Annotated in this window: 41 protein-coding genes; 21 read left to right on the top strand and 20 right to left on the bottom strand. The window is 71.3% G+C overall.

The features are described 5' to 3' along the window. The 4 genes from E1264_RS05315 to E1264_RS05300 all read right to left on the bottom strand — a co-directional run. Nucleotides 1-1,455 (bottom strand): glycoside hydrolase family 3 protein (locus E1264_RS05315; protein WP_347813363.1); only part of this gene is annotated, 1,455 nt, incomplete at its 3' end. Further along, nucleotides 1,452-2,342: a carbohydrate ABC transporter permease gene (locus E1264_RS05310; RefSeq protein ID WP_243710759.1), complete on the bottom strand. Its 891-nt coding sequence runs from the start codon at nucleotides 2,340-2,342 to the stop codon at nucleotides 1,452-1,454. The genes E1264_RS05315 and E1264_RS05310, both read right to left, overlap by 4 nt. Further along, nucleotides 2,339-3,310: a sugar ABC transporter permease gene (locus E1264_RS05305; RefSeq protein WP_132170137.1), complete on the bottom strand. Its 972-nt coding sequence runs from the start codon at nucleotides 3,308-3,310 to the stop codon at nucleotides 2,339-2,341. Before E1264_RS05305 ends, E1264_RS05310 begins: the two co-directional genes overlap by 4 nt. 22 nt (nucleotides 3,311-3,332) lie before the next feature. After that, nucleotides 3,333-4,595 carry an extracellular solute-binding protein gene (locus E1264_RS05300; protein ID WP_243710763.1) on the bottom strand — a complete coding sequence of 421 codons (1,263 nt, stop codon included), beginning with the start codon at nucleotides 4,593-4,595 and terminating at the stop codon, nucleotides 3,333-3,335. Between the two features lie 269 nt (nucleotides 4,596-4,864). On the opposite strand from E1264_RS05300, the gene E1264_RS05295 reads away from it, so the two are divergent. Beyond that, nucleotides 4,865-6,091 carry an ROK family transcriptional regulator gene (locus E1264_RS05295; RefSeq protein ID WP_132170133.1) on the top strand — a complete coding sequence of 409 codons (1,227 nt, stop codon included), beginning with the start codon at nucleotides 4,865-4,867 and terminating at the stop codon, nucleotides 6,089-6,091. 112 nt (nucleotides 6,092-6,203) lie between these two features. Here the strand turns inward: E1264_RS05295 and E1264_RS45870 are convergent, their stop codons facing one another. Further along, a complete protein-coding gene (locus E1264_RS45870; RefSeq protein ID WP_279489848.1) occupies nucleotides 6,204-6,335 on the bottom strand; it encodes a hypothetical protein in 132 nt (43 codons plus the stop codon). A gap of 230 nt (nucleotides 6,336-6,565) precedes the next feature. Here E1264_RS45870 and secA2 point away from each other — a divergent pair, with 230 nt between their 5' ends. Then, nucleotides 6,566-8,893 carry an accessory Sec system translocase SecA2 gene (gene secA2 / locus E1264_RS05290; RefSeq protein ID WP_132170131.1) on the top strand — a complete coding sequence of 776 codons (2,328 nt, stop codon included), beginning with the start codon at nucleotides 6,566-6,568 and terminating at the stop codon, nucleotides 8,891-8,893. A 23-nt stretch (nucleotides 8,894-8,916) separates the two neighbouring features. Here secA2 and E1264_RS05285 read toward each other — a convergent pair whose 3' ends face one another. After that, nucleotides 8,917-13,515 (bottom strand): ATP-dependent helicase, encoded by a 4,599-nt coding sequence (locus E1264_RS05285; RefSeq protein ID WP_132170129.1) that lies wholly within the window; start codon nucleotides 13,513-13,515, stop codon nucleotides 8,917-8,919. 119 nt (nucleotides 13,516-13,634) lie between these two features. On the opposite strand from E1264_RS05285, the gene E1264_RS05280 reads away from it, so the two are divergent. Then, complete coding sequence (locus E1264_RS05280) at nucleotides 13,635-14,906, top strand: alpha/beta hydrolase (RefSeq protein WP_132170127.1); 1,272 nt, start codon at nucleotides 13,635-13,637, stop codon at nucleotides 14,904-14,906. 9 nt (nucleotides 14,907-14,915) lie between these two features. Beyond that, nucleotides 14,916-15,110, top strand: a complete 195-nt coding sequence (locus E1264_RS05275; RefSeq protein WP_132170125.1) for a DUF3046 domain-containing protein — start codon at nucleotides 14,916-14,918, stop codon at nucleotides 15,108-15,110. A gap of 10 nt (nucleotides 15,111-15,120) precedes the next feature. Here the strand turns inward: E1264_RS05275 and E1264_RS05270 are convergent, their stop codons facing one another. Then, complete coding sequence (locus E1264_RS05270) at nucleotides 15,121-15,990, bottom strand: ATP-grasp domain-containing protein (protein WP_132170123.1); 870 nt, start codon at nucleotides 15,988-15,990, stop codon at nucleotides 15,121-15,123. A 243-nt stretch (nucleotides 15,991-16,233) separates the two neighbouring features. On the opposite strand from E1264_RS05270, the gene recA reads away from it, so the two are divergent. The 4 genes from recA (at nucleotide 16,234) to rny (ending at nucleotide 20,123) form a co-directional block, all read left to right on the top strand. Further along, a complete protein-coding gene (gene recA, locus E1264_RS05265; RefSeq protein WP_132170121.1) occupies nucleotides 16,234-17,358 on the top strand; it encodes a recombinase RecA in 1,125 nt (374 codons plus the stop codon). 20 nt (nucleotides 17,359-17,378) lie between these two features. Then, a complete protein-coding gene (locus E1264_RS05260; protein WP_132170119.1) occupies nucleotides 17,379-17,630 on the top strand; it encodes a hypothetical protein in 252 nt (83 codons plus the stop codon). 25 nt (nucleotides 17,631-17,655) lie between these two features. Next, complete coding sequence (locus E1264_RS05255; protein ID WP_132170117.1) at nucleotides 17,656-18,204, top strand: regulatory protein RecX; 549 nt, start codon at nucleotides 17,656-17,658, stop codon at nucleotides 18,202-18,204. A gap of 347 nt (nucleotides 18,205-18,551) precedes the next feature. Beyond that, nucleotides 18,552-20,123 carry a ribonuclease Y gene (gene rny, locus E1264_RS05250; RefSeq protein ID WP_132170115.1) on the top strand — a complete coding sequence of 524 codons (1,572 nt, stop codon included), beginning with the start codon at nucleotides 18,552-18,554 and terminating at the stop codon, nucleotides 20,121-20,123. Nucleotides 20,124-20,188: 65 nt separating this feature from the next. Here rny and E1264_RS05245 read toward each other — a convergent pair whose 3' ends face one another. The 5 genes from E1264_RS05245 to E1264_RS05220 form a co-directional block, all read right to left on the bottom strand. Next, nucleotides 20,189-22,288 carry a prolyl oligopeptidase family serine peptidase gene (locus E1264_RS05245; RefSeq protein ID WP_243710758.1) on the bottom strand — a complete coding sequence of 700 codons (2,100 nt, stop codon included), beginning with the start codon at nucleotides 22,286-22,288 and terminating at the stop codon, nucleotides 20,189-20,191. Nucleotides 22,289-22,515: 227 nt separating this feature from the next. Then, entirely contained in the window at nucleotides 22,516-23,499 is a 984-nt protein-coding gene (locus E1264_RS05235) for an amino acid ABC transporter permease (RefSeq protein ID WP_132170113.1), read from the bottom strand. After that, the gene (locus tag E1264_RS05230) at nucleotides 23,496-24,179 is read right to left on the bottom strand and encodes an amino acid ABC transporter permease (RefSeq protein ID WP_132170111.1); all 684 of its coding nucleotides are present in this window, start codon (nucleotides 24,177-24,179) and stop codon (nucleotides 23,496-23,498) included. Before E1264_RS05230 ends, E1264_RS05235 begins: the two co-directional genes overlap by 4 nt. A gap of 193 nt (nucleotides 24,180-24,372) precedes the next feature. Then, nucleotides 24,373-25,242, bottom strand: a complete 870-nt coding sequence (locus tag E1264_RS05225; RefSeq protein ID WP_132170109.1) for a glutamate ABC transporter substrate-binding protein — start codon at nucleotides 25,240-25,242, stop codon at nucleotides 24,373-24,375. 108 nt (nucleotides 25,243-25,350) lie between these two features. Then, on the bottom strand, nucleotides 25,351-26,073 hold the full coding sequence (locus tag E1264_RS05220) for an amino acid ABC transporter ATP-binding protein (RefSeq protein WP_243710762.1): 723 nt from the start codon (nucleotides 26,071-26,073) through the stop codon (nucleotides 25,351-25,353). Nucleotides 26,074-26,354: 281 nt separating this feature from the next. Here E1264_RS05220 and miaB point away from each other — a divergent pair, with 281 nt between their 5' ends. Then, a complete protein-coding gene (gene miaB, locus E1264_RS05215; protein WP_132170105.1) occupies nucleotides 26,355-27,896 on the top strand; it encodes a tRNA (N6-isopentenyl adenosine(37)-C2)-methylthiotransferase MiaB in 1,542 nt (513 codons plus the stop codon). Between the two features lie 53 nt (nucleotides 27,897-27,949). Beyond that, nucleotides 27,950-28,669, top strand: a complete 720-nt coding sequence (locus tag E1264_RS05210; protein ID WP_207935723.1) for a hypothetical protein — start codon at nucleotides 27,950-27,952, stop codon at nucleotides 28,667-28,669. An 11-nt stretch (nucleotides 28,670-28,680) separates the two neighbouring features. Here E1264_RS05210 and E1264_RS05205 read toward each other — a convergent pair whose 3' ends face one another. Continuing rightward, complete coding sequence (locus tag E1264_RS05205) at nucleotides 28,681-28,905, bottom strand: antitoxin (RefSeq protein WP_132170103.1); 225 nt, start codon at nucleotides 28,903-28,905, stop codon at nucleotides 28,681-28,683. 118 nt (nucleotides 28,906-29,023) lie between these two features. Here E1264_RS05205 and miaA point away from each other — a divergent pair, with 118 nt between their 5' ends. Then, a complete protein-coding gene (gene miaA, locus E1264_RS05200) occupies nucleotides 29,024-29,914 on the top strand; it encodes a tRNA (adenosine(37)-N6)-dimethylallyltransferase MiaA (protein ID WP_243710761.1) in 891 nt (296 codons plus the stop codon). Nucleotides 29,915-29,944: 30 nt separating this feature from the next. Next, on the top strand, nucleotides 29,945-30,784 hold the full coding sequence (gene dapF / locus E1264_RS05195; protein ID WP_132170099.1) for a diaminopimelate epimerase: 840 nt from the start codon (nucleotides 29,945-29,947) through the stop codon (nucleotides 30,782-30,784). Between the two features lie 309 nt (nucleotides 30,785-31,093). On the opposite strand, the gene E1264_RS05190 is transcribed toward dapF, so the two are convergent. Next, nucleotides 31,094-33,058, bottom strand: coding sequence for a sensor histidine kinase (locus tag E1264_RS05190; protein ID WP_132170097.1), 1,965 nt, complete (start codon nucleotides 33,056-33,058; stop codon nucleotides 31,094-31,096). 394 nt (nucleotides 33,059-33,452) lie between these two features. After that, entirely contained in the window at nucleotides 33,453-34,064 is a 612-nt protein-coding gene (locus tag E1264_RS05185) for a TetR/AcrR family transcriptional regulator (RefSeq protein ID WP_132170095.1), read from the bottom strand. Nucleotides 34,065-34,165: 101 nt separating this feature from the next. On the opposite strand from E1264_RS05185, the gene E1264_RS05180 reads away from it, so the two are divergent. From E1264_RS05180 to E1264_RS05160, 5 genes are all read left to right on the top strand, one after another. Next, nucleotides 34,166-35,149 carry a hypothetical protein gene (locus E1264_RS05180; protein ID WP_132170093.1) on the top strand — a complete coding sequence of 328 codons (984 nt, stop codon included), beginning with the start codon at nucleotides 34,166-34,168 and terminating at the stop codon, nucleotides 35,147-35,149. Nucleotides 35,150-35,226: 77 nt separating this feature from the next. Continuing rightward, complete coding sequence (locus E1264_RS05175) at nucleotides 35,227-36,216, top strand: ABC transporter permease (RefSeq protein WP_132170091.1); 990 nt, start codon at nucleotides 35,227-35,229, stop codon at nucleotides 36,214-36,216. Further along, nucleotides 36,213-37,034, top strand: coding sequence for an ABC transporter permease (locus E1264_RS05170; RefSeq protein WP_132170089.1), 822 nt, complete (start codon nucleotides 36,213-36,215; stop codon nucleotides 37,032-37,034). Before E1264_RS05175 ends, E1264_RS05170 begins: the two co-directional genes overlap by 4 nt. After that, entirely contained in the window at nucleotides 37,031-38,809 is a 1,779-nt protein-coding gene (locus tag E1264_RS05165) for an ABC transporter ATP-binding protein (RefSeq protein WP_132170087.1), read from the top strand. The genes E1264_RS05170 and E1264_RS05165 overlap by 4 nt, the downstream gene beginning before the upstream one ends. Nucleotides 38,810-38,940: 131 nt before the next feature. After that, nucleotides 38,941-40,485 carry an ABC transporter family substrate-binding protein gene (locus E1264_RS05160; RefSeq protein ID WP_243710757.1) on the top strand — a complete coding sequence of 515 codons (1,545 nt, stop codon included), beginning with the start codon at nucleotides 38,941-38,943 and terminating at the stop codon, nucleotides 40,483-40,485. Between the two features lie 13 nt (nucleotides 40,486-40,498). Here the strand turns inward: E1264_RS05160 and E1264_RS05155 are convergent, their stop codons facing one another. The 5 genes from E1264_RS05155 to aceB all read right to left on the bottom strand — a co-directional run bounded on the left by E1264_RS05155 (nucleotide 40,499) and on the right by aceB (nucleotide 46,978). After that, nucleotides 40,499-41,230, bottom strand: a complete 732-nt coding sequence (locus E1264_RS05155) for a hypothetical protein (RefSeq protein ID WP_132170083.1) — start codon at nucleotides 41,228-41,230, stop codon at nucleotides 40,499-40,501. Nucleotides 41,231-41,339: 109 nt separating this feature from the next. Next, the gene (locus E1264_RS05150; RefSeq protein ID WP_132170081.1) at nucleotides 41,340-42,626 is read right to left on the bottom strand and encodes a heterodisulfide reductase-related iron-sulfur binding cluster; all 1,287 of its coding nucleotides are present in this window, start codon (nucleotides 42,624-42,626) and stop codon (nucleotides 41,340-41,342) included. Next, entirely contained in the window at nucleotides 42,626-43,822 is a 1,197-nt protein-coding gene (locus tag E1264_RS05145; protein WP_132170079.1) for an FAD-binding oxidoreductase, read from the bottom strand. Before E1264_RS05145 ends, E1264_RS05150 begins: the two co-directional genes overlap by 1 nt. After that, nucleotides 43,822-45,270, bottom strand: coding sequence for an FAD-linked oxidase C-terminal domain-containing protein (locus tag E1264_RS05140; protein ID WP_132170077.1), 1,449 nt, complete (start codon nucleotides 45,268-45,270; stop codon nucleotides 43,822-43,824). Before E1264_RS05140 ends, E1264_RS05145 begins: the two co-directional genes overlap by 1 nt. 100 nt (nucleotides 45,271-45,370) lie before the next feature. Further along, the gene (gene aceB / locus E1264_RS05135) at nucleotides 45,371-46,978 is read right to left on the bottom strand and encodes a malate synthase A (protein ID WP_132170075.1); all 1,608 of its coding nucleotides are present in this window, start codon (nucleotides 46,976-46,978) and stop codon (nucleotides 45,371-45,373) included. 302 nt (nucleotides 46,979-47,280) lie between these two features. Between aceB and hflX the strand changes: the two genes are divergently transcribed. From hflX to E1264_RS44480, 4 genes are all read left to right on the top strand, one after another. Further along, complete coding sequence (hflX, locus tag E1264_RS05130) at nucleotides 47,281-48,657, top strand: GTPase HflX (RefSeq protein ID WP_243710760.1); 1,377 nt, start codon at nucleotides 47,281-47,283, stop codon at nucleotides 48,655-48,657. A 544-nt stretch (nucleotides 48,658-49,201) separates the two neighbouring features. Continuing rightward, a complete protein-coding gene (gene hutI, locus E1264_RS05125) occupies nucleotides 49,202-50,416 on the top strand; it encodes an imidazolonepropionase (protein ID WP_132170071.1) in 1,215 nt (404 codons plus the stop codon). Between the two features lie 27 nt (nucleotides 50,417-50,443). Beyond that, nucleotides 50,444-51,271 carry a DegV family protein gene (locus E1264_RS05120; protein ID WP_132170069.1) on the top strand — a complete coding sequence of 276 codons (828 nt, stop codon included), beginning with the start codon at nucleotides 50,444-50,446 and terminating at the stop codon, nucleotides 51,269-51,271. Nucleotides 51,272-51,505: 234 nt separating this feature from the next. Continuing rightward, nucleotides 51,506-52,204, top strand: a complete 699-nt coding sequence (locus E1264_RS44480; RefSeq protein ID WP_243710756.1) for a ComEA family DNA-binding protein — start codon at nucleotides 51,506-51,508, stop codon at nucleotides 52,202-52,204. The last annotated feature ends 150 nt before the right edge of the window (nucleotides 52,205-52,354 follow it).

Genomic DNA, 52,354 nt, shown 5'->3' with positions numbered 1-52,354 from the left:
GGTCAGGCCCAAGAGTTCGGCGACGGCTTGGGCGTTGGCGGCGGCGGCGCCGTAGGACGCGAGGTACACGGCGGAGCCGGGGCGCCACACGGGCAGTCCCATCTCCACGACGACGGTGTCCGGGCGGGCCGTGAGCAGGGCCGTGGTGAGCGCGCGCTGGGCGGCGTGCCGGTGCGCGTCGCGGAGCACGACGACCAGGCCGCGTCCATTGGCACGGTCCAGGACCCGGTTCGCCGCCCCGTCCGCCCCGTCGGCTTGGACGGCGTCGGGCGCCCACGGGCTGAGACCCCAGGGGGTCGGGCCCATGGCGATGTTGCCGGTGGACTCGGTCTCCACGACGAGCGGCGCGCGGTCCCAGCCGGGCAGCGAGCCCGACACGCGGATCGCGCGGCGGGCCGCCTCCAGGCCGGCGGCGCGGTCGACGACGGCGGGCGAGTGCCCGACGAGCCATTCCTTCAGCTCGCGCGTGCGGTTCGCCGCGTCCTGCAGCCGTTCCGCCGACAGCCGCCCGGTCCGGACGGCCTCGCCGATGGCGGCGAGGGTCGCCTCCAGGGTCTCGGCGTGCTCGTTCGGGCCGAGGCACAGCAGGTCGGCGCCCGCGATGAGCGCCCGGACGGACGCCTCGGGGATGCCGATCGCGCCGCTCGCGCCCTCCATGTCGAGCGCGTCGGTGACGATCACCCCCTGGTAGCCGAGGTGCTCGCGGAGCAGCCCGGTGATCGCCTCGGGGGAGAGGGTCGCCGGCACCCCGCGGGTGATGGTGGGCAGGTTCAGGTGCCCGGTCATCACCGCGCGGGTGCCGGCCTCGATCGCCGCCCGGAACGGGACCAGCTCGCGCCGGTCCAGCAGCTCCAGGTCGGCGTCGACGAGCGGGATCGACAGGTGCGAGTCGTCCACGGTGGCGCCGTGGCCGGGGAAGTGCTTCGCGCAGGCCGCGACGCCCGCCTCCTGCGTCCCGATGACGGACGCGGCGGCGTGCCGGGCGACGAGCTCGGGGTCGGACCCGAACGAGCGGGTGCCGATCACCGGGTTGTCGTCGGCGGTGTTGACGTCGACGGACGGCGCGAAGTTGAAGTTGACGCCGACGTCGGCCAGCTCCGCACCGAGGGACCGGTAGATCCGCCGGGTCAGCTCAGGGTCGTCGACGGCGCCGAGCGCCGCGTTGCCCGGGTAGGGGCTGCCCGTCTGGTGGCCGCCGAGGCGGGTGACGTCGCCGCCCTCCTCGTCGATCGTGACGAACGGGTCGCCGGCCTTGCGCATCTGCGCGGTGAGCGCGGCGAGGGACTCCGGGCTCTGCACGTTGCCGGTGAGGGCGAACAGGGTGACGCCGGCGAGGCCGGCCTCCAGTTCGTCCAGCACCCAGCGCGGTGCGGTCGGGCCGGGGAAGGACGGGAGCAGGGTGCCGCGTGCCAGCCGGGCGATGTCCGCGCTGGTCGCGATGTCGTCGGCCGTCACCCTTTCACCGCCCCGGCGGTGAGGCCGGACACCATGCGGCGCTGGACGAGGAGGAAGAACACGATGACGGGAATGGTGAGCAGCGTCGACGCTGCCATGATGGGCCCCCAAGCGTTACCGCTGCGGCCGAAGAAGAACTGCAGCATGATCGGGAGGGTGTATTTGTTCTGGTCGTCGAGGAACGTGAAGGCGAAGATGAACTCGTTCCAGGCGGTGATGAACGAGAAGATGCTGGTGGCGACCAGGCCGGGCGCGACGAGCGGCAGCATGACCCGGAAGAACGTCCGGATCGGGCCGGCGCCGTCGATGGCCGCCGCTTCCTCCAGTTCGCGCGGTACCGCGGCGACGAAGCTCCGCAGCATCCAGATCGCGAACGGCACCGCGAACCCGATGTAGACGATGGCGAGGCCGGACAGGCTGTTCAGCAGGTCCAGGTGCTTCAGGTCCAGGAACAGCGGGATGACCAGCGCCTCCAGCGGCACCATCTGGACGATCAGCAGCATGATCAGGAAGGTGGTGCGGAACCGGAACCGGAACCGTGCCACGGCGACCGCGGCCAGCAGCGCGAGCAGGCTCGAGGCCAGGACCGTGACGAGCGCGAGGATCGCGCTGTTGCGGAAGTACTCCCAGAAGCTGACCTCGGCGATGCCGCCGTTCAGCACCACGTCGAAGTGGTCCAGCGTCGGGTTCGCGGGGAACGGCTTCGGTGTCGTGCTGAAGATCTCGTCGTTGGGCTTGAAGGCGGTGGACGCCATCCAGAAGACGGGGAAGACGGCGAGGAAGAAGACCAGCACCCCCGTCGCGTTCAGCAGGATCTTGCGGCGCAGGCGCTTGCTGGAGGGACGGCGCCGCGTTCCGGCCGGGCGCCTCGTCGTCATGGTCGTCATTTCGTCTCCCCCTGGCGCACCATGACCCGCACGTAGACGGCGGTGACGATGAGCAGGATGACCGTGAGCACCAGCGCGATCGCCGAGCCCATCCCGAGCTTCGGATTCAGCGACCCGAACGCCTCGGAGTAGCCGTAGAGCGACAGGTTGAACGCGTCGCGGTTGGCCATCCCGGACATGATGAACAGCTGCGTGAAGACCTTGAAGTCCCAGATGATCGACATGACGAGCAGCACGAGGAAGATCGGCTTGAGCATCGGGTACGTGAGGCTCCAGAACGTCCGCCACGGGCCCGATCCGTCCACCCGGGCGGCCTCGTACAGCTCGCCGGGGATGCTCTTCAGGCCGGCGAGGACGGACACGGCGACGAACGGGCACGCCTGCCAGACGACGCAGACGGTGAGCACGGTGTAGGTGGACAGCGGTGTGGCGAACCAGTTGTAGCCGGACCAGCCGCCGCCGACGAGGAAGTTCGGCAGCAGGTCGAGGGTCCAGTTGACGAGGCCGCCGGTCGAGCCGAACAGCCACGTGAAGATGATCGCCGCGGTGACCGGAGGGGTGGCCCAGGCGACCATGACGCCGCCCGCGACGACGGACGACATCCGCCTGCCGAGCTTGTTGAGCAGCAGCCCGACCAGCGTCCCGACGAGCAGCGTCAGCGTCACCGCGACGACGGCGAACAGGACGGTCTGCTTGAGGGTCTGCCAGAAGAACGGGTCGTCGAGGATCGTTTTGAAGTTCTCGGTGCCGACCGACTCGGCCGGCTCGCCGCGCAGCTGGCGGTTGCCGACCTTCTGGAACGACATGATGCCGATCTGGATCATCGGCCAGAACATCAGGATGGCGATCACGGCCACGGTCGGCGCGATCAGCAGGTAGGGCCCGAAGCGGGGCCTGCGGCGGGGCCGCGCCCGGCCGGAGGATCTCCGGCCGGACGCCTTCCGCACCGCCGGTGCGGTGTCGAGCATGGACGTTCCGATCAGCCAGGTATTACGACGCGTTCAGCAGGGTGTTGGCTTGCTCGTTCGCCTTCTTCATCTCCTCCTCGGCGGACTTGCCCTGCATCATCGCCTTGATGGCGTTCGGCAGGACCTTCTTGGCCTGCTCGAACTCGCCCCAGCCGGCGCTGATCGGCGGGAACTTGGTGTTGCCGGCGATCGAGGTGAAGGCCTCGAGCTTGGGGTCGGAGAACTTCACGTCCGAGCGCATGGAGGAGAAGCCGCTGTAGTCGGCCCACGCCTTGGCGTTCTTGGCGTTGTTCAGCACCGTGATGTAGTCGAAGGCCGCGGCCTTGGCCTTGCTGTCCTTCCAGACGGCCAGGTCGGACCCGCCCGCCATCACCGGAGCGTTCCCGCCGGTCTTGGTCGGGATCGGGAAGACCGCCCACTTGTCGACGTTCTTCGGCGCGAGCTTCTTCATCTCCTTGAGCGCCCAGCTGCCGTCGAAGTACATGCCGACCTTGCCGAGCGCGAAGTCACGCTGCGGGCCGTCGAGCTCGTGCTTGCCGATGTAGCTCGTGGGCGCGACCTTCTCGGTGCTGACGAGGCCGGACCAGTACTTCGCGGCCTCGATCGCCTGCGGCTGGTCGAGCTTGCCGACCCACTTGTCGCCTTCCTTGACGGCGACCTCGCCGCCGTTGCCCCAGATGAAGCTGAGCAGCGCGTTGGTCTGGTCGCTCGGCACGGCAATGCCGTTCGCCTTGCCCGAGTCCTGGATCTTCTTCGCCGCCGCGGTCAGCTCGGCCCAGGTCTTCGGCTGCTGGATGCTCAGCTCCTGGAACAGGTCCGTGCGGTACCAGACGGCGCGGACGCCGCCGTACCACGGCACGGCGTAGGTCTTGCCGCCCGACTGGTCGTTGGCGAGCGCGGTCTTGTTCAGCGTCCCGCCGTCCGCCCAGCCCTTGAACTCGTCGCTGATGTCGGCGAGGTTGCCCTGCTCGATGTGGGACTGGACGTCGGTGTTGCCCAGTTCGGTGACGTCCGGGCCCTCACCGCCGGCCGCCGCCTTCTGGAACGTTGTAGCCACCTGAGGCCACGGAACGTACTTGATCTGGACGTCCGTGTTCGGGTGCTTGGTCTTGAACTCGGCCTCGACGGCGTCCAGGAACTTCGTCTGCTCCGTCGTTCCCTCGCCCATCATCCAGACTTTGAGCTGGGCCGGGTCCTTCGTCGCGCCCTTCTCCTCGCCGCCGTCGTCGCCGCCGCAGGCCGTGGCGGCCAGGGCGATCGCGGCCGCGACGGCCGCAACCTTCATGTACTTCACTGGGGATCCTTTCCGGCATCGCCTCGCGCGGCCTTGTGGCCTGCGGTGCGAGGGGATATGGGGACCCTTTAGGGTCCCAGCCATGCCCCTCTCGCGTTCGCCACGCTCGCGGGCGCCCTGCTCGCCAGTCCGCGCTCTGCGCGCGCCCCCGATCCGGGGTACCGGACCGGTCGGCGCTTGGGCGTAAACTAACAAGAAACTTTCCTAAACAAAACTGCCGTTAGCGGATTGAGACACTTGAGAACTCGAGGGGTACCAGCATGGTCGCCAACCGCCCGGGGACGCCGAGGCTCCTGCGTGAGCTCAACGATCGCGCGGCGCTGGACCTGCTCGTCCAGCAGGGCCCGCTGACCCGTGCACAGATCGGTGAGCACACCGGGCTGTCCAAGGTAACCGCGTCCCAGCTGTTGTCGAGACTGGAGGACCGCGGGCTGGTCGCGGTCGTCGGGTCGCAGGCCGGCGGGCGGGGGCCGAACGCCGCGCTGTACGCGGTCGTCCCGTCGAGCGCCTACGTCGCGGGCCTGGAGGTCGGCCCGGACGGCGTCACCGCGGGCGTGTCCGACATCACGGGACACATAGTCGCCCAGGTCACGGTGGATCCGAACGGTGCCGACGAGCCCGTCCGGATGGTGCACGCCGCCGTGGTGAAGGCGTGCCGCTCGGCGAAGGTCGCGCTGTCGAAGCTGAGCGCGTTCGTGATCGGCACGCCCGGCGTCGTCGACCCGCAGTCCGGCGACGTGCAGTTCTCCTTCGACCTTCCGTCCTGGCACGAGGGCGTCCTCGCCGCGCTGCGCACCGACCTGCGCCGTCCCGTGACGATCGAGAACGACGTGAACCTCGCCGCCATCGCCGAACGGGCCTACGGCGCCGCGCGCGGCGCCGACGACTTCGCCCTCATGTGGCTGGACCGCGGCATGGGCCTGTCGGTGATGCTCGGCGGCCGGCTGCACCGCGGCCGCTCGGGCGGCGCCGGGGAGATCGGCTACCTGCCCGTCCCCGGCGCGCCGCTGCCGCTCGGCACCGCCCGCCGGGTCGAGGCCGACGAGGGCGTCACCGACTCGACGACCTGGGGCATCCCGACCCTCGCCGGCGGCTACGGCGCGCTCGTCGGCGCGGACGCGGTCCGCGCCCTCGCGCACGAGTACGGCGTCAAGGAGGCCACGGCGGTGGAGTGCGTCCGCGCGGCGGCCGCCGACGAGGCCCGCGGCGGCCCGTTCCTCGACGATCTCGCCCGCCGCATCTCCTACGGCGTCACCTCGGTCAACATCGTCCTGGACCCGGGGCTCGTGGTGCTGTCGGGCAACCTCGGCCGCGCCGGCGGGCGGCCCCTCGCCACCCGCATCGAGGAGATCGTCGGCCGGATCAGCCCGACCCGTCCCGCGGTGGCCGTGACGGGAGTGGAGGGCAACTCCGTGCTGCGCGGCGCCCTGCACGCGGCCCTGGTGAAGGCCCGCGACGACGTCTTCTCCTCCGCCGGAGTGTCCTAGGGCGGGGTGGTCCTAGGGACGGCGTGGCCGAAACCGTGCGGGCGGCTTGGAACCGTGCGGGCGCCGGAAGGCTTTGAGCGCCCCCGCGTGGCGGAGGCGCTCGTCAGCGTCGCTACTTGGCGGTGGACCCGGCGGCCTGCTCCCGATGGCGCCGCGGGTCGTTCAGTGCCCGGTCGATGACGGTCTGGTTGATGATCTGCCGCTTGCGCCGCAGCGCCGCCGCCTTGCGTGCCGTGGATGTCATGGCGAACCCTGTTCCGCGGTGGCGATCCCCCCGCCCCCGCTACCCCGTGATGTCCTCATCTTCCCAGAGCGGGGCGGCTCAGGGGATCCGTCCTGGGAATGAATTCGAGGTCAGACCAAGTACGGAGAAGACCCCTGGGACGGGTGGGGGTTCCCCTGGGATCATGGTTGGGAACGCACTCCCGTACCGGCCCGTTGGGGGAACCGTGATCGTTGAACCGAGGGGACACCATGGCGCTGCGTGAGCGGCTGCGGCGGCTCGTCCAGAAGCCCGGCAGCGTCGACCTCGCGCCCTTCCGCGCCCTGGTGGACGAGGCCGGGGAGCGGGAGCCGCGCGTCCGGGAGCTGACCGACGGCGAGCTGACCGCCGCCGCGTCCGCCCTCCGCAAGGAGGAGGACCTCACGGAGCTGTGCGCCCTCGGCCGGGAGGCCGCCCGCCGGACGCTCGGCGAGCGGCCGTTCGACGTGCAGCTCATCGGGACGCTCGCGCTGCTGTCCGGGCACGTCGCGGAGATGGCCACCGGCGAGGGCAAGACCCTGTCGGGCGCGCTGGCCGCCGCCGGGTACGCGCTCCGCGGCCGGCAGGTCCACGTCATGTCGGTCAACGACTACCTCGCGCGCCGCGACGCCGAATGGATGGGCCCGCTGTACGCGATGCTCGGCGTGTCCGTCGGCTGGGTCGGGCAGTCGTCCACGCCCGACGAGCGCCGCGCCGCCTACCGGGCCGACGTCACGTACGCGCCGGTCAGCGAGATCGGCTTCGACCTGCTGCGGGACCGGCTCGCCGTCGACGCCGCCGACGTCGTCCAGCCGGAGCCGGCCGTCGCGCTGATCGACGAGGCCGACTCGGTGCTGGTGGACGAGGCGATGGTGCCGCTCGTCCTCGCGGGCGCCGCCGACCTCGACTCCGCCGACCCCCGCTACGCCGACCTGGTCCGCCGGCTGCGGCCCGGCCTGCACTACGCCACCGACGACGAGGCGCGCAACGTCCAGCTCACCGCGGCGGGCGCGCAGGAGGTGGAACGCGTCCTCGGCCTGGACCTCTACGCCTCCGAGCACCTCGACACCCTGACCGCCGTGAACGTCGCCCTGCACGCCGAGGTGCTGCTGCACCGCGACGTCGACTACCTCGTCCGCGACGGCGAGGTGAAGCTGATCAGCGAGTCGCGCGGCCGGGTGGCGCTGCTGCAGCGCTGGCCGGACGGCCTCCAGGCCGCGGTCGAGGCGAAGGAGGCGCTGGAGGCGTCCCCGAGCGGCGAGATCCTCGACTCGATCACCGTCCAGGAGCTGGTCGGACGCTACCCGGTGCGGTGCGGCATGACCGGCACGGCGATGGCCGTGGCGGGGCAGCTCACGGAGTTCTACTCGCTGCAGATCGCCGTCGTCCCGCCGAACCGGCCCTGCGTCCGCGACGACGAGCCCGACCGCCTCTACGCGACCGCCGCCGACAAGGAGGTCGCGATCGTCGAGGCGATCGCGGCGGCGCACGCCACCGGGCGGCCCGTGCTCGTCGGGACGGGCGACGTCGCCGAGTCCGAACGGCTCGCGCGGCGCCTGTCCCGCGCCGGTCTCGACCGGGTCGTCCTCAACGCCAAGAACGACGCCGAAGAGGCCGCGATCATCGCGGAGGCCGGGGCGTACGGCGCGATCACCGTGTCCACGCAGATGGCGGGCCGCGGCACCGACATCCGGCTCGGCGGCAGCCCGTCCGCGCCGCCCGGCACCGCCCCCGCCGACGTGGCGGGCTCCGACCACGACCGGGTCGCCGAGGCGGGCGGCCTGCTCGTCATCGGCACCGGCCGCTACCACAGCAGCCGCCTGGACGACCAGCTCCGCGGCCGCGCCGGACGGCAGGGCGACCCCGGCGGCTCGGTGTTCTTCACCAGCCTCCAGGACGACCTCGTCACCCGCTTCGCACCCGACGAGAGGACGAAGGCCACCGGCGACGACGACGGGCTCATCACCGACAAGGGCGCGCACTGGATCGTCGGCCACGCGCAGCGCGTCGCCGAGGGCGTCGACCTCGAACTGCACCGCAACACCTGGCGCTACAACCAGCTGATCGGGCTCCAGCGCAGCGAGGTCCTCGCCGAGCGCGACGCCGTCCTGAACGGCGACGCCGCCGACCGGGCCATGGCCGCGGACGCCCCCGACCGGCACGCCGAACTCACCAAGATCGCGGGCGCGGAGGCGGTGGCGGCGGCCGCGCGGCAGATCGTCCTGTACCAGCTGGACCGCTGCTGGTCCGAGCACCTCGCCTACCTCGCCGACCTGCGCGAAGGGATCCATCTGCGGTCGCTGGGCCGCGGGATGGACCCGCTGATCGAGTTCAACCGCGAGGCCGTCCCGGCGGGCAAGCGCCTCCTCGCCGACGCGCGGAAGCGGTCGATCGCGGCCTTCGAGGCCCTCACCGCGTCCGAGGACGGCATCGACCTGGACGCCGCCGAACTCAAGCGCCCGTCGGCGACCTGGACCTACCTCGTCCACGACAACCCGTTCGGCTCCCTCGACGAGCGCGCCCTCCGCGGCATGATCAACATGTTCAAGCGCCGCCGCTGAGCCGGTGCGGCCCCGGCCGGGGGTCAGGCGCGGAGGCGCAGGCCGCGGGGGGTCGGGTGGAAACCTGCGGATTCCAGCGCGGCGGCCAGGGGTGAATCGGTGATCGCGGCGCCGTCGGCGCGTTCGACGGTGAGCTTGCCGAGCACGCCCTCCCGGACGGCGAGCGCGAGCGCGTCGACGGCCGGTTGCAGCACGGCGGGGTCGTCGTCCCAGGTGAGGAGCGTCTTCCCGCCGCGCTCGACATAGAGGACGAGCCGTCCCTCGACCAGCGCGACGAGCGCCCCGGCCTTGCGGCCCGGTCTGTGGCCGCTGGCGACCTCGTCGTCGCGCTCCGGCCAGGGCAGCGCCGCGCCGTACGGATTGGCGGGGTCGGCGGCCGCCAGCACGAGCGCCCGGGTTTCGGGTGTGCGGGGCGTTTCCCAGAGCGCGGAGATGTCGTCCGGGGGAGCGACCGCCGCCGGACGCAGCGCGCGGAGCCGGTCGACGGCGCCCGGAAGCGCGAACTGGGCCGCGCCCAGGCCCTCCACGAAGTAGCCGCGGCGGCAGCGTCCGGTCTCCTCGAACGCGCGCAGCACCGGGTAGACCGCGGAGAAGCCGCCAGGGATGCGTTCCGCCGCGACTGCGCCGCGGATGACGATGCCGTACCGCTCCAGCAGCGCCTCGGCGAGCGCATGCGAACGCAGCGTCGCGCCGGTCTCGCGCTCGGGGAGCGGCCACCAGCGCCCGGCGACCGTGGGCGGACCCGTCCTGGAGGGCAGGACGGGACGTCCACGACGGGTCGTCCTAGAACGATGCGTAGGCCGGCCGGAGCCGAGTGCCGCGCGCAGCGGCGCCATGGTGTCGTTGGTGAGGTGACCGGCCCAGACCAGGTCCCACACGGCGGTGACGAGGTCGGCGTCGTTGGCGCTGAGGTGCTGGTTCACCCGGTCGGACAGCGTCCGGAAGAACAGCGCGCCGCCGTCGCCGAGCGCGTCCAGGACGGCCTGGTGCGCGGGCGTCAGCGTGATCTCCGCGGGCTCCGGCATGAGAAGAGGCGCGGTGTCGGCCAGGTACAGCGCCACCCAGCCGTCGCCGCCCGGCAGGCCGCCCTGCCCCGCCCACACGACCTCGCCCGCGGACGTCAGCTCGTCCAGCATCGCCGGGCCGTAGCCGGGCACCCGGGACGGCAGGATCAGCGACTCCAGCGCGGACGCGGGCACCGCCGCGCCCTGGAGCTGCTCGATCGCCTGGACGAGCGCGTCCACGCCGCGCAGCCGGGAACCGCCGGAGATCCCGTGCCAGACCGGGAGGAAACGGCCGAGCGACTCCGGCGGCGACGGCTCGACCTCGGCGCGCAGCCGGGCCAGGGAGCGGCGCCGCAGCGTCCGCAGCACGCCGGTGTCGCACCACTCGCTGGTGAGGGGGCCCGTCACGGCCTCGACGGGCAGGAACTCGCCCTCGACGACCCGGCCCGCGCCCGCCAGCCGACGCAGCGTCTCCACGACCACGGCGATGCCGAGGCCGAAGCGCGCGGCGGGATCACCCGGCCGGAACGGGCCGTGCGTGCGCGCGTACCGGGAGATCAGGTCGCCGAGCGGATCGTCGACCGGTTCGAGGAACGCCTCCGGGACGCCCACGGGCAGCGGCGCGCCGAGCGCGTCGCGGAGCCGTCCGGCGTCCTCGATGGCGGCCCAGCGCTCCTCGCCGGCGACCCTGACGCGGATCGCGCGCCGCGTGGCCTCCAGCTCCGCCAGCCACCGTGACACCTGCACGAGCACGTCGTCGGCGTCGGACCCGTCGGAACCGCTCGCCAGGAGGGTTCGTCCAGCGGCTTCGGCCGTGGTGAGCGGGCCGAGGGTGCGGAGGAGGTCGGCCACGCCTTCCAGGTCGCGGGCGCGGCGATCGGTGGCGAGGCGCTGGAGCTCGCGTTCGATCTCGGCGACCGCGTCGGGATCGAGCAGCTCGCGCAGATCGGCCTGGCCGAGGAGTTCGGCGAGGAGCGCGGAATCGAGCGCGAGTGCCTGGGCGCGGCGTTCTGCGAGGGGTGAATCGCCCTCGTACATGAACGCGCCGATGTAGTGGAACAGCAGGGAACGCGCATAGGGCGACGGCTCGGGCGTCTCCACCTCGACCATGCGGACCTTGCGCCCCGACAGGTCGCGCATCAGCTGCACCAGGCCGGGGACGTCGAACACGTCCTGGAGGCACTCCCGCATCGTCTCCAGCACGATCGGGAACGACGGGTACTTGCTGGCGACGGCCAGGAGCTGCGCGGCCCGCTGGCGCTGCTGCCAGAGCGGCATGCGCTTGTCGGGACGGCGGCGGGGAAGCAGCAGCGAACGCGCCGCGCACTCGCGGAACCGTGCGGCGAACAGCGCGGAGCCGCCCAGCTCGTCCACGACGACGCGTTCGATGTCGTCGGCGTCGAAGACGGCGAGGTCGAGCCCGGGGGGCTCGTCCATGTCGGGGACGCGGATGACGATGCCGTCGTCGGCGTGCATGGCCTGCGCGTCGACGCCGTACCGTTCGCGCAGACGGCCCGCTATGGCGAGCGCCCACGGCGCGTGCACGCGCGCGCCCAGCGGCGAGTGGACGACCATGCGCCAGTCACCGAGTTCGTCGCGGAACCGCTCGACGACCATGGTGCGGTCATCGGGGACGTGTCCGGTGGCCTCCCGCTGCTCGTTCACGTACGAGACGAGGTTGGCGGACGCCCAGCCGTCCAGCCCGGCGGCGGAGACGCGTTCGCGGGCGTCCTCGGCGGGCAGGCCGGCCAGCTCGCGGGTGAACGATCCGAGCGCGCGGCCCAGCTCGGCCGGACGCCCGAGAGTGTCGCCGTGCCAGAACGGCAGCTTGCCCGGCTGGCCCGGCGCGGGCGAGACGAGGACGCGGTCGGGCGTGATGTCCTCGATGCGCCACGAGCTGGCGCCGAGCACGAACACGTCGCCGACGCGTGACTCGTACACCATCTCCTCATCGAGTTCCCCCACCCGGGACGCCTTCTCGCCCACGAGGAAGACGCCGAACAGGCCGCGGTCAGGGATCGTCCCGCCGCTGGTCACCGCGAGGCGCTGCGCCCCCGGACGTTCGCGCAGGACGCCGGTCACGCGGTCCCAGACCAGGCGCGGGCGCAGCTCGCCGAACTCGTCGCTGGGATAGCGCCCGGCGAGCATGTCGAGGGTCGCCTCAAGCGCGGAACGGGGGAGCGTGGCGTAGGGGGCGGCGCGTTTGACCATGGAATCCAGGTCGTCGACGGTCCATTCGTCCATGGAGACCATGGCGACGATCTGCTGGGCCAGGACGTCGAGAGGGTTGCGCGGGTAGCGCAGCTCCTCGATCTCGCCGCCGCGCATGCGTTCGGCCACGACGGCCGTCTGCACGAGGTCGCCCCTGTACTTGGGGAAGATGACGCCCTTGGACACGGCGCCGACCTGGTGGCCCGCGCGCCCGACCCGCTGGAGGCCGTTGGCCACCGAGGGCGGCGACTCCACCTGGACGACCAGATCGACGGCGCCCATGTCGATGCCCAATTCCAGGCTGGACGTCGCCACGACGGCCGGAAGGCGCCCCTCCTTCAGAGCGTTCTCGATACCGGCCCGCTCCTCCTTGGAGACGGAACCATGGTGCGCGCGAGCGATTTCCTGTGGCGCGCCTCTGGACGACCCCGCCTCCGCCATCAACTCCGCAGGAGAGTGGTTCTCGGGCAGGGGAGCCCCTGTGGCGCGTTCGTAGGCGAGCTCGTTCAGCCGTCCGCAGAGCCTCTCGGCCAGGCGCCGCGAGTTGGCGAACACCAGCGTCGAACGGTGCGCCTCGATGAGGTCGAGCAGGCGGTCTTCGACGTGCGGCCAGATGCTGCGCTGGCGCGGGTCGGCCGCGCCGGAGTCGTCGACGAACTGGCCGACCTCGCCCATGTCTTCTACGGGGACGACGATGTCGAGGTCGAAGACCTTGTCGGAGCGCGGCTGGACGACCGTCGCCGGCCGCGTCCCGCCGAGGAACGCCGCGACCTCGTCGGTCGGGCGGACGGTCGCGGACAGGCCGATCCGCTGGGCGGGACGTTCGAGGAGCGCGTCGAGGCGTTCGAGGGACAGCGCCAGGTGCGCGCCGCGCTTGGTGCCCGCCACGGCGTGCACTTCGTCCACGATGACGGTCTCGACGCCGCGCAGCGACTCGCGCGCCCGCGAGGTGAGGATCAGGAACAGCGACTCCGGCGTCGTGATCAGGATGTCGGGCGGCTTGACGGCCAGGCGCCGGCGCTCGTCGGCCGGGGTGTCGCCCGACCGCATCCCGACGCGGACGCCGGGTTCGGGCAGGCCGAGACGGCGCGCCGCGTGCCGGATGCCCGTCAGCGGGGCGCGCAGGTTGCGCTCCACGTCGACGGCGAGGGCCTTCAGCGGCGAGACGTACAGGACGCGGCAGCGGCGCAGCGGATCGTCGCCGGCGGGCTCCGTGGCGAGCCGGTCGAGGGACCACAGGAACGCCGCCAGGGTCTTGCCGGAGCCGGTCGGCGCCACGACCAGCGTGTTGTCGCCGCTCGAAATCGACTCCCACGCCCCGGACTGGGCGGGGGTGGGCGCGGCGAAGGCCCCGGCGAACCAGGCCCGGGTCGCCGGAGAGAATCGTTCGAGCACGTCACCGCCCATGCGGCCATACTGCCTCGCGGGTCCGACATTTCGCGGCGCGTGGTGCGCGTCACGTTGTAAGCAAGCGCTTGTACGGGCAAGGTCTACGGGTAGGACACTCGCCCCCGCAGGGAGTCTCGATGCCCTACGTCCTCCTCGCCCTCGGCGTCCTGATCGCGCTTCTGGCCGTGAACGCCCACGCGCCCCGGCGCAGCGCCGCCCTGGTCGCGCCGAGCTTCTTCTACGGCTGGCTGACGATCGAACTGGCGCCGCAGGTGCTCGTCGCGTGGGCCGCCGCGACCGCGCTCGCGGTGGGCCTGGGCGGGCTGGGCGGCTGGGCCGGCTGGACGGGCCTCGCGCTGACGATCCTCGGCATGGCGGGCATCGCCGCCACGCTCCTCGCGACCCGCCGTACGGTCGTCACCCTGCGCGAGTGCGGAGCGCCCCTCGAACTGGACCCAGAGGGCGCGCCCCGCTACCCGCTCTCGCACCTGGTCGTCCCGCCGCTGTGCCTGATCCCGCGCAGGGGCGTCCACGTCGAACGCAATGTCGTGTACCGGCAGGACGGACGGCTCCGCCTGAAACTGGACGTCTACGCACGCGAACGCTCCACCGGCGAACTGCGCCCGGGACTCATGCAGATCCACGGCGGCGCATGGGTCATCGGCGACAAACGCGAGCAAGGACTGCCGCTGCTCAACCACATGGCCGTCCAGGGATGGGTCGGCTTCAACGTCAACTACCGGCTCAGCCCGCGCGCCACCTGGCCGGAACACCTCATCGACCTGAAACACTTCGTCGCCTGGTACAGGGAGCATGCCGAGGAGTACGGCGCCGACCCCGATTTCCTGTGCGTGACCGGCGGTTCGGCAGGCGGGCACCTCACGGCGATGGTCGCGCTGACAGCGAACCGGCCCGAATTCCAGCCGGGCTTTGAGGACGCCGACACCACCGTGCAGGGCGCAGTGCCCTTCTACGGTGTGTACAACCTCGTCGACGCAGGTCCCTGGCGCCGCCCCATGGGCGAGATGCCCCTCCTGGAGCGGATGGTGGTCAAGCTGCCGTTCGCAGAGAACCACGACGCCTACGCCAAGGCGTCCCCTGTCACGTACCTGCGCGAGGACGCACCGCCGTTCTTCGTCATCCACGGAAGCGGCGACTCGCTCATCCCCGTGGCGGAGGCACGCCGATTCGTCGAACGGCTACGGGACGTCTCCACGGCACCCGTCATCTACGCCGAGATGAAGGGCGCGCAGCACGCGTTCGACGTCTTCCCCTCGTACCGGACGGCCCGCGTCATCGAAGCCGTCGAGCGCTACCTGACAGGGCTCCACCGCCAGTACCGCCAGGGCGCCCGCCCCGCGGTCCCCGGCGAGGTCAGGCAGTCCTTGCAGGACCGTTCGGTCGGATAGCGTGGACGGGTGCGGCTCACAGTCTTCTGGGATCGGATGAGGCAGCAGTTCGGCGACACCTACGCCGAAAGCGTCGCCAAGGACTACGTGATGGCAGAGCTGGACGGCCGCACCATCGAACAGGCCCTCGCCGACGGCGAACCCGCCAAAAGGGTCTGGCAGGCCGTTGTCGCCACCTTCAACGTCCCCTCGAAACTGCAGTAAGCGCGCGCCGTCAGTCAGGGACGGGCAGATGGGCGTAGAGGTCCATCGCGTCCACGGACGACGGCAGATCGCTGACCTGGCCGTCGCCGACCTCGACCACACGCCACGCGCCGTCCGTCCGCCGCGCGAGATCGGTCGTGATGAAGCGGCAGCCCAGCGCGCGCACGGCCGGAGCCACCGCGTCCAGCACGGGATCGGGCTCCAGGCCGGGGCTGTCAGGGTGCGGCCCCACCAGGGCGGGCTCACCGTCCACCCACCACACGCGCGCCTCACCCGAGCCGTCGTACTCCTCGAACTCGCGCACGACGAGACCGCCCGCCAGGTGGTCGTCCCGCAACGCCACCATCTTGGACGCGACGTCATGCAACTGGGCGAGGTTCTTCACATCGGGGACGAAGCACGCCTCCTCCCACTCGTGCTTGCACGACTTCACGTAGTCCTTGACGATGCCGGGCCCGCTCTTCAGCGGCCTGACGAGCTCACCCAGCTCGCTCAGCTCGCCGGGGTCCTGGCCCACGCCGAGCGGCCGCCACACGCTGTGCGGGGTCAGGCCGGCGAAAGTGTCGTGCCAGCCGGGCAGTTCATGCGCCCGCCGGTAGTCGTCGGGGTGCGTGAGCAGAATCGTTCCCCGCCGTTTCAGCATCGCGGACACCGCGGCGTACTCCTCGCCCGTGAGCATCCAGCCGCGATACCAGACGGGACCCAGGTCGGACGGCACCGCGCGCACCGCGTCGTCCACATCGCCGCGCCGCAACGCGTCGTGGTCGATCAGGGCGATCTCGCCGTAGTGGTCGCGGACGGCCGCCGCCTCGCGGGAGAAATGGGGGTCAACGCGCCGGGGATGGAGCGGATCGACGCAGAAGAGGACGGTCAGCGTCATGATTGGAACCCTCCGTGGACGGCGCCAGCGTACGGGGTCAGAACCGGGAAGCGCACGGAGATTCCGCCCGAATCGGCGCAACGGACGATGATCGAACTAATGTTCGGTAAGGTAGTGCGGGCACGCGGCGTCATCCACAATTCCACCGGAGTCTCGAAAGTGTCGGAGGCCCGCCGTAACGTCGCCGTCGACAACGCAAGCAGCGGCCGAGAGCCGACAGTCACGACGAGAAGGACATCTCACATGGCAGCGAACGACCGGGAGAAGGCTCTCGAGACCGCACTCGCCCAGATCGAGCGGCAGTTCGGCAAGGGATCGGTCATGCGGATGGGCGAGGAGGCCAGAGCGCCCGTCGAAGTGATCCCCACCGGCGCCATCGCCCTCGACATCGCGCTCGGCATCGGCGGCCTGCCCCGCGGCCGCGTCGTCGAGGTGTACGGCCCCGAAGGCTCCGGCAAGACCTCCATCGCGCTGCACGCCGTCGCCAGCGTCCAGAAGAAGGGCGGCATCGCCGCGTTCGTGGACGCCGAGCACGCCCTCGACCCCGAGTACGCCTCCAAGCTCGGCGTCGACATCGACGCCCTGCTCGTCTCCCAGCCCGACACCGGCGAGCAGGCCCTGGAGATCACCGACATGCTGATCCGCTCCGGCGCGATCGACGTCGTCGTCATCGACTCGGTCGCCGCGCTCGTCCCCCGCGCCGAGATCGAGGGCGAGATGGGCGACAGCCACGTCGGCCTCCAGGCCCGCCTCATGTCGCAGGCCCTGCGCAAGCTCACCGGCGCGATCAACCAGACCAAGACGACCGCCATCTTCATCAACCAGCTCCGCGAGAAGGTCGGCGTCATGTTCGGGTCCCCGGAGACCACCACCGGCGGCCGGGCGCTGAAGTTCTACGCCTCCGTCCGGCTGGACGTCCGCCGCATCGAGACCCTCAAGGACGGAACCGAGGCCGTCGGCAACCGCGTCCGCGTCAAGGTCGTCAAGAACAAGATGGCCCCGCCGTTCCGCGTCGCCGACTTCGACCTGCTCTACGGCCAGGGCATCAGCCGCGAGGGCGGCCTGATCGACCTCGGCGTGGAGCACGGCTTCGTCCGCAAGTCCGGCGCCTGGTACACCTACGACGGCGACCAGCTCGGCCAGGGCAAGGAGAACGCCCGCAACTTCCTCAAGGCCAACCCCGACCTCGCCGACGGCATCGAGAAGAAGATCAAGGAGAAGCTCGGCATCGGCCCGAAGGTCGACAAGGAGGCCGAGCCCGCCGCCGCGCCCGCCCCGGACGCCGTCGATCCCGCCGCTCCGGCCGCTCCGGCTGCCGCCAAGCCCGCCGGAAGGAAGACCACAAAGACCAAATCGGGTGATTCCTGACCGCGAATCCCTTGATGAGGGTGACTCTTGACGAAGAGTGGGCGATGATCTCGTATGCAGGGCGGCGGCGCCTTACCCGGCACCGCTTCACCGGTGCACGGACCTTCCCCGATGGCGCCGCCGCTCCCACGGGCCCGGACGTCGAGCCCGCTCGGCTCGGCGTCCCGGGCGCCCATCCGGCCGGGCACCCCGCCCGTACCCCCCACAAAGCCACCCATGCAACCCTCCACCTGACCTCCGGCCGTCCGGCGGTGACGGTGCCGGGGCGCTGATCTCGGGCCGAAGGGGGTGGGACGTATGAGTACGGCATCGTGGGGCGAGCCTGAGGAGGCGCCGCGGGCCGGGAAGGGCGGTGCGGGGCGCGTTGCCGATGCCGAAGGGTCGGCGCGTGAGGTGTGCCTCCGGCTGCTGTCGGCGTCTCCGCGTACCCGGGCGCAGCTCGCGGACGCGCTGCGGCGCAAGAACATCCCCGACGACGTCGCCGAACGGGTGCTCGGGCGCTTCAGCGACGTAGGCCTCATCGACGACGAGGCGTTCGCGCAGGCGTGGGTCCAGTCGCGGCACACCGGCCGCGGCCTCGCCAGGCGTGCCCTCGCGGCCGAGCTCCGCCGGCGCGGCGTTGCGGACGAGACCGTCAGCGACGCCGTCGAAGCGCTGGACCCCGCACAGGAAGAACAGACCGCTCGCGCTCTCGTCGCCCGCAGGCTCCCGTCCACGGCAGGGGTCGACCCCGCCAAGCGCATGCGCCGCCTCATGGGCATGCTGGCCCGCAAGGGCTATTCGCCCGGCCTCTCCTACCGGATCGTGAGGGAGGCCCTGGCCGACGACGACCCGCCCCTCGACTGACCGGAGGAGAAGAGCCCGCAAGGAGCGCGGTAAGAAAGGACTTACGCTGACGTTCGGTTAGTCCGGAATGCCCTGCGTTTGCTTGCTCATTACCTCTGTGCCGCTTACCGTTACGGCAGTGAGGAGTTACTCCGCGTCTCGCGGATTGTCATACGACCGAGCACGTTCCAGCAGCTGAGAGGCATACAGGACACGTTCGTCGACCGGATTCGGCCTGGGTCATCGGTGGCGCGCGCGGTGCGCGGCCCGGCGTTGGCCTGTCTCCGGCCGTCCGCTGGACGCGAGTAAATCCTCGCTAGGCAGGGTCCCGACTCCGGACGGACCCGCGGCGAGGAAGGATCTGCCTCATGGAGAGCGTCCTGCTGGGTGCAGCGCTGCTGGTGGCCCTGGTCGCTCTCGTGATCGTCGTGCTGAGGCGTCCGGGCCTGCCCGGCAAGGCCGCGGCCGAGGTGGCCCGGGCCCGGAGCGAGGCCGACGAGATCAGGGCGAAGGCCGAGCAGAACGCCCAGGCCGTCCTGGAAAAGGCCGAGCGGGACGCGCAGCGCGTCGCGTCGGAGGCCCGCGCGGAGACCGAGGCGGAAGGCCGGTCCCTCCGCGACGAACTGCGAACCGTCCGGGAAGACCTGGAGCGCCGGGAGGCGCGCCTCGCGGAGCGCGAGCAGCGCCTCGACGGCGAGGTCCGGCGGCTGGAGGAGTGGTCCGGGCGCCTCGCCGAGACGAAGAAGGCCCTTGAGGCCCGCAAGAAGGAGCTCGACGGCGTCGAGGAGGAACGGCGCAAGATCCTGGAGCGGGCCGCCGGGCTCACCGCGGAGCAGGCCAAGAACGAGCTGGTCGCGGCGGTCGAGAACCAGGCGAAGCGGGAGTCCATCCCGATCGTCCGGGAGATCGAGAACGCGGCGCGGGCGGAGGGCGACAAGCGCGCCCGCAAGATCGTGACGCTGGCGATCCAGCGGGTCGCGAGCGAGCAGACCGCCGAATCGGTCGTCTCGGTCCTGCACCTGCCGAGCGACGAGATGAAGGGCCGCATCATCGGCCGCGAGGGCCGCAACATCCGCGCGTTCGAGACGACGACGGGCGTGAACCTGATCATCGACGACACGCCGGAGGCGGTGCTGCTGAGCTGCTTCGACCCGGTGCGGCGCGAGGTCGGGCGGCTGACGCTGGAGAAGCTCGTCCTGGACGGCCGGATCCACCCGCAGCGCATCGAGGAGATCTACGAGCGCAGCAAGAGCGACGTGGAGCAGCTGTGCGTCCGGGCAGGCGAGGACGCGCTGGTCGAGGTCGGCATCGCCGACATGCACCCGGAGCTGATCGCGCTGCTGGGCCAGCTGCGCTACCGGACGTCCTACGGGCAGAACGTGCTGAAGCACCTGATCGAGTCCGCGCACCTCGCGGGCGTCATGGCGAGCGAGCTGCGGCTGCCGGTGGAGATCGCGAAGCGGTGCACGCTGCTGCACGACATCGGCAAGGCGCTGACCCACGAGGTGGAGGGCAGCCACGCGCTGATCGGCGCCGAGATCGCGCGCCGGTACGGCGAGCACGAGGACGTCGTGCACGCCATCGAGGCGCACCACAACGAGGTCGAGGTCCGGACGGTCGAGGCCGTGCTCACCCAGGCCGCCGACGCGATCAGCGGCAGCCGGCCCGGTGCCCGCCGCGAGTCCCTGGAGGCGTACGTCAAGCGGCTGGAGCGGCTGGAGCAGATCGCCCGCGAGAAGCACGACGGCGTGGAGAAGGTCTTCGCGATGCAGGCCGGACGCGAGATCCGCGTGATGGTCAAGCCCGACTCCGTCGACGACATCCAGGCGCAGGTCATCGCCCGCGACATCGCCAAGCAGGTCGAGGACGAGCTCACCTACCCGGGGCAGATCCGCGTCACGGTCGTCCGCGAGTCACGCGCGATCGAGTTCGCCCGCTGACCCCGCCCCGGGGCGGGAAGCCGACCCGCTGAGCCCGGCTTCGGGCGGGACGCTCGCCGGGGCGGCTAGCCGACGGTCAGGTCGATGGGGGCGACGCCGCGGGGCTTGAAGCCGAGGGTCTGGCCGTAGAAGGCCAGCTCGGACTCCAGGCAGCGGATGACGGTGTCGGCGCGCCGGAAGCCGTGCGACTCGCCCTCGAACGTGAGGTACGCGTACGGCATCTTCTTCGCCGCCAGCGCCGCCGCGAAGCGCTCGGACTGGTCCGGCGGCACCACGGGGTCGTTGAGGCCCTGGAGGAGCAGGACGGGGCACGCCGTCCGGTCGGCGTTGTTCAGCGGCGACCGCTCCTCGTAGGCGCGCTCGAAGCCGGGCAGCGGCCCGATCAGGCCGAACAGGTACCGCGACTCGAAGTCGTGCGTGGCCTTGACGAAGCTCTGCAGCTCGCTGACCCCGAAGTAGGACGTGGCGGCCTTGAACACCTCCGTCTGGGTGATGGCGGAGAGCGTCGTCCAGCCGCCCGCGGAGTTGCCGCGGATGGCGAGGCGGGCCGGGTCGGCGATGCCGCCGTCCACGAGGGCCTGCGCGGCGGCGACGGCGTCCTCCACGTCGACGACGCCCCACTGGCGGCGCAGCCGCTCGCGGTAGGCGCGGCCGTAGCCGGTGGACCCGCCGTAGTTGACCTCGATGACGCCGATGCCGCGGCTGGTGAAGAACGCCCGTTCCAGATTGAGCACCGTGGAGGCGCGGCCCGTCGGCCCGCCGTGCACGAACACCACGTACGGCGGCAGCTCGCCCTCCGGCGCGACCGCCTCCGGGTTGGTCGGCGGGTAGACGTAGGCGTGGACGGGGCGTCCGAACGGCCCGTCGAGGCGCTCGGCGCGCGGCTTGGACAGGTACGCGACGTCGGGCAGCTCGGCCAGCTCCCGGCGCAGCCCCTCGACGCGCCCGGTGGTGGTGTCGACCCGGACCACGGACGTCGGCAGGTCGGGACCGCCCGCGATGCCGACGATCGTCGTCCCGTCCGTGGACAGCTGGGTCTGCCAGTGCTCGTAGGGGACCTCCAGGTCGACGAGCTCCAGCGTCTCGGGGTCGTAGACGCCGAGGCGCAGGTTCCCCTCGCCGTGCAGGACGGCGAGGCGCCCGTCGCCGAGCAGCGCGTAGGGCATGCCGCCGAGCTGCCACAGCGGCCCGGCGAACTCCTCCTCCGCCGGGTACAGCGCCTGCGGCGACTCGCCGTGCAGGCCGACCTGGTAGATGTTCCACCAGCCCGGCCAGTCGGAGATGACGTACAGGGAGCTGTCGTCGCGCCACACCGGCGCGAGCGCCGACTCGGTGAGCCCGCCCTTGACGGTCCGGGGCGCGACCGTGGTGCCGTTCTCGATCGCCGCGACGCGCACCTCGGTGCCGTCCCACGGCATGCGCGGGTGGTTCCACTGCACCCAGGCCAGGTGCCCGCCGCTCGGGGACGGTGAGGGGGAGGCGTAGAAGTCGGCGCCGGTGACCAGCTCGCGGATCGCGCCCGCGTTCTCGGCGGCGCTGCCGTCCAGGGGGACGGCGACGATCGCGCGCCTGATGCCCATGGTGACGGGCTTGTCGTCCGTGGCGGCCCGCGGCTCCGCGCCCCCCGCCGCAGAGTCCCCCGTGCCCGTGCCCGCGCCGCCGCCTGTGCTCGTGTCCGTTCCCGCGCCCGTGGCCTCCGGCGTCTCCTGGGGGGTGGCGATGTGGCCCTCGCAGACGCACCAGATCTCCGTCCCGTCGGGGGACAGGACGAAGTCGGCGTACCGCAGCCCCGCCGGGACGGCCGGTTCGGGAGTCAGCGGGTACGGCTTCGGGTCGCCCTCGTCGAGGCGGTGGAGCCGCTGGTCCTCGTAGTTGGCGAACACGATCGAGAGACCGCCCTCGCCGTGCACCGTCAGGTACGACCGCCCGCCGTACTCGTGGACGCGCGTACGCGCGTCCCAAGGCGCCTGAAGCAGTTCGGTGCGGTGACCGCCCTTGAGATGGATGACCGTCGTCCGCCCGCCCTCCTCGGGCCGCGTCTCCTGCCACCACACGTCGTTGCCCGCGACGGTGGGGAAGCTGAGGCGCAGCCGGGCGCGGGCGACGTCGGCCGCGGAGATGGGGGAAGGCCAGGAGCCGTAAGGGAGGGTCGCACGAGCGGTCATACCAGGAATCGTCCCGCATACGGGGACGGGTTGGGGCCATGACGGGCCGTTTGAACTCGGAAAGATATCTGCAGGCCACCGGGGCCTCATGGTCAACTCCGGTACCGGCGGCCCGCTCGTCCCCGAACGTCCATCGGAGCCCGCGCGCCGCGGACGACCACCGCCGTAACGGCGAGGGCGCCGCCGGAACCGGCGGCGCCCCTCACGGTGGACACGGCGGGCGGGAGTCAGACGATCTGCTGGGTGACCCCCACGCCCGGGACCGGCGGCGGACCGCCCGCCTCCAGGGTCTTGGCGGACGTCTTGCGGCTGCGGCGGCTGCGGCGCTCCAGCCAGGTCGCGAACCGGCTCAGGGACATGTTGATCGCGATGTAGATGATCGCGACGATGATGCCCGCCTGCAGGACGTTGTTGTGGTAGTTGGCGGGGACCTGCTTGAATCCGGCCTGCAGGAACTCGCCGTAGGCGATGATGAACCCGAGCGCCGTGTCCTTGAGCAGGACGACGATCTGGCTCACGATCGCCGGCATCATCACGGTGACGGCCTGCGGCAGCAGCACGAGCCGCATCACGCCGTTCTTGCGCAGCCCGACGGAGTAGGCGGCCTCCGACTGCCCCTTCGGGATCGACAGGACGCCCGCGCGCACCACCTCGGCGAGCACGGAGCCGTTGTACATCGTCAGGCCGAATACGACCGCGGCGAACGCGGGGACGGTGACGATGCCGGCGTTGCTCTCCACCCCGAAGATCGAGAAGAAGTAGTCCACCGACAGCCGCTGCGCCTGCCCGAGCGGCGACTCGGCGATCTCCGGGCTGATCTTGTTCGGGACGAAGAACGCCAGGAAGATCAGGATCAGCAGCGGGATGCCGCGGAAGAACTCGACGACGATCCCGGCGGGGACCCTGATCCACCAGTGGTCCGACAGCCGGGCCAGGCCGAACACCGCGCCGAACAGCAGCGCCAGGACGGTCGCGAGGGCGGCCGCCTTCAGCGTGTTCAGCAGGCCGGGCAGGAGCAGGTGGCGCCAGACCGTCCACTCGGTGAACGGCGTCCAGAGCTTCGCCTCGAACTGGTTCTTGTCGTACAGGCGCCAGACCAGGGCGGCGAAGATGGCGGCGAACACCACCGACATGCCGACGGTCAGCATCCTGTTCCGCGCGCGCGCCCGCGGCCCGGGGATGTCGAAGAGTACGGTCGCTTCCTTGCTCATCGAGCCACCGCCATCCGCTTCGCGAGCCAGCCGAAGAAGTATCCGGTCGGCAGGGTGAGGATCAGGAAGCCGATGGCCACGCCGAGGAACAGCGGGATGACGCCGCTCGCGAAGCTGGGCTTGTCCACGATCGTCTTGGTGACCAGCGCCACCTCGGCGTAGCTCGCCGCGGCCGCCACCGTCGTGTTCTTGATCATCGCGATCAGCACGCTGCCCAGCGGGGCGATGATCGACCGGAAGGCCTGCGGCAGGATGATCATGCGGAGCGACTGGTTGAAGGTCAGGCCGATCGAGCGCGCCGCCTCCGCCTGCCCCAGCGGGACGGTGTTGATCCCCGCCCGGAGCGTCTCGCAGACGAACGCCCCGGTGTAGGCCGAGAGGCCGAGGACCGCCCACCAGTAGTACGTGGTGGAGGTGTCCTCGGAGAACTTCAGCGCGAGGATGTCGTTGAGGCCCAGGCTGCACATCAGCAGCACGAGGGTGAGCGGCGTGTTCCGCACGATGTTGACGTAGCCCGTGCCGAACGCGCGCAGCACGGGGACGGGGGAGACCCGGAAGCTCGCCAGGATCGTGCCGATGATCAGGGAGAGCACTGCGGCGGCGGCCGCCAGGAAGATGGTCGCCCGGAACCCGTCGAGGATCTCGTCGATGTTGTCGAAGAACGGGCCGAAATCAAACATGGCTCAGCTGTTTCATGGCGTTCCAGCACTGTCGGGCCAGGCCGGCGCGCCCCGGGGAACGGTGTCCCGGGGACGCGCCGGCGTGACGGACGTCACGCATGGCGGCGGGCGGCGGGCACGGCCCGCGAACCGGGGCCCGCGAACCGGGGCCCGCGGACCGGGCGCAGTCCGCGGACCTGGCGCGGCCCGCCGATCAGGCGCAGCCCTCCATCTGCGGGACGGTCGTGACCAGCTGCAGCCCGGCGCCGGAGAAGTGCTTCTCCAGCAGGGTCTTGGCGGTGCCGTCGGAGTACATCTGGGCGATGGCCTTGTTGACGGCCTCGCAGGTCTCGGTGTCGCCCTTCTTGATGCCGACGCCGTACTTCTCGTCGGTGAAGGGGTCGTTGATGACCTTGAAGGAGCCCTTCTGCTGGGTGGCGAACCCGGCGATGATCAGGTCGTCGGTGCTGACCGCGTCGAGCGCGCCCGCCTTCAGCTTGCTCACGCACTCGGAGTAGCTGCCGGCGTCCACCAGGTTGACGCCCTGGATGTTGAGCTTGCCGTCCGGCGGGCCCTCGGTGATGCGGCGGAAGGAGTTCGACCCGGCCGCCTTGCAGAGCTTCTTGCCCTTGAGGTCCTTCGTGGTCTTGATGTCGTTGTTGTCGGCGGCGACCAGCGTGTCCTGGTGGGCGACGTAGTACGGGCCGCCGAAGGTCACCTGGGCCTTGCGCGCCTCCGTGATGGAGTACGTGGCGAAGATCAGGTCGACCTGGCCGCCGCCGATGAACGCCTCGCGGTTCGCCGAGGTCGTCTCCTTGAACGTGATGCCGTTCTCCGGGACGCCGAGCTGCTTGGCGACGTACTTGGCGACGTCGACGTCGAAGCCGTCGAAGGTGCCGTCCGGCTTCTTCAGGCCGAGCCCCGGCTGGTCGTACTTGATGCCGATGGTCAGCTTCTTGTCGTCCTTGGCCTTCTGGACGACGGTCTTGGCCTCGGTCTTCTCGGTGTCGCTGCCACACGCACTGATCGCCAGTGACAGCGCCATCCCCGCCCCGATCAGGGCGCCGAAACGACGTACTCGCATCTCTCGTCCTACCTCTGCTCTCTGGCGGCGCCCCGCGGCCGGTCCATCATCGCCGTCCTGTGGCCGGATGATCCAGACCCCGTGCGGGCACGCCGGAACGAAACCGATTCAGTGCGTGAGGATCTTTGACAGGAAGTCTTTGGCGCGCTCGGTGCGCGCGTTGGTGAAGAACTCGTCGGGAGTGTTCTCTTCCACGATCTGTCCGTCCGCCATGAACACGACCTTCCGCGCCGCCCTCCGCGCGAACCCCATCTCGTGCGTGACGACGATCATCGTCATGCCCTCGCGGGCCAGGCCGGTCATGACGTCGAGGACCTCGTTGACCATCTCCGGGTCCAGCGCCGAGGTGGGCTCGTCGAAGAGCATGACCTTGGGCCGCATCGCCAGGGAGCGCGCGATCGCGGCCCGCTGCTGCTGGCCGCCCGACAGCTGGGCGGGGTACTTGTGGGCCTGGTTGGCGATGCCGACCCGGTCCAGCAGCTCCATCGCGTGCTTCTCGGACTCCTGCCTGCCCTGCTTGCGGACCTTGATCGGCCCGAGCGTGACATTGTCCAGGATCGTCTTGTGGGCGAACAGGTTGAACGACTGGAACACCATGCCCACGTCGGCGCGGAGCTTCGCCAGCTCCTTGCCCTCCTTCGGCAGCTCCTTGCCGTCCAGCAGGATCTTCCCGTTGTCGATGGGCTCCAGCCGGTTGATCGCCCGGCACAGGGTGGACTTCCCGCCGCCGGACGGGCCGATGACGACGACGACCTCGCCCGGGTCGACCGTGAGGTTGATGTCCTTCAGGACGTGCAGCTCGCCGAAGTGCTTGTTGACGTTCTCGACCACGACGAGAGGCCGGTCACCCGCGGCGGCCGGCTCGATGGGGTCCTCCGGCCCGTCCTTGGTGAGGTCGGGCCCGCCTTCGCTGTCCGTCATGCGCTCGGACTTTACGTCATCGGCGGCGGCGTGAAAGTCGCCGCGCGGTACCGATACGATCACGAAAACCCATGTAGAACGGGGTCCGCGGTGGCGCAGTGTGATCATCGGTGCGGGCCGGACGGGCGGGGTGACCGGGGCGATTACCGGTTCTGCGATGGAGCGTAAGGCCCGTACCCTTGATAACCGTCATGAGTGCGCCAATGGAGACGGCTCCCCGCACGTACGAGATCCGTACGTACGGGTGCCAGATGAACGTCCACGACTCCGAGCGGCTGTCCGGGCTCCTCGAATCGGCCGGGTACGTGCGCGCCGGGGACGCCGAACCCGACGTGGTCGTGTTCAACACGTGCGCGGTGCGGGAGAACGCCGACAACCGCCTCTACGGCAACCTGGGGCATCTGCGTCCGGTCAAGGACGGCCATCCCGGCATGCAGATCGCCGTGGGCGGCTGCCTCGCGCAGAAGGACCGCGACACCATCGTCAAGCGCGCCCCCTGGGTGGACGTGGTGTTCGGCACCCACAACATCGGGTCGCTGCCCGCGCTGCTGGAGCGGGCCCGCGTCCAGGACGAGGCGCAGGTCGAGATCGAAGAGTCGCTGGTGACGTTCCCGTCGACGCTGCCGACGCGCCGGGAGTCCCCGTACGCGGCGTGGGTGTCGATCTCGGTCGGCTGCAACAACACGTGCACGTTCTGCATCGTCCCGTCGCTGCGCGGCAAGGAGAAGGACCGCCGCCCCGGCGAGATCCTCGCGGAGGTCGAGGCGCTGGTCGCCGACGGCGTCCTGGAGATCACGCTGCTGGGCCAGAACGTCAACGCCTACGGCTCCGGCTTCGGGGCCCTGGCCGACGCGCCCGACGAGGTGCGGTCGATGACGTCCAGCGGGCAGTCCGCGTTCGCGGGGCTGCTGCGGGCGTGCGGCGGCGTCGAAGGGCTGGAGCGGGTCCGGTTCACCTCGCCGCACCCCAAGGACTTCACCGACGACGTCATCGCCGCCATGGCCGAGACGCCGAACGTGATGCCCTCGCTGCACATGCCGCTGCAGTCCGGGTCGGACGCGGTGCTGCGCGCGATGCGCCGCTCGTACCGCCAGGAGCGCTACCTCGGCATCATCGAGAAGGTCCGGGCCGCGATCCCGGACGCGGCGATCACGACCGACATCATCGTGGGCTTCCCCGGCGAGACCGACGCCGACTTCGAGGAGACGCTGCACGTGGTGCGGGAGGCGCGGTTCGCGTCGGCGTTCACGTTCCAGTACTCCAAGCGTCCCGGCACCCCGGCCGCGACCATGGACGGCCAGCTGCCGAAGGAGGTCGTCCAGGAGAGGTACGAGCGGCTCATCGCCGTCCAGGAGGAGATCTCGTGGGCGGAGAACAAGAAGCAGCTCGGCCGCACGCTGGAGGTCCTGGTCGCGGAGGGCGAGGGCCGCAAGGACCAGGCGACGCGGCGGCTGTCGGGCCGCGCGGCCGACAACCGGCTCGTGCACTTCGGCGCGCCGGACGAGCCGGTCCGGCCCGGCGACATGGTCTCCGTCGAGGTCACCTATGCAGCGCCGCACCATCTCGTCGCGGACAAGCCGGTGCTGGACGTCCGCCGGACGCGCGCGGGCGACGCCTGGGAGGCGCGCCAGGGTCAGAGCGGGGCCGCGAAGGGCGTTTCGCTCGGAATGCCGTCGATCGGGCGCCCGGCCGAGCCCGACGCGCCCGTCACGGGCTGCTCGCCCCGCCCCTGACCTCCGGCATGATCGGGGGTGTTCCCCGTTGAGGCCCGGTTCCAGGAGGCAGCGTGCTCGTCACGGCCGCGGTGTGCCCGCATCCGCCCATCCTCGTGCCCGCGATGGCGGGGGAGGCGGCGCCGGAGCTCGACGCGCTGCGCGCCGCGTGCGACGAGGCCGTCCGGCCGCTGCTGGGCGGGGACGTGCTGATCGTGGTGGGCGGGGCGCCGGAGACGCGCTCCTACGGGCCGGACGCCTACGCGACGCTCCAGCCGTACGGGCTCGCCTGGACGAGTCCTGACGACCCCAAGGACGGCGCTGAGGCGCTCCCGCTCTCGCTCACCCTCGGGCGCTGGCTCCTCGACCGGCAGAACGCGGGCGGCGGCGACGTCCGCTATCAGGCGGTCGCGTTCGACGCCTCCCCGGCGGAATGCCTGGCCCTCGGACGCGACCTCGCGGAGTCGTCCGGACGGGTCGCGATGCTGGTCATGGGCGACGGGTCGGCGTGCCGTTCGGAGAAGGCGCCCGGTTACCTCGACGAGCGTGCGCGCCCCTACGACGCGGGGGTGGCGCGGGCGCTTGGAGACGCCGACGCCGCCGCCCTGGCCGCCCTGGATCCGGGGCTCTCCCGGGAGGTCCAGGCGGCCGGGCGCGCGGCGTGGCAGGTGCTCGCCGGAGCGGGCGGCGCCGACGGTGGCGGCCCGGGCCGGCTCACGGGGCGTCTCCTCGCCGACGAAGCGCCGTACGGAGTGGGCTATTTCGTGGCGGGCTGGTCACGTGCGGGTCACTGATCGCCCCGGGGCTAGCCGCCCTCGTGGTGGCCGCCCTGTTGCCGGCCGCCCTGCTGCCCGCCGCCTTCGGCGTTGCGGTCGATCTGCTCGCCGGCCTTGTCCTGCGCCTTGTCGATCTTGTCGGAGTACTTGCCGCCCGTACGCTCGTCGATCTTGTCCCCGGCCTTCTCCACGCCCTCGCGGGCCTTGTCGGAGTGCTGCCCGAGCATCTGCTTGACCTTGTCGACGATGGACATTGGTGTATCCCCCCGGATCCCTCGTCTCGTCGGCGGCGGCGCGCGAATCCGCGCGACACCCGTACAACCCGGCTATACCCGTTCTGTTGCCACAATTAAGCCTGTGACCTCACCTGATGTGATCGCCGTCGTCGGCGCCACGGCCGCCGGCAAGTCCGACCTCGCCGTGGAGCTGGCGCTGCGCCTCGGCGGGGAGGCGGTCAACGCCGACTCGATGCAGCTCTACCGCGGCATGGACATCGGCACGGCCAAACTCTCCGCAGACGAGATGCGCGGCGTCCCGCACCACCTCCTGGACGTCTGGGACGTGACCGTCACGGCGAGCGTCGCCGAGTACCAGCGGCTCAGCGCCGACGCGATCGCGGGAATCCGGGAGCGGGACCGGCTGCCGGTCCTCGTCGGCGGCTCCGGCCTGTACGTGCGGGCCGCGCTCGACCATCTGGAGTTCCCGGGGACCGACCCGGCCGTCCGGGCGCGCCTCGAAGGCGAGCTGGCGGAGCTCGGGCCGGGTGCGCTGCACGACCGGCTGCGCGGGCTCGACCCCGCCGCGGCGGAGGCGATCCTGCCCAGCAACGGGCGCCGGATCGTCCGGGCGCTGGAGGTGGTCGAGATATCCGGCCGCCCGTTCAGCGCGACCCTGCCCGAGCACCGGTACCGCTACGGCTCGGTCGTCCAGCTCGGGCTGAGCGTCCCCCGCGACGAGCTGGACGAGCGCATCGCCCTGCGGGTGCAGAGGATGTGGGGCGCGGGGCTCGTCGACGAGGTGCGGGCCCTGGAGAAGCGCGGCCTGCGGGACGGCCTCACCGCCGGGCGCGCCCTCGGCTACGCGCAGGTGCTCAGGTTCCTGGCGGGGGAGTGGACGGAGGAGCGGGCGCGGGAGGAGACCGTCCGGCTGACGCGGCGGTTCGCCCGGCGGCAGGAGTCGTGGTTCCGGCGCGATCCGCGCGTCCAGTGGCTTCCCCACGACGCGTCCGACCTGGTAGAGCGCGCGCTCGCGCTGGTCGGCTGACGCCCAGGGCCGGGGCAATATGATCGGAGGATGCGGTTCGTCAAGGGGCATGGCACCGAGAACGACTTCGTGATCCTGCCCGATCCGGACGGCGCCCTGGACCTCACCCCGGGCGCCGTGGCCCGGCTGTGCGACCGGCGCGCCGGGATCGGCGCCGACGGCGTCCTGCGGGTCGTCCGGACGAAGGCGGCCGATCCCGGGGTGATGCCCGGCGGGGCGTCCTTCGGGGACGCCGAGTGGTTCATGGACTACCGCAACGCCGACGGCAGCCTCGCCGAGATGTGCGGCAACGGCATCCGGGTCTTCGCCCGCTACCTGGTCGACGCGGGCCTCGCCGCGCCCGGCGAGTGGGACGTGGCGACCCGGGCCGGGCTGCGGCGCGTGACGCTCGGCGCGTCCGGGGACGTGAGCGTCGGGATGGGCCGGGCCGACCTCCTCGGCCCCGGCGAGGCGACCCTGGCGGGGACGGTGTTCCAGGGCGAGCGCGTGTCCGTGGGGAATCCGCATCTGGCGTGCCGCGTCGACGGCCCGGTCACGGCGCTGGACCTGTCGCGCGCCCCCGGCTTCGACCCCGCCGCCTTCCCCCAAGGGGTGAACGTCGAGTTCTTCCGCTTCGTCGGGGAGCGGCACGTGGAGATGCGGGTGTACGAGCGCGGCTCCGGCGAGACCCGCTCCTGCGGCACCGGGACGGTCGCGGTCGCCGCGGCCGCCGCCGCGATTCAGGGAACAATCGGGGCATCCGAGACGTCTGACTGGACGGTGGACGTTCCCGGAGGACGGGTCGGCGTCGCCCTCGACGGACAGGCCGCCCGCCTGACGGGTCCGGCGGTCCTGGTCGCCGAGGGTGAGGCATGGCCCGGTTGGATCTGATGGAATCCCCGTCCGACCAGGGGTGAACACGATCCGGCACCGTCCCGGCTCGATCGGGACAAGTGTCCCTCACCAACGGGACCTTCCACCGCATAACTTCTTTCTTGCACACCCTCTGGTGAATGGCCCGTACGGATCGGGATGGGAGCCCCGGTGCCGTACGGAGCCCGAGGGCCGGTGGCGACCTTCTTGGCGGGGGGCGGTCACCGGCCCTCCCACCGGGTGGCATTTCAGCCCGCTGGGGTGGGCTTCAGCGTCAGTGGTGGCGGTTCCGCAAAGAATTCGATCCGTAGGCAGTGTTGACGTCGGCTACGGATGAGCGCCGTTGACAGGGAGTCTGGCGCGGACGAGCGTTCCGCCCTGGGGGCCCGGCCCCACGGTGCAGGATCCGCCGAGTTCCGCCGCGCGTTCCCGCATGGACGACATCCCGACGCCCGAGCGCACCTGTGTGGGCAGCCCGACCCCGTCGTCGTCGACGGTGACGTGCAGATCGCCGTTGAGATGCAGCCGCACCACCGCCGAGCCCGCCTTCGCGTGCCGGTGCACGTTGGTGAGCGCCTCCTGCACGATCCGGTACGCGGCGACCTCGGCGGCGGCGGGCAGGCCCTTCAGGTCGCCGTCCACCCGGACGTCCACCTTCGGGCCGTCGCCGGTGGCGACGACGCCGCCGAGCGCCTGGATCGCGCCCTCCAGCCCCAGGTCGTCCAGCGCGGGCGGGCGCAGCCCGTACACGAGGTCGCGGATGTCGCCGATCGTGCGTCCCATCGTCGCGCGCAGGTTCTCCAGCAGCTCGTCGACCGCCTCCGGGTCGGTCTTCAGCGTGATCCGCGCGGCGTCGACGGTCATCGCGAGGCTCGCCAGCGTCGGGCCGAGCCCGTCGTGCAGGTCGCGGCGCAGCCGCCGCCGCTCCTCCTCGCGCGTGCGCAGGATGCGCTCCCTGGACCGCTGGACGTCCGCGGCCAGCCGCGCCGCGTTCGCCAGCTCGGCCAGGTTGCGGGCCAGGATGCCGGACAGGCGGGCGTCCGGCGTGCGGGTGACGCCGAACAGCAGCCGGCCCACCGGCTCCCCGTGCCAGACGAGCGGGATGAGCTGCGGGCGGTTGCCGAGCACGCCGTCCTCCGCGGAGATCAGCCGGCCGTCGCGGTCCAGGACCTCGATCGTGACGCCGGTGGCGCGCAGGGCCGAGCGCGCCACCTCGGCGGCGACGGCGAGCGCGGCGGCGGCGTCGGCGGCGGTCTGCAGCCGCCGGTTGAGGCGGTCGGCGATGCGGTACGGGTCGCGCTCGCCGTGGATGAACCCGTCCACGGTGCGCTGCAGGCGCCGCCGGACGGGCTCGAAGAAGGCGCCCGCGACGATCGCCCCGGCCAGCCCGGCGAGGGTGCCCTTGCCGTGCGCGAGCAGGCTCGCCGCGCCGACGAGCGCGAAGTAGACGCCGGTGATCACGACGACGAGGCCCGCGTACACCAGCGTCCGGCTGACCACGAGATCGATATCGTAGAGCCGGTACCTGGTGATCGCGATGGCGATGCAGATCGGGACGGCGACGATCGTGATGTTGCGCACCGGGTCCCCGATCGGTCCGTTCTCGCCCGCGTAGATGACCCCCTCGGCGATCACGCCCGGGTACACGACCCAGACGATCTGCCGCCGCACGTCCGGCGCCGCCTGGATGAACCGCACCACCAGCGAGAACAGCGCCGCGGCGAGGGTGGCGACGATGATCACCGTGATGGCCACCGGGATCTCGTCGAAGGGGTAGACCGAGACGCCGTTGTGCCACTCCCGCACGTCCGGGTCGATCGTCAGGTGGACGGTCACGATCACCGGGACGAGGCAGGCGAGGACGAGCACGGGCCGGAACCAGCGCGAGACCAGCCGCCCGTCCGGGAAGATCAGCGGGAGGACGAGGGTAAGGGCGTAGGTGTCAATGACCCAGAGCCAGGTGGCGAGCCACTGGACGAAGCCGGTTCCGGTCCAGTCGCGGAGCTCGAACCAGGGGCCCAGGTTGAGCGACAGGACGTACAGGGAGGCGCTGAACCCGGCGCCCAGCATGAGCCAGGCGACCGTCAGCCCGCGCCGGTGCCGGAGCAGGATCGCGCCGACCGGCGTCCAGGTCAGCGCGACGAGGATCTCCGGATGCCACCAGACCATCCGCCGGCCCTCGGGCAGCCTCGTGCCGAGGTAGAGGGACGCGGCGACGATGAGGACGGCCCCGAGCGCGATCGGGAACGCGACGCGGCCCGCTCCGCGGTCGTGTTCTGCCGTCTCCACCATGTGCTCCTTGGGACCCCAAAAAGGTAATGGAATGCTAAAACTTACAGTTCCCTGAGCTGCAGTCGTAGGGGCGTCCGCCTCAGGACACCGGTGGGGGTTAGGTCGAGATCGTGGCGGTCTCGGTGCACTGGGCGTGTGCCGTGATGGTAACCGCGGAATCGGGCGGTGAGAACGGAAGGCGCAGGTCAGAGTCTCCGGTCAGGGGCGCCGGTCCTCGCTCGCGGGCCCCGCCCGCCGGGCTCCGGCGGGACGCGGTGCAGGCGGCGGCTCTGAACCCGGGCCGGGGCGGGCTCTGGATCGCCGCCGGGTCCTCTCCAGGACGCCGGGTATCCGGGTGACCGAAATGTCATGATTCGGATGCCCAAGGGATGCTTTGGGTCGCTCTGGCGGCGGGTCAGGCCATCAGAGTCAACATGCTGTCGCGGCAGACCGCCCTGATGCCGCGGCGCAGCTCCTCGGGCGAGACGTCCTTGAGGATGAGCCGCTGCAGGACGAAGCCGGGCAGGATCGCGAACAGGGTCTTGCCCGCGGCCACGACGTCGGTGCCGGGCGGGAGCAGCCCCGCGTCGACCAGGCGGCGCAGGTAGCGCGTCCACGTAGCGCGGATGCCGTTGATGTTGCCGGCCATGTACGCGGCGATCTCCTCGTCGTGCATGGCGAGCGCCCACGCGGCGGGAGCGAGCCGGAGCGGGCCGTCGGGACCGGACAGGCTGACGACCCTGGCCGCGAACCGCTCGATCATCTCGTCCACGGGGAGCAGCGGGTCGTTGTCGGCGAGCCGGCCGAAGAACGCGTTGAGGTCGCCGATCACCGCCGAGATGTTGGCCTCGATGATCTCGTTCTTGCTCTTGTAGTACCGGTAGACGGCCCCGGCCGAGAGCCCGGACTCGGCGAAGATGTCCTGCATGGACGTCGCATGGATGCCCTTGCGGATGAAGCAGACGCGGGCGGCGTCCAGGATCTGGCGCCGGCGGCGCTCCAGGTGCTCCTCGCTGACTCTCGGCATGGGCACAATTTAAAACGAACGTTCGTTTCTTGACAAGCTCGGAGGGCGGGTGCGACGCTGACGATGGTTAAGAGAACGGACATTCGTTTTAGGAGGAGTCCATGCGGACCTCCCTCGTCTCGCGCACCGCCGGCATCGCCCTCGCCGCCGCGCTGCTCCAGCTCGTCATGATCATCGCGTTCTCCTGGCCCGCGGCGCGGGTGGCGCCGCGCGACGTCCCGGTCGTCGTGGCCGGTCCGCAGGCCGCCGCCGTCGCCGACCGGCTGGATCGCGAACGGCCCGGCGCGTTCGATGTCCGCACGGAACGCGACGAGGCCGCCGCCCGCGCGGCGCTCGCCGACCGGGAGGCGTACGGCGCCATCGTCACGACCCCGTCCGGCCCGAAGGTCCTCACCGCGTCCGCCGCCTCACCGGTCATCGCCCAGCAACTGGGCGCACTGGCCCAGAACCTCGCCCAGCCCGGGAGCGCGACCGCCGCGCCCGTGGAGGACGTCGTCGCGGCCGACTCCGACGACCCGCGCGGCGCCGGATTCGGGGCGCTCGCGCTGCCGCTGATCATGTCCGGGCTCGCCGCCGCGGTGCTGCTGACGTTCGCGGTTCCCACGGCCGCGTGGCGCGGTGCGGGGGTCGTGCTGTTCGCCGTCCTGGGCGGTCTCGGCGTGGCGGGGATCGCGCAGGGGTGGCTGTCCCTCCTGCCCGGTTCCTACCTCGCGGTCGCCGGGGTGATGTCGCTGACCATCCTGGCCGTGACCGGCACGGTCGTCGGCCTGGCCGCGGCCGTCGGACGGGCCGGGATCGGCGTCGGGGCGCTCACGCTGCTGTTCCTCGGCAACCCGCTGTCGGCCGCCACCTCGGCGCCGGAGATGCTGCCGCAGCCGTGGGGCGAGATCGGCCAGCTCCTTCCGCCCGGTGCCGCGGTGACGCTGCTGCGGTCGACGGCGTTCTTCGATGGGGCGGGCGCCGGTGGGGCGGCGATCGTCCTGGTCGCCTGGGCCGCCGCGGGATTCGCCCTGCTGGCGGTCGGCGGGCTGCGCGGACGGAAGCGGGACGAGACCGCGCCGGAACGCGAACCCGCCATCGCCTGACATCTGCCGTTTTCCCGCGCAGTGTGTGATCGCTCAGTAGCATTCTGTGATTCTCCTGGGTGGTCCGAAGGGAAGACATGGCGGCGTTCCTGCTGCGGCGGCTGGTAACCCGGCTGGTCCTGGCCGTTCTGGCAATGAGCCTCGCCTATGTGCTCGCCGCCGCCGCGCTCGATCCGCGCGCCGGATTGGAAGGAAGGGCGCCCCGTCCGCCCGAGGCCGTGGTCGACGCCCGGCTCACCGCCCTCAACCTGAATGACCGGACGCCTCTGGCGGACCGGTACCTGACCTGGGCGGCGGGCGTCGTCCGCGGTGACTTCGGCCGGACGTGGGACGGCGAAGCGGTCAACGCCGAGTTATGGCGACGGCTCGGGGTGAGCTTCCGGCTGCTGGTCCCGGGTGCCGTCCTAGGGAGCGTCTTGGGCGTTCTTCTGGGCGCTTACGCGGCAGTGCAGCGCGGACGGACGGCCGACAGACTCATCTGCCTCGGCTCGTATCTATTGGTTGCCGTGCCGGTGTTCGTCTCAGCAGTGTTGCTACAGATCGCGGCGAGCAAGGTGAATGGCGTTGGGGGCGTCCGGGTCTTCGTCTGGGTCGGGGAGTCCACGGTCGGTGCGTCCCATGGGGTCCTTGGCGGGCTCGCCGACAGGGCCAGGCATCTGCTGCTGCCGACGGTCACGATCGCGCTCGCACAGCTCGGCGTCTACTGCCGCTACCAGCGCGCCACGATGCTGGACGTTCTGCACGCCGACTACGTGCGCACTGCACGGGCTAGAGGGCTGCGACGTCGTAGCGCGCTCTTGCGGCACGGGCTGCGCACTGCCTTGACTCCGGTGACGACGTATTTCGTCTATGCCTTCGGTGTGCTGCTCCTCGGCGGCATCTACAGCGAGAAGACCTTCGGCTGGCATGGGGCCGGGGAGTGGCTCGTCGACTCCATCGCGCGCGGCGACGTCAACGCGGTCGCGGCGATCGTCTGCGTCGCGGTGTGCGGGGTCGTCCTGGCCGGGCTGATGGCGGACGTTCTGCAGGGGGTACTCGACCCGCGCATCCGGGCGGCCACGGCGTGAGCGTGATCCGGAGCCGGCGGGTCGTCGCCGGGCTCGTCCTGCTGGCCCTGGTGTTCGTGCTGGTGTTCGCCGGGCCGGTCGTGGCGCCGTGGAGCTGGGACGACACGGACTTCGCGGCTTTCCGGGCGGGGCCGTCCGCGGAGCACTGGCTCGGCACGACGGAGAGCGGCCGTGACGTCTTCGCCGTCACCCTGCGCGGAGCGCGGACATCGCTGCTCATCGGCCTCGCCGTCGCGGTGATCTCGACCGGCGTCGCCGCCGTCGTCGGGACCGCCGCCGGATACGCGGGCGGACGCCTCGACCGGACCCTGATGTGGGGCGTCGACCTGCTGCTCGCCCTGCCGCCCTTCCTGATCGTCGTCCTGCTGGCCCCTCGCCTGGACGGGGGCGCGCCCGTGCTCGTGCCGCTGCTCGCCGCGCTCATGTGGATGATCACAGCGCGGATGGTGCGGGCGGTGACCGCCTCGCTGCGCGACCGCGAGTACGTGCTGGCCGCCCGGTTCCTGGGCGTGGGCGCGCCGCGCGTGATCGTCCGGCACGTCCTGCCGCAGCTCGCGTCGCTGCTGGCCGTGGACGCGAGCCTCAATGTCGGCGTCGCGATCGTCGCGGAGAGCGGGCTGTCGTATCTCGGGCTCGGCGTCCGCCCGCCGGACGTGTCGCTCGGCACGTTGATCGCCGACGGACACGGCGCCGCGACCGCCTACCCGCTGCCGTTCGGGTTCGCCGCCGGGCTGCTGGTCCTCATCGTTCTGGCGGTGAACCTGCTGGGCGACGGTCTGCGCGACGTCCTCGACCCCGCCTCGGGAGGTGCTCGTTGACCGTCCTGCGGGTCACGGATCTGACGGTTCGCTACGCGCGGGACGTGCACGCCGTTCGGGACGTGAGTTTCACGGTCGGCGCGGGTGAGGCGCTCGGAATCGTCGGCGAGTCGGGGTCGGGGAAGACGGCCCTCGCGCTCGCGCTGATGGGGCTCCTGCCGGACAGCGCCCACGTGGCCGGGTCGGTGCGGCTGCGCGGCGACGAGCTGACCGGACGGTCTGACGCCGAACTCTCCCGGATACGCGGCAACGACCTGTCGATGATCTTCCAGGATCCGCTGTCGGCGCTCACGCCCGTCCGCACGGTCGGCGACCAGATCGCCGAGACCGTCCTGATCCACTCCAGGGGCACGCGCGCGGTGGCGCGTGCGCGGGCCGTCGAGCTGCTGGAGCTGGTCGGCCTTCCGGGCGCGACTCGGCTGGCCCGCGCGTACCCGCACGAGCTGTCCGGCGGGATGCGGCAGCGCGTGATGATCGCCATGGCGATCGCGAACGAACCCGCCGTGCTGATCGCGGACGAGCCGACGACCGCGCTCGACGCGACCGTCCAGGCGCAGGTCCTGGACGTGCTGCGGGCCGCCCAGGACGCCACCGGCGCGGCGATCGTGCTGATCAGCCATGACATGGGCGTCGTCGCCGGATTCGCCGACCGAGTGATGGTGATGCATGCCGGACGCGCCGTCGAGCAAGGGCCGGTGGAGCGTATCTACCGGCGGCCGGTCACGCCCTACACGGCGGCCCTGCTGCGGTCGGTTCCGCGTATCGGGGAGCCGTCTGTTCCTAGGGCGGGGGTTGAGCGCTCTAGGCGACCCGTTGTGCTGGAGGTGGACGGTCTCGTCCGCCACTACCCGCTCTACAAGGGCTCCTTGCTGCGCCGCCGGGCCGGGACGATCCGGGCCTTGGACGGTGTCGGCTTCGACGTCCGCGAGGGCGAGACCCTAGCGCTGGTGGGCGAATCGGGAAGCGGCAAGACCACGACCCTGATGGAGATCCTGCGGCTGCGGCTGTCGAGCCCGCAGGGTGGGCGCGATGTCCAGGTCGTGTTTCAGGACCCGTACGCGTCCCTCAATCCGCGAATGCGTGTGGCATCCATCCTTGCCGAACCGCTGACCACGCATGGTGTGGCGACGTCCAGGGTCGGTGGACGCGTCGAAGAGCTACTGGAAATGGTGGGGCTGGGGCCTGAGCATGCTCGGCGATTCCCGCACGGTCTCTCAGGCGGGGAGGCGCAGCGCGTGGGCATCGCCAGAGCCTTGGCGTTGGAGCCGCGTCTACTGCTCCTGGACGAGCCATTAGCGGCCTTGGACGTGTCAGTTCAGGCCGATGTCATGGCGCTGCTGGAGAAACTGCGTGAGCGGCTCGGTCTGGCTTACCTGTTCGTCGCACATGACTTGGCCGTCGTCCACCGAATCGCGGATCGGGTCGCCGTCATGTATATGGGCCGGATCGTGGAGATCGGTTCGGTGGTGGACGTCTACGGCGCCCCAGCCCACCCGTACACGCGCGCGCTGCTCGATGCGGTCCCGTTGCCGGATCCGGTTCTGGAGCGGCGTCGCCGGCCTGTCCTTCTCCAGGGAGAACCGCCTGACCCGGCGTCTCCTTCTCCTGGATGCCGATTCCGTTCCCGGTGTCCGCGCTACGCCACGCTGACCGCCGTCGGCAGGCGTCTGTGCGAGGAACACGAACCGGTGTCCCGTCCGCTGCGGCCAGGGGACGACGCCGATCAGGCGGTCGCCTGCCACCACCCACTTGTCGAAGCTAAGGCCCGACCATGAAACGCGTCCTCGTTTGCGTCATGTTGTTGCTGGCCGTGGGTGGCTGCAGTGCGACGGGGGAGTCGTTCAGCCAAACGGCGTCCGGTCGGCTGCCAGCGTCCGATGTCAATCCGACCCCGCGTGACCGTGTCATGGACGGAGGGACGCTTCGCTGGCCACTGCCGGAGTTCCCAACCCAATGGAACTTCAACCACGTCAACGGCACCAAGGGAGCGGTTGAGCACGTCATTCAGGGCGTCCTGCCGTATTTGATGCGGCCCGACGCGAAGGCCGTGCCGCGTCCCGTCCCCGAATATCTCCGGTCGGCGACGTTGAGGCGCACGAAGCACGGTCAGACGGTCATCTACCGGCTCAACCCGAAGGCCAAGTGGTCGGACGGCCGACCCATCGGACGAGCCGACTTCGTCGCGCAGGCGCACGCGCTCTCTGGACGTGACACGCGATACGAGGTCTCCACCATCACCGGCTACAGCCGAATCAAGCGCATCCAACAAGGTGCAGACGCACACACCGTAAAAGTGACTTTCGACGGGACGTATGCGGATTGGCGCAGCCTGTTCAGCCCGCTCTACCCGGCCACCGCCTACTCCACGCCACGCGCGTTCAACACCGGCTGGTTGAATCGCCTGCCTGTCACGTCTGGCCCGTTCAAGATCCAGGGAATCGACCGGACGGCCAAGACCCTCACCGTCGTCCGCGACCCCGCCTGGTGGGGCGCTCCCGCCAAACTCGACCGGATCGTCTACCGCGCCATGGACACCAGCGCGATGCCCGGCGCGTTCGCCAACGACGAGATCGACCTGATGGACATCGGCCTCGACGCGGGCGCCCTGAAACGCGTCCAGGAAATTCCAGGGGCCGCAATACGCCGGGCGGGCGGTCCGGACTGGCGGCATTTCACGCTCAACGCGACAAGCCCCGTCCTGTCCGACGTGCGGGTGCGGCGGGCCGTCATGCTCGGCATCGACCGTCGCACCATCGCCAGAGCCGACCTTTCCGGGCTCGGGGTGCCCGTACAGACGCTCGGCAACCATTTCTACGTCAACACCCAGGACGGCTACCAGGACAACTCCGGGGACCTCGGAAGATATGACCCGGCCCGCGCCAGACAACTCCTGGACGAGGCAGGCTGGAAGCTCCCACCAGGTCAGGGCAAGTACCGGACCAAAGCAGGACGGACGCTTTCCCTGCGCTTCGTCGTCCCGTCCGGAGTTCCGATCGGCAAACGGGAAGGGGAACTGACCCGCGCCCTGCTCGAACGCGTCGGTATCCGCGTGGACATCGTTCCGGTGCCCGCCGACGACGCGTTCGACCGGTACGTCGCGCCCGGGAACTTCGACATCGTCCCGTTCTCCTGGCTCGGCACGCCCTTCCCGGTGTCGCCCATGCAGGCGGTCTTCGCCCGCCCCCACGGCGACCGCGTCCAGCAGAATTTCTCCCGTATCGGCACAGTGGCCATAGACGCCGCCATGGATCGCGCCATTGCCGAGGTCGACCCTGGGAGAATTCACGCTCTCGTGAACAGAACCGATCGGCTCATCTGGCAACAAGCATCGGTCCTGCCGCTGTACCAGCGTCCCCAGCTCGTCGCCACCCGCGCGGGATTGGCCAACATGGGCGCTTGCGGCTTCTTCGAGCCCGCCTACCAGGACATCGGGTTCACGACACCCCGATAATCCAAGACCACGCTCAAGGAAACGCGAGCTGGACGCCCTTGCGGTCGTTGGTGAACCGCGCGTTCCACACGTACAGCCGCAGGTCGCCGGTGGAGATGTCCGCGTCGACCGGCAGCTCGGTGGCGATCCGCACCACGTACGAGGCGCCCGCCGGGATCATCAGGCTGCCGTTCTCGTCGACGGGCGCCTTCGCCCCGCCGACCCGGGCGGTGATCATGCTCTTGTTCGGGAGGGTGCACATGTCGTCCGGGATGCCGGGCTGCGGCATGCACCGCTCCCGCGTGGACGCCGGGACCTGCGCCTCCGGCAGGAACAGATCGGCCGGATAGTCCAGCAGGACGGGCCGCCGCTGGCTGTTGGTGAGGACGTAGTCGGCGTAGGCGTACGTCGTGCCGGACGGCGGCGCCCCGGTGCCGCCGAGCGGCCGCCTGTCCGTCCCCGCCCTGACGGCGGCGAGGCTGTAGCCGTAGCCCTCCGGCGTCATGAAGCCGATCGGGGGACCGGCCCTCGGGGCGGGCACGGACGGGCCCTGCGCCCCCGCGTCGCCGCCCTGACCGGCGGACGCCGGACGGGCGGGATCCCCGCCGGAGTCCCCGTCCGGCCGGAGGACGACGATCCCGGCGGCCACGGCGGCGATGCCCACGGCTCCGGCGAGGGCCCCGGCGAGCCCGAGCCTTCCCGCCTTGCCCTTCTTTCTCCGGCGGTGCGAGCGGTGCGAACGGTTCGGTCGATAGCTGGTGGCCATGGTCTGCGTGCTCCCTCGGGCCCGTTCAGGGGCTCAGTAAGCGCGTCCTGTCTCAAGCAGTCAGACACGATACCGGACGACCAGATCGGCGATGCGCCAGGTCAGGAGCTTACGAATCGCGTGTGAGAAGGGCGTCGCGACCGAGGCCCCGCAGGGAGGCGTCCAGCACCTGCGCGGTGTGCGCCACGGCGATGCCGGCGCCGCGCCGCCGCAGCGCGGTGGCGATCTGCATGGAGCAGCCGGGGTTGGCGGCGACCAGTAGTTCGGCCCGGGTGGCGTCCACGTTCACCGCCTTGCGGTCGCCGAGCTCTCCGGCGGCCTCCGGCTGGAACAGGTTGTAGGTCCCGGCGGAGCCGCAGCAGATCTCCGGTTCGGCGATCTCGCGGACGGTCAGCTCGGGGATCGCGGCGAGCAGCTCCCGCGGCTGGCTGCGGATCCCCTGCGCGTGCGCCAGGTGGCATGCGTCGTGGTAGGCGACGGTGACCGGAACGGGTTCTCGTTTCGCGCGCGGCCCGAGATCGGCGAGGAACTCCGCGAAGTCGCGGGTCTTGGCCGACAGCGCGTCAGCGCGTCCCGACCAGGCCGGGTCGTCGGCGAGCAGCGCCCGGTACTCCTTCATCGCCGACCCGCAGCCCGCGGAGTTCACCACGATGACGTCGACGGCCTCGAACATCCGGATCGTCCGGCGGGCGAAGGCGCGGGCCTCGTCCTCGCGGCCGGAGTGCATGGACAGCGCGCCGCAGCACCCCTGCTCCTTGGGGATGACGACGTCGCAGCCCTCCAGCGCCAGGACGCGCGCCGTGGCCGCGTTCACGCCGGGGAAGAACTCGGCCTGCACGCAGCCGGTCAGCATCCCGACCGTCGCCCGCCGCTCACCACGCGCCGCGACCCGTTCGGGCAGTTTCGATGCCCTGCCCAGGGGCGGGGCAAGCCGTTCCATCGCGGCCACAGAGGGGGAGATGCGTTCCAGAAGGCCACTACGCCGGACGAGCCGTTCCAGACCCGATTTCTGGTAGGCGCGCAAGGGCCCGCGTAGTGCACGGAGCCGCCGCCTGTAGGGGAACAACTGGAAGACCAGTTCCCGAATGGCACGTTCCTTCAGCGAACGAGGGTGCTCACGCTCGACGTCGGCGCGGGTCATCTCGATGAGCCGGTCGTACTGCACGCCGGACGGGCAGGACGTCACGCACGCCATGCAGCCCAGGCAGCGGTCGAAATGCTCCACCATCGCGTCGCTGAGCGGGGCTCCGTCCACATGCTGCTGCATGAGATGGATGCGGCCCCTGGGGGAGTCCATCTCCTCGCCCCACAGGACGTACGTCGGGCATGTAGGCAGGCAGAAACCGCAGTGCACGCAGTCGCTCAGCAGATTCGGGAGGTCGTCCTCTGCGCCCATCAGATTCCTCCCACGAAGCGGCCCGGGGACAGCCGGTGATCCGGGTCGAACTGGTCCTTCACGCGCCGCATGAGCGCGAGCGCCGGAACCGGGCCCCACAGGTCGATCTCGCTTCGCACCTCCTCCGGCGTGTAGCGGACGACGGCGCCGCCACGGTGCCGGCCTAGGGCGTTCCGTAGCCGTCCTAGGACGTCGGCCACCTCGTCCGGTGTCGACTCTGACGGAAGACCGACGTAGCCGTGCCCGCTTCCACTCCAGGCTACTGCGGTGTCCGGGCCGAGCAGGGCGAGGAGGTCGCGGAGGGCGGGCGGCGGGGCGCTGATGTCGATGAGCGTTGAGCCGTCCGGGTAGCGTCCCCAGCCGTCCGGTGCGGTTTCCGTGATTTCGGCGTTCTCGCCTAGCAGATCCGCAGTCTGCCGAGCACGTGCGGCGACACCGTCCGGGACGCCTTCCAGAAGGACCGCGACCGTTCCCGGGCCTATGTACTCCACCGCGCTCGGCGCCACCGCACAGTGAAGGACGGTCTGGACGGCGTCATGCGCGTCCTCCGGCCCGCTCACAGCGCAGACCACATAGGCGGTGGCGGCGGGCACGGGATGCAGGCGGAACGTCGCGTCCACGATGAGGCCGAGGGTGCCGAACGAGCCGGAGAAGAGCCGTCCCAGGTCATACCCGGCGACGTTCTTGACGACCTTCCCGCCCGACCGCGCGATCTGGCCGTCCGCCCGGACGATCGTCAACCCGATGACCAGGCTCCGAGGCGTTCCGTAGAGCGAACGAAGCGGGCCCGCAGCGCCCGTGGCGATGGTGCCGCCGACAGTGGAACCGGGCACGGGAACGTCTAGAGCGAGCCGCTGACCGCGTTCTGCGAGCTTCTCGGCGAGCCGCTCCATCGGCAGCCCCGCCTCTGCCTTCGCCACAAGGTCCCCTGCGGCATGTTCGATGAGACCGTCCAGCCGGTGGGTGTCGACCAGCAGATCGCACCGTTCCGGGGGCGCGCCCCAGTCGAGGCGGGTTTCGGCCCCACGCGGGACGACCGCCAGCCCGTTCTCGGCCGCGACGCGCATGACCTCCGCGGCCTCGTTCACGCTTTCCGGCGCCGCGACCAAGGCGGGCTCCACACCGAGCACACCCTCCGCGGGCTCACCGGGCCGTACGTCGCCGCAGACCTTCGCCAGGGCGTCCAGGGGCCGCATTAGAAGAGGTCCGCCTTTCCCTCGTACGGGTGGGCGCCCCGGCGCACGCCAGGCACTTCGCCGCACAGGCGCGGCGTCGGGAACACCTTGCCGGGGTTGCACAGCCCATCAGGGTCGAAGCCGCAGCGGACCATCTGCATCGTGTCCAGATCGGCGTCGGTGAACATGCGCGGCATGTAGCGGGACTTGTCCACCCCCACGCCGTGCTCGCCGGTGATGGAACCGCCGTGCTCGATGCACAGATCGAGGATCGCGCCCGACACCGCCTCCGCGCGCTCCTCCGCGCCCGGCTCGGCGTCGTCGAACAGCACCAGCGGATGCAGGTTGCCGTCGCCCGCGTGGAACACGTTCGCGACCCGCACGCCCGACTCGGCCGACAGCGCGTCGATGCTCGCCAGCACCTGCGGGAGCGAGGTCCGGGGGATGACGCCGTCCTGGACGATGTAGGCCGGGCTGATCCGGCCGACCGCGGCGAACGCCGACTTGCGCCCCTTCCAGATCAGGGCCCGCTCCTCGTCGTCGGCGGCGATGCGGATCTCGAACGCGCCCGCGTCCCGGCACAGCCGCTCGACCTCGGCGAACTGCGCCGCGACCTCCGGCTCGGGGCCGTCCAGCTCGACGATCAGCACCGCGCCCGCGCCCGGCGGGTACTCGCAGCGCACCGCCGCCTCCGCCGCCTCGATCGACAGCGCGTCCATCATCTCGATCGCCGCCGGGACGACGCCCGCGCCGATGATCGCCGACACCGCGCCGCCGCCCGCCTCGATCGACCCGAACGCCGCCAGCAGCGTCTGCACCGTCTCCGGCACCCGCGTCAGCCGCACGGTGATCTTGGTGGTGATGCCGAGCGTGCCCTCCGCGCCGACGAACACGCCCAGCAGGTCGTAGCCCGGGCCGTCCGCCGGCAGCTCGACGATCTCGCCGTCCGGCGTGACGACCTCGCAGGACAGCACGTGATGCGCGGTGAACCCGTACTTCAGGCAGTGCGCCCCGCCCGAGTTCTCCGCGACGTTCCCGCCGACCGAGCAGATCTGCTGGCTGGACGGGTCGGGCGCGAAGTAGTACCCGTGCGGCCGGACGGCCCGCGTCACGTCCAGGTTGATCACGCCGGGCTCCACCACGGCCCGCTGACCCGGAATGTCGATCTCCAGGATCCGGCGCATCCGCGACGTGACGATCAGCACGCCGTCCGCGCGGGGGAGCGCCCCGCCGGACAGGCCCGTCCCGGACCCGCGCGCCACGTACGGCACCCCGGCCGCCGCGCACTCGCGCACGACGGCCGCGATCTGCTCGGCGGTGTCGGGCAGCACGACGATCGCGGGCGTCGACCGGTGGTTGGTCAGGCCGTCGCACTCGTACGTCCGCAGCCGCACCGGATCGGTGATCACCCGCCCGGCGCCGAGCAGCCCTTCCAGCCGCGCGCCGAGCACCGCGAGTCCCGCGTCCATCACTCCACCTTCCTCCGCCCCCGCGCCGGCCGCAAGATCGGTGGGGGCGCCGATCAGCGGGGCCACCGGTCGCGAACCGGGGCGGCCGCCGGTGGGCGGATCAGGGGAACCGCTGGTAGGCGGGGGTGGTGAGGAACTCGGAGTACTCGTCGGCGAGGGTGACGTCCTTGAAGAGCGCCACGGCCTGGTCGTAGCGGGGCTCGTTGTACGCCTGCCCCAGCTCCTGCCGGATCTTGGCGAGCTCCTCGTCCAGCAGCTCCGCGACCCACTCCTTCGTGATCTTCCTCCCCTCGGCGGTGGAGACGCCGTTGTAGATCCACTGCCAGACCTGGGAGCGGGATATCTCGGCGGTCGCCGCGTCCTCCATCAGGTTGTGGATCGCGACCGCGCCCGCGCCGTCCAGCCAGGTCGCGAGGTAGCGCAGCGCCACGTCGATGTTGTTGCGCAGGCCCGCCTCGGTGATCTCGCCCGGGGTGGCCTTGATGTTCAGCAGGTCGGCGGCCGACACCTGGACGTCCTCGCGCAGCCGGTCGCGCTGGTTCGGCTTGTCGCCGAGGACGCCGTCGAAGACCTCCCGGCACACCGGGACGAGGTCAGGGTGCGCGACCCACGAGCCGTCGAAGCCGTCGCCGGACTCGCGGGTCTTGTCGGCCCGGACCTTCTCCAGCGCGACCTTGTTGACCGCCTCGTCGCGGCGGGACGGGATGAACGCCGCCATCCCGCCGATCGCGTGCGCGCCGCGCTTGTGGCACGTCCGGACGAGCAGCTCGGTGTAGGCCCGCATGAACGGCGCGGTCATCGTGATCGCGTTCCGCTCCGGGAGGATGAATTCGGTGCCCCGGTCCCGGAACTTCTTGATCACGGAGAACAGGTAGTCCCAGCGGCCGGCGTTCAGGCCCGCGGAGTGGTCGCGCAGCTCGTAGAGGATCTCCTCCATCTCGAACGCGGCCGGGATCGTCTCGATCAGGACGGTCGCGCGGATCGTGCCGCGCGGGACGTCCAGGGCGTCCTGGGCGAGGTTGAACGCGTCGTTCCAGAGCCGCGCCTCAAGGTGGCTCTCCATCTTCGGCAGGTAGAAGTACGGGCCCTCGCCCTTGGCGAGCTGCCTGCGCGCGCAGTGGAAGAAGTAGAGGCCGAAGTCGAACAGCGACCCGGACATCGGCTTGCCGTCGACGATGAGGTGCTTCTCCTCCATGTGCCAGCCGCGCGGCCGGACGACGATGGTCGCGAGCTCGGCGTCGTCCTTGAGCGCGTAGGACTTGCCGCTCTTCTCGTCGGTGAAGTCGATAGTGCGGTCGAGCGCGTCCCGCAGGTTGAGCTGCCCCTCGATCATGTTGTCCCAGAGCGGGGTGTTGGCGTCCTCGAAGTCGGCCAGCCACACCTTCGCGCCGGAGTTCAGCGCGTTGATCGTCATCTTGCGGTCCGTGGGGCCGGTGATCTCGACGCGGCGGTCCTCCAGGCCGGGGGCGGGGTCGGCGACGCGCCAGGAGTCGTCCTCGCGGACGTTCGCGGTCTCGGGCAGGAAGTCGAGCGTGCCGCCCGCGGAGAGGGCGCGCTGGCGCTCGGCGCGGGCCGCCAGAAGCTCCTCGCGACGTGCGCCGAGCGCGCGCTGCAGGGAGGCGAGCAGGCCGAGCGCCTCGGGGGTCAGGATCTCCTCGTAACGCTCGCCGAGGGGTCCGGTGACCTCGATGCCGTCAAGTCCAGCCATCTGCCTGCCCTTCCCGTGATTTCGTCTAGCGAAATTTGTCTTTTGTTGTGTGGAGAACGCTACTCCGCGGTGCCGAGCCCGGTCAAAGCGGGGCCTGCCCCAGGGCCCGTCCCGGTGCTTGCCCCAGATGGCGCGGATAACCGCGTGACCACCGGGGAAGGTGCGTGAGACGATCGGCGGGAAGACACGGCCGCACCGCGGCGTTGCACAGAGGACATATGACTCAGCCTTTCTCTGCAGACCAGACCAAGCTCGACGCCTTCGACGCCCTCGATTCCCGGGACGAAGCCGAGTACGAGCCCATGACAGGCGAACTCGACCTTGAAGACCGCCGGGCACTGCGCCGCGTCGCGGGCCTGTCCACCGAACTGACCGACGTCACCGAGGTCGAGTACCGCGCGCTCCGGCTGGAGCGGGTCGTCCTCGTCGGCGTGTGGACGGACGGCACCGCCGAGGCCGCCGAGAACTCCATGCGCGAGCTGGCGCTCCTCGCCGAGACCGCGGGCTCCCAGGTGCTGGAGGGCCTCGTCCAGCGGCGCAACCGCCCCGACCCGGCCACCTACATCGGCTCCGGCAAGGCCGCCGAGCTGCGCGACATCGTCATCGCCACCGGCGCCGACACCGTCATCTGCGACGGCGAGCTGGCCCCGAGCCAGCTCCGGCACCTGGAGGAGACCGTCCAGGTCAAGGTCATCGACCGGACCGCCCTGATCCTCGACATCTTCGCCCAGCACGCCAAGAGCCGCGAGGGCAAGGCGCAGGTCGAGCTCGCGCAGCTCGACTACCTGCTGCCGCGGCTGCGCGGCTGGGGCGGCAACCTGTCCCGGCAGGTCGGCGGCCGCGCCGCCGGCGGCGTCGGGATCGGTGGCCGCGGCCCCGGTGAGACCAAGATCGAGCTGGACCGGCGGCGGATCCGCACCCGGATGGCCAAGCTGCGCCGGCAGATCGCCGAGATGTCCAAGTCGCGCGACACCAAGCGCGGCGAGCGGCGCCGCCACGCGGTGCCCGCCGTCGCCATCGCCGGCTACACCAACGCGGGCAAGTCGTCCCTGCTCAACCGGCTCACCGGCGCCGGGGTGCTGGTGGAGAACGCGCTGTTCGCCACCCTCGACCCGACCGTCCGGCGCGCCGAGACGCCCGGCGGCCGCGCCTACACCCTCGCCGACACCGTCGGGTTCGTCCGGCATCTGCCGCACCAGCTCGTCGAGGCGTTCCGCTCGACGCTGGAGGAGGTCACCGACGCCGGGCTGGTCCTGCACGTCGTGGACGGGTCCGACCCGGCCCCCGAGGCGCAGCTCGACGCCGTCCGCGAGGTGCTCCGGGAGATCGACGCCGACGGGATCCCCGAGATCGTCGTGATCAACAAGGCGGACGCCGCCGACGAGCTCGCGATCGCCCGCCTCCAGCGGCGGGAGCCGCACAGCGTCGTCGTGTCCGCCCGCACCGGGTTCGGCATCGAGGAGCTGCGCGCCGCCATCGAGGCCGACCTGCCCGGGCTGGAGAGCGAGCTGCACGTCGTGGTGCCGTACGAGCGCGGCGACCTGGTCGCGCAGGTGCACGAGCGCGGCGAGGTGCTCAAGCAGGAGCACCTGGCGGAGGGCACGATGCTCCACGCCAGGATGCCGGCGGACCTCGCCGGGGAACTGTCCCGCTACGAAACCGTGGCGCCGACCGCATGACAACCGGGCGGGCCCGGGCTCCGAAGCCCGGGCCCCGCCCCAGGCCGGGAGGGTTCCGGGCGCGGCGACGGGTTTCGGTCCTGCCCGCTAGGGCGTTTGGAGGCGGCTGGAAGTCGTCCCCCGGTTCATCCTGGTCGCCGAACGGTGACAGCTTTCCCAATCCGCTTGACGGTCCGGTTGAAATCCGTACGGTCGTAGAGCTAAGGGGCGGGGTGATGGCTGTCGATGCGCTGCGATCAGAGGTTGTCGGACGGGCCTTCAGTGCACTACCGTGACGAAACCGATATCTCCGGTCTCGTTGCCATTGGTGGTCGTCCGGCCACCCGACCCACCGACGGTGAGTCGCCGGCATCCAGTCGGCGTTTCGGATCGAGAGCAGGTGGCCCACGCATGACAGGTCCAGCGCGAGATCGAGAGCAAGTGGCCCGCCCCACACGCACGGCAGGCCCGACCATGGGAAAGAGGGCAGGCGGCCCGCACCATCGCCACACGTCGCCCGGTTCCGCGCTGAAGCGCGCCATGCCCCACCCAGGTCGGTGACCCTATGACCGTACGGCTGTTGACGAACATCGGCAGGCTCTGGACGGGCACCGACGTCTGCAGCAACGCGGCCGTGCTCATCCACGACGACCGCATCGTCTGGGCCGGGCCCGCGTCCGACCTGCCGCAGCGCGTCCCCGGCATCATCGACGACATCGTCGACGTCGACCACGTGGAGAACCTCGGCGGCGGCCTGGTCACCCCAGGGCTCATCGACGCGCACTCCCACCCCGTCTACGCGGGCAACCGGTGGGCCGAACTCGCCATGCGCACCAGTGGATCGTCCCACTCCGCCATCACCGCGGCGGGCGGCGGCGTCAACTCCACCGTGACCGTCACCCGGGGAACCGACCCCTGGACGCTCTGCAACGGCGTCCGCGAACGGCTCCGCCAGTGGATCCTCGCCGGGACGACCACCGTCGAGGCCAAGACCGGCTACCACCTCACCCGCGACGGCGAACTCGCCGACATCCGGATGCTGCGCTCGCTCGAAGGCGAACCGGCCATGCCGCGCATCCACGCCACGTTCCTCGCCGCGCACATCCTGCCGCCCGAGTTCTTCGGCCGCCGCCGCGACTACATCGAGGCCGTCCGCCTGTGGGCGGGCGACGCCGCCGTCGCCGGGGCCGACTCCATCGACGTCTACTGCGACGAGGGCCACTTCACCGCCGAAGAGGCCCGCGCCCTCCTGCTCACCGGCAAGCGCGCCGGGCTCAAGGCGCGGATGCACGCCTGCGCCAACGAGCGCGTCGGCGCCGCGCAGGTCGCCGCCGAAGTCGGCTGCGCGTCCGCCGACCTGCTCACCCAGGCCAACGACGACGACATCAAGGCCCTCGCCCACGCCGGCGTCACCGCCACCGTCTGCCCCGGCAGCTCCCTGAACAGCAGCCGCGCGCCCGCGCCCGTCCGGCAGATGCTCGACCGCGGCGTCACCGTCGCGCTCGGCACCGACCACAACCCCGGGCAGTGCGGCATCACGTCGATGCCCCTCGTCATCGGGCTGTCCGTCGCGATGTTCGGACTCAGCGTCACCGAGGCTCTGCGCGCCGCCACCCTCGGCGGCGCCGCGGCCCTCCGCGTCGGCGACCGAGGCTCCCTCGCGCCCGGCATGCTCGCCGACATCGTCCTGTGGGACGCCGACCACGAGGGCGCGTTCGCCTGGGCGTTCGGCCTCCGCGCCCTGCGCATCTGGCGCGGCGGCGTGCCCGTCCAGCCCTGACGCGTTCTCCGCGGGTAGCGTCCCTTCATGGGCAGCGGCGTCGCGGTCGTCACGGACTCCACCGCCCACCTACCGCGGGGCCTCGCCGAGCGTTGCGCGCTGACCGTCGTTCCCCTGCAGATCGCCGTCGGCGGCGCCACCCGGGACGACATCAGCACCGGCGAGGCCGCCCATGAGCTGAACATCACGACGTCCCGTCCGTCCCCAACGCGCTTCGCGGACGCCTACAGGGCCGCCGCGGACGCGGGCGCCAGCGAAGTCGTCTCCGTTCACCTGTCCGCCGCCATGTCCGGGACAGTAGAGGCGGCACGGCTCGCCGCCGACGACGCACCCGTCCCCGTAAGGGTCGTCGACAGCGGAACCATCGGCATGGCCCTCGGCTTCGCCGTTCTCTCAGCGGCGGCCACCGCCCTGTCCGGCGGCACAGGCGAGCAGGCCGCGGACGCCGCCCTACGCCGGGCCAGGCTCACCCGGACGCTCCTGTACGTCGACACCCTTGAGCATCTACACCGCAGCGGACGGATCGGCGCCGCGGCCACACTGCTCGGCTCGGCGCTCATGGTGAAGCCCCTCCTGGACATCGCGGACGGCCGCATAGAAGCGCTGGAGAAGGTCCGGACCGCCACACGCGCCCTGGCGCGGCTGGAGGAACTGGCGGTCACCGAGGCCCGTGACCGCCGGGTCGACCTCGGCGTCCAGCACCTCGCCGCCCCGTCCCGCGCCGATTCCCTGGCCGCCCGCCTCCGCGACCGCATACCGGACGTCGAGGACGTCCACGTAGGCGAGGTAGGCCCGGTCATAGGCGCCCACGTAGGCCCCGGCATGCTGGCGGTGGTCGTGGCCCCCCACCTCTGAACCGGAGTTCGCCGGTCGCGCACCATGGCAGCCGTGCCCTCCACCGTCCAGCCGGGGACCGCAAGGACAGCAGCCTCCCGGCCGCGAGGCTCGAGCGCGTCCCGCTCCAGCTCACACCCCCTGGCGACTCTGCTGAGGTCTGCGCCCGCCGCCCCGACATCAGCTGACGGAGAGTTATCCACAGTTCCCGGAGCGTGCGCGCCAGCCCCTGAGCCCCGCCTACCGTCGGGCGATATGAACACCGACACGCGGGACCGGCTGTACTCCCTGATGGGCCGGCTGCGTCCTCCCGAGACGCCGCCGTCGGCCCGGTTACGCGCGGGTCCCGACCGGTCGAACATCCGCATCCTCGTCCTCATCTGCGTGGTCGCCGCCGTCGTGGCCGCCGGATACCTGTGGATGGCCCGGCCGCGCCCGCGGCCCTCCGCCGGGCCGCTCCCAAGCGCCACCCTCGCCGACGTCCGGCCCGCCGTGCCCGCGACCCCGGCGGCCGGCTCCACGGTGGTCGTGCACGTCCTCGGCAAGGTCAGGCACCCAGGAGTGATCACCTTGCCGTCCGGCTCCCGGGTCGCCCAGGCGATCAAGGCCGCAGGCGGCGTGCGCCCCGGCACGAAGACCGGCACCCTCAACCTCGCCCGGAAACTGGTGGACGGCGAACAGATCGCGGTGGGCGTCCGCAGCCCCGCGGCCGTCGCCGGCGCCCCGTCTCCGCCCCCATCAGGCGGTTCCGCAGCGCCCGCCGCCCCACTCGATCTCAACACCGCCACGGCCGAGCAACTGGACGATCTCCCCGGCGTCGGTCCAGTCCTCGCGCAGCGGATCGTCGACTACCGCACCCGGCACGGCGCGTTCCGCTCGATCGAACAGCTCCGGGACGTCAGCGGCATCGGCGCCCGCCGCTTCGCCGACCTGAAGCCGATGGTCCGCGTATGACCCAAGACCTCCGCCTGCTCGCCCCCGCACTCGCCACCTGGATCACGGCCGCCGTGACCATAGGTCTCCCGACGCTCCTCACTTACATCCTCGCCACCGCAACGGCCCTGACAGCCCTCTACCTCCTCATAAGAAGCCGGCGCACTCCCC

It is taken from the genome of Actinomadura sp. KC216, from assembly GCF_004348535.1.
Lineage (GTDB): Bacteria > Actinomycetota > Actinomycetes > Streptosporangiales > Streptosporangiaceae > Spirillospora.
The sequence above is the reverse complement of the archived record's forward strand: the minus strand, read 5'-3'. Positions and strand labels throughout refer to the sequence as shown.

Excerpts from the sequence above, each read along its gene's own strand:
- E1264_RS05310 (WP_243710759.1), bottom strand. The coding sequence starts at position 2,342 with ATGACGACCATGACGACGAGGCGCCCGGCCGGAACGCGGCGCCGTCCC.
- E1264_RS05305 (WP_132170137.1), bottom strand. The coding sequence starts at position 3,310 with ATGCTCGACACCGCACCGGCGGTGCGGAAGGCGTCCGGCCGGAGATCC.
- E1264_RS05300 (WP_243710763.1), bottom strand. The coding sequence starts at position 4,595 with ATGAAGGTTGCGGCCGTCGCGGCCGCGATCGCCCTGGCCGCCACGGCC.
- E1264_RS05295 (WP_132170133.1), top strand. The coding sequence starts at position 4,865 with ATGGTCGCCAACCGCCCGGGGACGCCGAGGCTCCTGCGTGAGCTCAAC.
- E1264_RS45870 (WP_279489848.1), bottom strand. The coding sequence starts at position 6,335 with ATGACATCCACGGCACGCAAGGCGGCGGCGCTGCGGCGCAAGCGGCAG.
- secA2 (WP_132170131.1), top strand. The coding sequence starts at position 6,566 with ATGGCGCTGCGTGAGCGGCTGCGGCGGCTCGTCCAGAAGCCCGGCAGC.
- E1264_RS05285 (WP_132170129.1), bottom strand. The coding sequence starts at position 13,515 with ATGGGCGGTGACGTGCTCGAACGATTCTCTCCGGCGACCCGGGCCTGG.
- E1264_RS05280 (WP_132170127.1), top strand. The coding sequence starts at position 13,635 with ATGCCCTACGTCCTCCTCGCCCTCGGCGTCCTGATCGCGCTTCTGGCC.
- E1264_RS05270 (WP_132170123.1), bottom strand. The coding sequence starts at position 15,990 with ATGACGCTGACCGTCCTCTTCTGCGTCGATCCGCTCCATCCCCGGCGC.
- recA (WP_132170121.1), top strand. The coding sequence starts at position 16,234 with ATGGCAGCGAACGACCGGGAGAAGGCTCTCGAGACCGCACTCGCCCAG.
- E1264_RS05255 (WP_132170117.1), top strand. The coding sequence starts at position 17,656 with ATGAGTACGGCATCGTGGGGCGAGCCTGAGGAGGCGCCGCGGGCCGGG.
- rny (WP_132170115.1), top strand. The coding sequence starts at position 18,552 with ATGGAGAGCGTCCTGCTGGGTGCAGCGCTGCTGGTGGCCCTGGTCGCT.
- E1264_RS05245 (WP_243710758.1), bottom strand. The coding sequence starts at position 22,288 with ATGACCGCTCGTGCGACCCTCCCTTACGGCTCCTGGCCTTCCCCCATC.
- E1264_RS05235 (WP_132170113.1), bottom strand. The coding sequence starts at position 23,499 with ATGAGCAAGGAAGCGACCGTACTCTTCGACATCCCCGGGCCGCGGGCG.
- E1264_RS05230 (WP_132170111.1), bottom strand. The coding sequence starts at position 24,179 with ATGTTTGATTTCGGCCCGTTCTTCGACAACATCGACGAGATCCTCGAC.
- E1264_RS05225 (WP_132170109.1), bottom strand. The coding sequence starts at position 25,242 with ATGCGAGTACGTCGTTTCGGCGCCCTGATCGGGGCGGGGATGGCGCTG.
- miaB (WP_132170105.1), top strand. The coding sequence starts at position 26,355 with ATGAGTGCGCCAATGGAGACGGCTCCCCGCACGTACGAGATCCGTACG.
- E1264_RS05205 (WP_132170103.1), bottom strand. The coding sequence starts at position 28,905 with ATGTCCATCGTCGACAAGGTCAAGCAGATGCTCGGGCAGCACTCCGAC.
- dapF (WP_132170099.1), top strand. The coding sequence starts at position 29,945 with ATGCGGTTCGTCAAGGGGCATGGCACCGAGAACGACTTCGTGATCCTG.
- E1264_RS05190 (WP_132170097.1), bottom strand. The coding sequence starts at position 33,058 with ATGGTGGAGACGGCAGAACACGACCGCGGAGCGGGCCGCGTCGCGTTC.
- E1264_RS05185 (WP_132170095.1), bottom strand. The coding sequence starts at position 34,064 with ATGCCGAGAGTCAGCGAGGAGCACCTGGAGCGCCGCCGGCGCCAGATC.
- E1264_RS05180 (WP_132170093.1), top strand. The coding sequence starts at position 34,166 with ATGCGGACCTCCCTCGTCTCGCGCACCGCCGGCATCGCCCTCGCCGCC.
- E1264_RS05175 (WP_132170091.1), top strand. The coding sequence starts at position 35,227 with ATGGCGGCGTTCCTGCTGCGGCGGCTGGTAACCCGGCTGGTCCTGGCC.
- E1264_RS05160 (WP_243710757.1), top strand. The coding sequence starts at position 38,941 with ATGGACGGAGGGACGCTTCGCTGGCCACTGCCGGAGTTCCCAACCCAA.
- E1264_RS05155 (WP_132170083.1), bottom strand. The coding sequence starts at position 41,230 with ATGGCCACCAGCTATCGACCGAACCGTTCGCACCGCTCGCACCGCCGG.
- E1264_RS05150 (WP_132170081.1), bottom strand. The coding sequence starts at position 42,626 with ATGGGCGCAGAGGACGACCTCCCGAATCTGCTGAGCGACTGCGTGCAC.
- E1264_RS05145 (WP_132170079.1), bottom strand. The coding sequence starts at position 43,822 with ATGCGGCCCCTGGACGCCCTGGCGAAGGTCTGCGGCGACGTACGGCCC.
- E1264_RS05140 (WP_132170077.1), bottom strand. The coding sequence starts at position 45,270 with ATGGACGCGGGACTCGCGGTGCTCGGCGCGCGGCTGGAAGGGCTGCTC.
- aceB (WP_132170075.1), bottom strand. The coding sequence starts at position 46,978 with ATGGCTGGACTTGACGGCATCGAGGTCACCGGACCCCTCGGCGAGCGT.
- hflX (WP_243710760.1), top strand. The coding sequence starts at position 47,281 with ATGACAGGCGAACTCGACCTTGAAGACCGCCGGGCACTGCGCCGCGTC.
- hutI (WP_132170071.1), top strand. The coding sequence starts at position 49,202 with ATGACCGTACGGCTGTTGACGAACATCGGCAGGCTCTGGACGGGCACC.
- E1264_RS05120 (WP_132170069.1), top strand. The coding sequence starts at position 50,444 with ATGGGCAGCGGCGTCGCGGTCGTCACGGACTCCACCGCCCACCTACCG.
- E1264_RS44480 (WP_243710756.1), top strand. The coding sequence starts at position 51,506 with ATGAACACCGACACGCGGGACCGGCTGTACTCCCTGATGGGCCGGCTG.